We start from the raw sequence: 57,671 nt of genomic DNA, 5'->3' as shown, positions 1-57,671 counted from the left end.
AAGTTCATTAAATCTGTCCTTGGTATTATTTTTATCTTGATTCTCTCAACCGTGATTTCAGAAACTTTAATTAAATGGAAATTATGCCCTGAGATAGCTGAATCTTATTCATAATAGGAGTAAGTTTAACTTGGCTAAATAACCTCAAAAATAGTCAATAAATCGAAAATCAATGGTTCAAGAGCAAAGTACCGATGTCATCCGCATCAATGCCAGAAGAACTGATGTATTTGATATTTTTAACTTCAAGTATTATATTGGACCCAACCCTTGTTTAGATACAGGGGCGCTAGTATTTGATTTTTCTTTGACTGAATTTCAAGATCCTTTACCGATAGAGGATTATATTGACGTTATCAGTGATTTTTATCCCCACTTAGCGGAGCAAAGATATCAATTATATGCTGATTTATTTGCTCGTGTTGTCTCGGAAGTGAGCAAATTAGATATAGGTTTATACCTGAATCTTTGGAGTATCACAGCATATCATTCCTATGTAAGAATTGCCATTCAAGCATTACATGAAGGCACTGCAAGAGCAGTAGTTTACTTGGTTTGGGACTGGTTAGAAAGTATTACAAAAGATGAGTATTTTCCCTTTGAGGAACGGTTAATTAAATTGCAAAATAAGTTCCGAGAATCTGTTTATGGTGGACCAACAGTTTATGCTTTATGGCAAGCTGCATATCAACAAGGTATTCCTACTTGCTATTTATGGGAAGAAGGATTAATGCAATATGGTTATGGTAAAAAACAAGTACGAGGAGTAGCAACAACTTTTGATATTGATAGTCATTTAGATTCTGAATTTACTACCCGCAAAGATGATTGTAAGGAATTTTTAGAAAGATTGGGTTTTCCCGTGCCAAAGGGTGATATTGTCACTTCAGAAACAGAAGCGTTAGATATAGCTAGAAAAATTGGTTATCCAGTGGCAATTAAACCTGTAGTGGGTCATAAAGGAATTGGTGTAACTCCTAATATCAATGATTCTAGAAAATTGAAATCTGCTTATAATTTGGCAGTATTAGCCATTCCCGAAGATGAATCAATTAGAATTATTGTGGAGCAAAGTATCTCAGGAAGAGATTTTCGTTTATTGTGTGTCAATGGTAAATTTGTCGCTGCTACAGAACGTCGCCCACCATCGGTTGTGGGTAATGGATATTCAACAATTAGAGAATTAATTAAAAAAGAAAATCGCAAACCAGAACGGAGAGATACACCCACATCATCCATGAGTAAAATTGTCATTGATGAAGCGATAGAACGATATTTATATGAACAAAGATTAGATGTGGATAGTATAATTGAACGCGATCGCATTATTTATCTTTCCAAAGTTGCTAATATCTCATCCGGTGGTATCAGCATTAATGCCACCCATAAAATTCATCCTGATAATATTATCTTAGCAGAAGAAATCGCCCAAAATTTTCGCCTTACTTGTTTAGGCATTGATGTGATTACTAAAAATATTTCCCACTCTTGGAAAAATAGTAATTTTGCCATCTTAGAAATTAACGCTGCACCAGGTATTTTTATGCACCTTAACCCCGCTATTGGTGCAAGTGTTGATGTTCCTGCACATCTTTTATCAACCTTTTTTCCATCTGCTCAAGATGCCAGAATACCAATTATTACGTTTAATAAAATTACTGTATTTGAATTACAAGCAATAATTGATCAGATTCTTTTACAACATCCACAAATGAAAATAGGTGCTGTGTGTCGTGAGGGAATATTTATCAATCATTGCCAAAAATTTTGGAGTCAAGAATACAATCGCAATATACAAACTTTGTTGCGTCATCCTCAGCTTGATTTATTAATTGCTGAATACGCAGAAGATACTCTAGAATCAGAAGGAATGGTTTACAAAGGTAGTAATATTGTGGTGTTGGATAATCCCACAGAAACAGAAATGATATTATTAAGAGATGCCATAGATGGTTCGATTGTGATCATTAAGAAAGACAACAATGTTTCTATTCGACATAAAGGAGCAAGCGAAGATTTAATGTTAGACGTAGAAACAGATTTTTTGAATGTTTATCTACCAGCAATTGAACAAAAAATTACTATAGTAGGTGACAAGTGACTGGGGATAAAATTTTGGATTTTGGATTTTGGATTTTGGATTGTATTTCATGAAGCCAATCTAAAATCTAAAATCTAAAATCTAAAATTCTCCTGACTCCTGACTTTACTTGAGTTTGGCATGAGCAGCCAAAATAATTCTTTCTGTTTCTTCCCAACTAATACATTTGTCAGTTACTGAAACACCATATTGTAATTCTTCCCGTTTTCCTGTAATTGGTTGATTACCTTCATATAAATTTGACTCCAGCATCATTCCCAAAATTGAATTATTACCAGCAACTATTTGCTGAATTATATTTTCTAACACCGCAGGTTGCAATCTATAATCTTTATTTGTGTTACCATGACTGCAATCAATTACTATTCTTGGTGGTAAACCTGCGGCTTTTAATTGTTCCTCTACCAATTTCACATTTTCCGGATCATAATTAGGCTGACTTCCACCCCGCAAAATTACATGACCATGAGAATTACCTCTTGTTTGAAATACACTCACCTGTCCTTTTTGGTTAATTCCTAAAAAATTATGTGGAGTTTGCGCTGATTTGAGAGCATTCAAAGCCACATTAATATTACCATCTGTACCATTTTTAAAACCCACCGGCATGGAAAGACCACTGGCCATTTCGCGGTGAGTTTGTGATTCAGTTGTTCTCGCTCCAATTGCTGACCAACAAACCAATTCACTGATATATTGAGGAATAATCGGATCAAGTGCTTCCGTTGCTGTTGGTAATCCTAATTCTGCCAATTTTAATAATAAACTCCGAGCAATTAAAATCCCTCTTTCTACATGGAAAGAATCATCCATATCGGGATCGTTAATTAATCCTTTCCAACCTACAGTAGTTCTAGGTTTTTCAAAATAAACCCGCATGATCAATAACAATTTATCATGCACTTTCTCTGCTAAATCTTTTAATTTTTCAGCATATTCTATCGCCGCTTTAGGATCATGAATAGAACAAGGACCAACTACAATGAATTTTCTGCTATCTTTAAAATCAAGAATATGTTCTATTTCCTGTCTGAATTGCAAAATTGTATGTTCAGCAGATTTAGTTAAAGGCAATTTTTCTTTAACTTGATTAGGAGTTAATAAAACGTGCGAACTCTTAATATTAGTGTTAATTAATTTGTTGATCATGGTGTAAAACTCTAAACTTGTGTAATGCGCTGTATTGTGTAAAGGAATACTATACACATTTTTCAGGAAAAATACAAGATACATTAGGAGTCAGGAGTCAGGAGTAGGGGCAACCCCCCCTGGTTGCCCCTACAGGAGTCAGGAGTAAAACGCTCTTTCGGTCTGTCTATCTTTTAATTGAGATGCTGTATCTATAATAGAGAAGTCAGGATATCCAGTATTCAGAATATCCAGTATTGAGAAAAATAGTAATTAGTTCTCAGAAAAATGAAAACCTGAAAAATTAGTTAGATTTGATGAGACTTGACTAATCACTAATTACCCTTAAGTAATTACGTGCATTATTGTGATCTATTTCAACAATACATAAAAATCAAAAAACATGAATCTATAAAAAAGCAGATTTTTAGGAAAAAATCTATGTTTATGTATATTGTTTATGTGTTAGGACTTACGCAAGATTTGAGTGAAAACCTGATTCCTGGGTAGGGGTAATTCATGAATTACCCCTACTTTCGTTCTGTTTTGCGTAAGTCGTATGTATATTGTTTATGTATATTGTTTATGTATATTTTTTGTAGACCAGATGCTAGGAAAATTCATTAAAAATCAATTATATCAAAATTAAGATTTGGTAACTGGTTGATTTTTCTCAATCACCAATCACCAATCACCAATCACCAATCACCAATCACCAATCACCAAATATCATATTATTCAATTTTACCAGTAGTGATCATCATATAACTTAATAACCAACCCGCCATAGTTGCCCTGCGAGTTTGCCGAGGACCAAATTCTCCGATTTTGTAACCTTTAAAACCTAGTTTTTGTTTGAGCAGTTGTTTATTCTCTTGGGGAATAGAACGAGTTAATTTCATTGTTGCTGGGCGAGACTCAATAAAATTACCAGGTTCTGGATATTCAGCAACCCATTCTGGTGCTACTTGGCTAGTATCCCATTTTCCAGTGTTAGCATCATAACGATAACCCAAGTGATACCATACCAATTGGTTAACGGTATCATCATCAATTTTATCGTTGATAATATCCCAAATTGTTTCTTTATTGAGTGGTGGCAAGTTAAACATAAGCAATTTTAATTTTGTCCGTGATTTGTTGTCAGTTGTCAGTTGTCAGTTGTAAACTCAGTCAGTAACCTAGAAGATTTTAGCGTTTTAGTGGTGAAATTAAAGATTTATCAGTGACAACCGAGAAACCCAACTGTATCAACAAAGTTGCAGATTAAAAAGTAAACCTGAAATCGTAAAATACTAGAAACTGTTAATTTCTGCTTACTGTCTCCTGAAACCAGACTTTTTTATGCAATCTACAGCACCATTACCAAAACTAATCCGCGCCCATGTCTTCATTACTGGCAGAGTTCAAAGTGTGGGGTATCGTTACGCCACTGTAGATACTGCTACCCAGTTGGGGTTAACTGGTTGGGTGCGAAATCTCCCAGATAGTCGAGTGGAAGCAGTTTTTGAGGGTGCTAAAGAAATTGTAGAGGAAATGGTGCGTTGGTGTCATGCAGGACCACCTGCGGCAATGGTAAAGGAAGTTATAGTTGAGTATGAACACCCAGAAGGTTTGCGGGGCTTTGAAGTGAGGCGTTAGCTGCTATTATTAACAGTAGCTACATAACCCAGCTTTGCTAAATGCTCAGTTCGTTGTTTAGCATAAGACTGCAAACCATTCCATTCATGAACCACCAACACACCTGGATGCTTACTCTTTAGCGAGTCATAATAAGACAAATAACCTTTTAAAACTGTCTTTTCTTGTTATATTCAATTTGTTTGGTTTTAATTGCTGCTAATACATCCATATAAGTCAGCAATACAACCACAGGTGTAAACAAAACAGAAAGCAGAATTTTCATGACTTTGTAAATACTAAAACACTGATTATGGTAAATTATCACTGTAAAATCATGAAAAAAACCTAGTTATGCATTATCTATATACTGGGAAAATTTTGCTTCTCCTTTCTGGCTGATTTTGAGAAATTTATAAGAATGCCATTCTAGCAAGGCTAAATTGTGTAGTTACGTTACATTATTAGTTATATAAATAAAAGTCATTGTTGTTCTGCCTATTGATCGGCTACTAACATAAAACCATGAGTGCAACTGCTATTATTTCTCAAAACCCCCTACTCCAAGGCAGAGGTTTACCGCCATTTGCAGATATTACACCAGAGCAAGTAGAACCTGCTTTTAAACATCTGTTAACAGAATTGCAACAACAACTAGCTATATTAGAAACTAATGTAGAGCCTACATGGACTGGTTTAGTAGAACCTCTAGAAAAGTTAACAGAAAAGCTGTACTGGAGTTGGGGTATACTCAACCATTTAATGGGTGTCAAAAATAGCCCTGATTTACGTATAGCATATCAAAAGGTTCAGCCACAAGTAGTACACTTTATTAACACCCTTGGTCAAAGCAAACCGATTTACAAGGCTTTTAAAGCCCTCCGTGCCAGTGATACCTGGGAAACCTTAGAATCTGCCCAGCAACGCATTGTAGAAGCAGCAATTCGAGATGCAAAATTATCTGGTGTGGGTTTGGAAGGAGAAGCACGAGAACGTTTTAATGTGATTCAAATGCAATTAGCAGAACTGGCTACAGATTTTGCTAATAATCTTTTGGATGCTACCTCAGCCTTTAGTCTAGTTTTAACAACCAAAGCAGAAATTGACGGTTTACCCAGTAGCTTAATCAGTTTAGCTGCTCAGGCGGCTCGCATTGCCGGGGAAGAACAGGCCACCCCAGAAAAGGGACCTTGGCACATCACATTAGATTTTCCCAGTTATTTTCCCTTCATGCAACACAGCACCCGTCGGGATTTACGGGAAAAATTATACAAAGCTTATATTACCCGTGCTTCCTCTGGGGAATTAAATAACAACCCTCTCATTGAAAGAATTTTACAGTTACGGCAAGAATTGGCAGAGTTACTGGGCTTTGAAAATTTTGCCGAACTGAGTTTAGCTAGTAAAATGGCGAAAAATGTCCCAGCCGTGGAAAAGCTGTTAGAAGAACTGCGTCAAGCTAGTTATGATGCTGCTGTTAAAGATTTAGAAGCACTCAAAGATTTTGCTAAATCTCAGAAAGCAGCAGAAGCGGAAGATTTGCAACATTGGGATATCAGTTTTTGGGCTGAACGTCAAAGAGAAGCCAAATTTGCTTTTACTGAAGAGGAATTACGTCCTTATTTTCCCCTTCCCCAAGTCTTAGATGGCTTATTTGGACTAATTAAACGACTATTTGGTGTGACTGTGACACCTGCTGATGGTCAAGCTCCAGTTTGGCATGAGGATGTCCGTTATTTCCAAATTTTTGATAAAAATGGTACTGCCATTGCTTACTTTTATCTCGATCCCTACATTCGTCCTGCTGAAAAACGTGGTGGTGCTTGGATGGATGCTTGCATTCATCGCAGCAAAATCACGGAACGAGGTATAACTAGCACCCGCTTACCAGTAGCTTATTTGATTTGTAACCAAACTCCCCCAGTGGATAATAAACCAAGTTTGATGACTTTTGATGAAGTGGAAACTTTGTTCCACGAGTTTGGACATGGTTTACACCATATGCTCACCAAGGTTGATTATACTGGCGCAGCAGGTATTAATAATGTGGAGTGGGATGCAATAGAATTACCTAGCCAATTTATGGAAAATTGGTGTTATGACCGTCCCACCTTATTCAGTATGGCTAAACACTACGAAACAGGTGAACCATTACCAGAGCATTATTATCAAAAGCTGTTAGCAGCCCGTAATTACATGAGTGGTTCGGCGATGTTGCGGCAAATTCACCTCAGCAGTGTGGACATGGAACTACATTACCGCTATTGTCCTGGTGGTGATGAAACTCCCATAGATGTACGTGAACGAATTGCCAAAACTACTACTGTTTTACCACCATTGCCTGAAGATGCTTTTTTATGTGCTTTCGGTCACATCTTTGAAGGCGGCTATGCGGCTGGATACTATAGCTACAAATGGGCAGAAGTTCTGAGTGCTGATGCTTTTGCTGCTTTTGAAGAAACGGGTTTAGAAGATGAAGTGGCAATACATGATACTGGTAGGCTCTATCGAGATACGATCTTAGCTATGGGTGGTAGTATGCACCCAATGGAAATTTTTAAAGCTTTCCGGGGTCGGGAACCAAAAACAACTGCTTTACTTAAGCATAATGGTTTGTTGGCTGCTACCTAAAAGATTCTATGGTTGGGTTGACGTAAGGAAACCCAACATTCCCAATATCTTTCTTTGTGCAAAATAAATTTTATAGTTAGGAGAGGGAACAGGGAACAGGAAGTAAGGAATACAAAGACTTTTGTTTTCACTCAATATGTTAAATTAATTTGGCTTGGGTACTTATACAGTTTAACTAAAAAAATGAAAGCATTATTTTTCTTAACTCACTTATGTAAATGTTTTTCAACATAATTCAAAATAATTATATTTTGACGATAAAATTGTCAGCTTAGGAATAGCTCCTCAGAAAAGTTACATCAGGAGTCAGGAGTCAAACTGGCTTAGTGTATAGGTTTCAATTTAGATTCTGTACCTCATTTATCTGCAATCTGGTGTAATATAATCAGAATTTCATTATTTCATTCTCTTGGTATTTCTTTACTAATTTCTAATTAACAAAAATGAATATAGATTAAAAATAATAAATAACATCATATTTCGTAAAGTTAATTAGGCTAAATTGAGAGTATGCTGAATCTATCAAAAACCTGATGGCAATTTTCAGTAACTAAACGCAAACAAACTTAAAGTTTTGTTAGTTTTTTGCTCATTGGTAAGTTTTGGTTGTAATGACTCAAGACTAATAACTCAAGACTAATAACTAATAACTAAAATTTATTTGCGTTCATTTGCTAACTAGGTTTTTCAGATAAATTGAGAACATCAGTTCTGATGCTCGGTACTAACAGCGCAACCTCAAGAAACCTTAACAAAAACTACGGAACATGATACAAAAAATTTTGCTGGCTGTCTCTGGACTAGGACACGCAGAAGAAATGATGAAGACATTGAAAGAAATGCCATCTATCCAAGCTGCGAAAGTTACAGTTTTGCACGTTGTACCCCCACAAAGTACGGCTGCGGCAATGACAGAAAAATGGGAAGAAGGTGGTAAGATTCTGGCTAATGCGATTCAGTCTTTGAACTTTGATCCCAGTCAAGTATCTTCAGTTTTGCGACAAGGAGATCCTAAAGATGTTGTTTGTCAAGTTGCTGATGAAATGGAAGCTGACTTGATTGTTATGGGTTCACGAGGACTTAAACGACTGCAATCAATTTTAGCTAACTCTGTCAGTCAGTATGTTTTCCAATTGTCTTCTCGTCCCATGTTGCTGGTTAAAGATGACATTTATGTCAAAAGAATCAAGCGCGTTTTTGTGGCGATGGACAACTCTGATGCAGCACAAAATTGCTTGAAGTTAGCTTTATTTTTGCTGAGAGATGTCACAGGTGCTCAGTTAATTTTGGCTAATATCAATACAGACTTGGGCGGTAAATTATCAGGTATTACTGATATTAAACCAGAAAGAGATACAGTGTTGGGAGATGCTGTAACAGCAGCAGAAAGACAAGGTGTTTCTGTGCGTTGTGTAACCAGTAGTGGTAAACCAGGTGAAGAAATTTGTCGTTTAGCAGAAGAACTCAATGTAGACTTATTGTTGTTAGGTTCTCCAGATCGTCGGCCATCTATTGCTAAGAGTTTTGTAGATTTGGATCGACTTGTTGGCGCTTCTTTATCTGACTATGTGCGTGTTAATGCTACTTGCCCAGTATTGTTAGCTAGAACTGTTGCATAAATAGGGACTGGTGACTGGTGACTGGTGACTGGTGACTGGGAAGATGAATAATCTAATTACCAATTACCAATTACCAATTACCAATTACCAATTACCAAACTGTTAGTTTTTACCACCTTCGCGGCTGGCAGTTTGGATGTAAAGAATTATTAAAAATACGGCAGGAACAAGCACAAATAAGATACTTGCTACAAAGCCCAGGTCATTAACTTGCATGGCAAGATAGCCTCTCTTTAAATTGATTTTCAGTCAACAATTTTAGAATAGCATCATACTTGACAGAGTTATTCCTGATTTTAGATTTTGGATTTTGGATTTTAGATTTTTGAGTCAGTCAGTATTTAAGGTTTAGTAACTACGCTAACAGGTCCGTTAACTAGGGTTTGGCACGCAAGACGATAGTTATCTGGTTTGTTCTTAAATTTGCGCTTTTCTACATCAGTACGGGGTGAGAGGTTTTCCAGCCCTTCTACTACTTCCACAATACAGGTGGCACATTGTCCATAACCACCGCAGTTGGTCATTTTTCCCCAAAATTTATAAATATCAATCCCATTTTCCATTGCTTTGAGCCGCAGGTTTGCACCATCAGCCGCAATTACTTCTTTATTCTCGTTGACAAACTTAATATTTCCCATAGTTGTTTCCTGGGTGAGTGGTAAATTTTTGTTAATTTTTAGTTAGTGCTTGTTACAATATTTTACTTAATTGGGTGAATTTATTGCAAAACATTAAAAAATACAAAGTTTATTAAAAATAAATCTTGAAAAAATAGGACAGGTGTACGATCCCTGTCCAAAAAATTAAAGCCAGATGTATTTACCTGAAACCAACAGCAGCTTGCCAAACAAAAGCAAGCAACAGGAAGAATACAGGAATAACTGGGAGTACATCTACCAAAGGATCAAAAATTTGGTACGCTTCGGGCAGTTTTGCTAATAAAAGTGCTGCTTCCATGTTTTTTTCTATCCACCTAATAATCCAACACAGCTTTCATATTTGAGAAGTATATTAACATGGTTTGGTAATTGGTAATTGGTGATTGGTGATTGGTGATTGGGTTACTAATCTTCCCCTGCTTCCCCTGCCTCCTGTCACCTGTCACCTGTCACCTGTCACCTCTTCTTCTTGTAGCCAGTGTCCGAAGTCTTGAACGAAGCGATCGCTTAAAATTGATTCTCTGATTTTTTGGGTAAAGCGGATCAATTCGGTGATGTTGTGAATACTTAATAATGTATAAGCTAAGATTTCTTGCGATCGCACCAAATGGGAAATATAAGCACGGGTGAAATTTGTGCAAGCATAACATGGGCAAGTTTCATCTAATGGTGTAAAATCTTCCCGAAACTTAGCATTTTTCAGATTCCATCTTTCACCGTTGACTATCGCTGTTCCATGTCTTGCCCATCGGGTAGGAATCACACAATCAAATAAATCTATACCAGAAGCGATCGCAATGGCCATTTCTTTATAAGTTCCCACACCCATCAAATACCGGGGTTTATTTGCTGGTAACAAAGGTGTTGTCGCTTTAACTATCTGTGCCATTAACTCCGGTGGTTCACCTACGCTTACCCCACCAATAGCAAAACCAGGCATATCCAACTTAGCCAACTCTGTAGCCGCACGGGCGCGTAAATCTAAATATACACCACCTTGAACAATGGGAAACAAAGCTTGATCAGTTCTTTGATGTGCTGCTATACACCGTTCTAACCAGCGATAAGTCCGATCTGTCGCTGCTTCCACCTCTTGACGAGTAGCGGGATAGGGTGGACATTCATCAAACGCCATGATCACATCAGCACCCAGAGTATTCTGTATTTCTATGGAATGTTCTGGGGTTAGTTTAATAATTTGTCCATCATGGGGCGAACGAAAAGTTACACCTTCTTCTGTAATTTTTCGCATTTCGCTTAAACTGAAAACCTGAAAACCGCCCGAATCTGTGAGCATTGGACCATTCCAGCCCATGAACTTATGCAGTCCACCACCACCAGCAACAATATTTTCTCCTGGTTGCAGGTGCAAATGATAGGTATTAGATAAAACCATTTGCGCCCCTGTATCCTGGAGTTGAGCAGGGGTAATAGTTTTTACAGTTGCCAATGTTCCCACAGGCATAAATCTGGGAGTTTCCACAATACCATGAGGGGTAGAAAACACACCGACTCTGGCTTTGGTTTGACTACAGGTAGCGAGAAGTTGAAAAGAGAAATTGGACATTAGTGATTGGTGATTGGTGATTGGTGATTGGTGATTGGTTATTGGTAATGGGTAATTGGTAATTGGTGACTGGTTTATTAAACTCCCCATCTTTCGATCTTTCCATCTTCCCATCACCCCATCTTCCCAAAATTGGGGGGTTAGACCCTGCTATATAGTATCGTTGCTGTGGGTATATTATATTTTGGAGTTAGAAACAATCAGAGCAATCGTCATCAATTTCCGCATCCCATCGAGCCGATAGTACCTGATCCATCATTGCTTCTATTGCACCTGCGTTGAATTGGCGATCGCATCTTTCTTGTAAAGGTGTAGAGAGTGGAATCAGACGCAAACAAAACTCTTCTTGGAATAAATCAAAGTATGTTTCTTGTTCAGGTGATTGTTGTAGTTCTAGATAGTCAAAACTATCTATATTCAGATACAGAGCGTTGTTAGCAACTATTGTAGACCTTTGCGGATGGGCAAATACTTCCATCACATCCCCATCACCTTCACTCAGTAGCTTGTTCTCTTGGCTGTAGATGTAGTGAACTCGACCTAAATCTGTTAAGAGTCTGCGGATGTCGAGTTTATTTACAATTACGCCGGTGTTAACAATACACGGGGCTGGTATTTTGATATTGGGTAGATGATAACTCATAGAGTATTAGCGATTGAGGGAAGGTGAGTGACAACACAGATGAAAAGTCAATGCCTAGCTTTTTCACTGGACAAAACCCTATATTTCCAAAATATCAACTTTACATAGCGATCGTCTATGGAAAATACCCAATTTCCTATAACTTTTTACAGTCAGTTTTTATTCCCCATTTGAAGTTGAGTTTTCGCTATGGTATATATTTTTCAACTATGGCAAGTGGTTAAAAATAAATTATTACAGGTAATAGCCTCTATTATATTTTACACATCTATCCCTATGCCCTACATCTCAGGCTTGAATTTTAGCAAGGTTGCGGTTTTTGCTCCGGTTGTGGGTTTGATGATCGGGGGAATGTTAGGTTTATTAGATTTCATTTTTAATTACTTACATATCCCCGTATTAACTCGGACTGCTTTGGTGGTTGTCACCTGGATCGCAATTACGGGTGGTTTACATTTAGATGGTGCAATGGATACTGCTGATGGGTTAGCAGTAGGTGATCCTGAAAAGAGTTTACAGGTAATGGCTGATAGTGCTACTGGTGCTTTTGGAGCAATGGTAGCGATCTCTATTTTGTTGTTGAAAACCTCAGCTTTAATGGATATTTCGGAAAACCGTTATTTAATCTTAATGGCGGCCTGTGGTTGGGGACGTTGGGGACAACAAGTGGCTATTTTGCGATATCCCTATCTTAAACCCACTGGTAAGGGTGCTTTTCATAAACAGGCAATTCTTTCTTATGCAGATATTTTACCGAGTTGGTTTTTGTTGTTGGGTTTGAGTATTTTAGTTTGGGTTGTTAATTCCCAAAATCTATTGTTATCTGTATTTATGGTGTTGGGGGGTAGTGCGATCGCTCTTTTGGTCCCTGCTTGGTTTAACTATAAGCTGGGTGGACACACTGGAGATACTTACGGTGGGGTGGTTGAATGGACTGAGGCTTTGTTTTTGTGTGTGATGACTTTTTTGGGTAATTGGTAATTGGTAATTTGTAAAACTCATCATGTAATATTTAGGTAGATAAAATCAAATCTTAACCTTTACTAATGAGTGTTATTCCTTCTCGTTTAAATGCTGATTTTGAGACGAATGATAATTCTATTTTATGAATATAGTGATTTTAGATTTGATATTCCTAACTTAACGGGATTTTCTCTTAACATTTCTTAAAATTTTATTGAGAATCTTTTTTATTTACTTACGGACTTGCAATACTTTCAGCCTTCTGCTATAATTTTCTCAAATTTCATAATTGAGCTTTTATATGCAATTTTGCAATTTTGATAAAACTTAATATTAAGACCCTTGATATATCTGAGTTTAAGAAGTTAGAGCAAAAATCGGTTTACACAACTTTACAAAAAATAACCTTTGTCTGCAACCAATTTTCGGGGTGAATGGAACTGGAAACGAGGGAATGAAACAAAGAATAGATTTGTACGGTTGACAGATTTCATGAAAAGTGGTAATTAGCAGGGGATGAAGTAAATCTGAATTTTGCTATAATAGTTGTAGTGAGCAGGAGATTAATGATAAGGTCAGAAAAGATTTTTGATATTCTATTATTGCTTGGGACATTTATATTAAACAGTCTTATTGAGATTTTATGAGTTCAGAAATTTGTCTTAAAATTTCTTCAATATCAACAGGTACATACGGAAAAACGGAATCTTCAGAACCATCATGTACATGATGGGGGTAGGTGGAAATTTCAGGATGATGGGGTGCGTTATCCCAACGTTTTATTAGTTCTCTATTTTCAGTTTGCCAATGAAAACTATATTTAATTGTTTCTACTTGTCCTAATGCTATTTGAAAGAATTCAAACATTTCTAAAAAGCTACCATTTTTTAATGTCAGACGATAACGCCATAGTCCTTTATCAGTTTGTGATTCTTCTCGAATAATCGTTACATTTAGAACTTCTGGACAAAGTGCAATTACAGATTTTATCAATGCCAAATAGTCATCGGCATTTCTAACATTTTTCATAAAGCTTGCTCTAATTTATGGATTTTTTGTAAAATATCTTTGCGTAGTTCGCATAAGCCAAACCACTCAAAAAAATCCATTTCATCTCCTAAATTTCCTGAGTTAAATTGTTCTAAAAATTGTTCAGAGGTGAGTTGATATTTTTTCTCAAATTTATCTATATCTAAGTTATATATAGCGAGTTTTTGATGATAACGGGTTAAAATTAAATTTAAAAGTTGTCCAATAATTCTATCTAATTCTGTATTGTCGCTACAGTTTTCACTCAACAATTCTAATTTTTCTAATGTATTCATAATTATATCTGCCTTGAGTGAGATTTTTCTTTATAATACAATATTCAAGGCAATAAATACCACAATTCAATTACAAGGATGATGTAGAGACATTTCATGAAACATCTCTAAAATCTAGTTTAGCTCAATGATACCAGCAGCATCAAGAGTAGCTACAGATCCTGAAAATGGGGGGATGAAACAAAGAGTAGATTTATACGGTTGACAGATTTAACTAAAAGTGGTAATAAGCAGGGGATGAAGTGAAGATAGAGAGCGATCGCAAATATATTAGCAAGACCTTTATAATTAGTAGACATCTCCAGAAATTAAATATGCGGTTTCCAGAACCCTTTTAGAGACGTTGTATGCAACGTCTCTACATTCTTTTTCGGAGATGTCTATTAGGGAATAATCTTCACCACTGCCATAATTATTAGGTTCTCCAGGACTCCAATTTGTATAATCAACAGATTCTCCACTGATCCACTGATGTTCCTTCTTCTTGTTTATCAGTTAAACCAATCCAGAAAGGCTGATTACCAAAAGTGTTAACTAACCATTGTTGTTCATCTGCATCATTAATGGTAACAAGGTTGCCTCCTAAATTTTGCGCCTGTTGTTGAGCATTTTCCCAATTACCATAATTACTTAGAAGATATATATGCAGGCTTTGTTCCAATTACTACTGTGAAGTTGCTATAGAATTGCGCTGATAGTAGTATTACCTTCTCATTAAAAGGCATATTCCAAATCAATGTAAAATAAAACTATACATAATTTATTTCTATTGTTTGCATTGAATAAAATCTATGGTTGTCTTTAGCTTTGTATTTATCAGGACTTACGCAAAAGGGAACGAAAGTGGGGGTAATTCATGAATTACCCCTACGCAAGAATAAGGTTTTCAGTCACATCTTGCGTAAGTCCTATTTAAGCTGTTACACAGCTAAATTGTATAATCCTAATGTTCTGAACTCTTGTTTAACAGGCAAGATGCCTGTTCCACTTATACAAATTAAATGCATAACAGCTTATGTTACGATTTTATGATTTTAGTAACAATAGCTACTTTTTCACTCCGCTAAAGACAAATCTACTGAAAGTTTTAATATTATTTCTGTGGTGTCACCTCACCAAATTTAATCACCAGTGCGATCGCCATACTGACAACCAAAATCAAAGTCATACTCAAAGCAGACCCAAAACCCCAATTTTGAGTAGCACCGAGAAACTGATTATAAACCAACCTTGCAGCAGTCATACTGGAAGCACCACCCAATAATTCTGGATCAATAAAATCTCCCAATGCTGTAATAAATACCAACAAAGAACCAGCAGCAATACCGGGAAAAACTTGGGGTACTGTCACTTTCAAAAAAGTTTGTACTGGGTTTGCACCCAAATCAGCAGCAGCTTCTAATAAACGTCGATCTAATTTTTCTAAAGAAGCATACAATACTAAAACCATATAGGGTAATAAACTGTAACTCATGCCAATTAAAACTGCTGGAGTTCGGTTCAACAATTCCAAAGCTGGTAAACCTATACTGGTAAGTAAACTATTTAATAATCCAGTAGGACGGAGAATAGTAATCCAAGCATAAGAACGTAGTAAAGAAGAAGTCCATAAAGGCAAAACAAAGCCTAATAATAATAAAGTTCGCCACCGTTTTGGTGACATTTGGGCAATCCAATAAGCCACCGGAAAACCCACAATTAAACAAATAATTGTCGTATTAATTGCCAAAAACAGGGAATTGAAAATGACTCGTAAATAAAGCGGTTCTAAAATACGAATATAGTTATCAATACCATTAGGATTGACAAGATCACCTGGTCTGATATCCTTAACTAAACTCAATTGCAAAATTATAAATGTTGGCAGCAATAACAACAGTAATAACCAAATCCCTGATGGTGCAAGTAAGGATAAAGGAGGCAACCATTGGACAAAATGACGATATAATTGTGGTGGTTTTTTAGCAATATTGCTAGGGGATGCTACGGGAGATTTAGGAAGTTGAATAGACACAGCCTGATACCAATTTGCGATCTTAAATTTTCTATCTTATTTCTATCTTATCTGTTTGGGCTGGTAATTGGTAATTGGTAATTGGTAATTGGTAATTGGTAATTGGAACAAATCAATTAACAGCCATTATTTTAGGTAGCTTACGCCAGTAATTGAGTCCAATATCGCTCATAAACTGCTTCAAAATCACCTACAGGAGTGAGGCGTTCACATTTGTTTAAAATTGATTCTGGAGGAAATAAGCTAGTATTATTTTGAAGTTCTTTTGGTAATTGTTCAAAACCGGCGCGATTAGGAGTAGCAATTTTCAATCTTTGGCTAACTTTGGCAGCTACATCTGGTTGTAGGAGGAAGTTAATCCAACTATAAGCACCAGGAATATTAGGCGCTGTTTTGGGAATAACAATAGTATCTGTCCAGAGAGAAGAACCACTGCGAGGAATTACATATTTAAGTTTAGGATTTTCCTTGGATATCTTCACGCCATCGGCAGAATAACACATAGCTAATAATAAATCTCCTGCCAGAATTTGGTTTTGCCAAGCATCAGTATCAAAAGCAGCGATCGCTGGTTTTAATGACCGCAATTTTTCATAAGCTGCGTGAATTTCTGTGGCATTTTGCGAATTATAAGAATAACCGAGCATTTTTAATGTTGCTCCTATCACCTCCCGCACATCATTTAATAAAGTCATTCGCTTATAAAGTTGCTGTTGATTTTGCCAAAGATACTCCCAATCTTCAGGGGGAGTTTTCAGCTTTTCCGAGTTATAGATGAATCCCGTTGTTCCCCAATTAAAAGGTAAACTATAACGGTTATTCGGGTCATAAGTAGGATTCTGAAATTGAGGAAATAAATTTTCTAACCCTATTAAACGCTCGTGATTAATTTCTGCTAATAATTTTTTTTCTACCATCTTCTGTACCATATAATCAGATGGATAGATAACGCTATAACTAGCACCTCCTCCAGTTTGGAATTTAGCCAGCATCACATCGTTAGAATCAAACACATCTGCCAAAACTTTGATGCCAGTTTGGGTAGTAAAGATAGATAGTAATTCTTGATCAGTATATTGACTCCATGTATATAGATACAATTCATCACTTTTACTTTTCCCAGAAACTGAACCAGTATAATTATTGGCGCTGACATTAGCTAATCTCCAGCCACAACTACTTAAAGACAAGCTAGAAAGCAACACCATTTTTTTGATAAATTCCCTTCTCCTGGTTATTTTCATCATCATGGTTTATTGTTGATTCACCTTTGATGTTTGACTAATAGCTAAACAGTCAGTTTCTGCCCACCAAATGTAAATAGGTGTATTCCGGTCTGGTAAACTACCAAAGGTATTAGGTTGTAAAACATTAACATTAATGCCATTGGCTAATTGCACCACATAATTAACATGAGTACCCAAATACATCACATTCACTAACCGACCTTCAAAGCAATTTGTGGGTAGATTGGGATGATAAAGAGAAATCTGAATTTTCTCAGGACGCACACTTAAAACTACCGCCTGTAATAATTCCCAGGGTGTATCTTTTGTACGAGCAGCAACAATAGAAAATCCGGTTTTAGTCAAAACCTTAACATACTTGGCATCAATGGTAGTAATTTCGCCGCTAAATAAATTGGTATCACCAATAAAATCTGCAACAAAAGCAGTTTGCGGACGTTCGTAAATGGCGCTAGGAGTACCAACTTGTTCAATTTTGCCCTGATTCATCACTGCAATTCGATCAGATAAACTGAGTGCTTCCTGCTGATCGTGAGTCACCATAATAAAAGTCAATCCTAACTCTTTATGGATGTTGCATAACTCCACCTGCATTTCCTTCCGCAGTTTTAAATCTAAAGCTCCCAAAGGTTCATCTAAGAGTAAAACAGCGGGACGGTTAACCAACGCTCTAGCTAAAGCAACTCGTTGTTGCTGACCACCAGAAAGCTGAGAAGGAAAGCGCGATCGCAAACTTTCCATTTTCACCAGTTTTAAAGCGTCCGTTACCCTGCTATTAATTTCTGATGGAGATAATTTTTTTAACCGCAGTCCAAAAGCAATGTTTTCCCACACATTCAAGTGATTAAACAGAGCATAGCTTTGAAATACAGTATTCACAGGTCTTTGGTAAGGAGGTACATGAGTCATGGACTTGCCTTGAATCAACAACTTGCCTGCATCCACTCTTTCAAAGCCAGCAATTAACCGTAAGATAGTTGTCTTACCACAACCAGAAGGTCCTAAAATACTAAAGAACTCTCCCTGTCTCACATCCAAGTCCACGCCATGTACTGCTGGGTCTTGGTTGAAAAACTTGAAGACGTTCCGCAGTTCAACATCCAGTGGCTGAAAATTAGTTACACCCCTCTGAGTTTGCATCACAGTTTGAGCCATAGTCTTCAGTAGAATGCCTTGATTTTGTGAAACCTGGTTAGCTATGTAGGCTATGAAATAGACTACAAATCACACTTTTATTTATTGTATCTGGCAACAACACCCTTGTTAAAAATATAGTAAATATAGTGCTTAAAAATATAAACCCAATATTTGCCATTGTTTTGAACTCGATGCCGGATAGGTTTTATAAACCATTGTTTACAGATAATATAAATTTCATACTTTCTTATTAATCTTATGGCTATATTACCACCACTACTGAGTTATCAAAAAAATACCCGCACAGTTGGGCGTGGTTTCCAGTCACTATTTTTAATACTATTCACTTTGCTGATGATATCGGGAATAGGCGCTCGTTTAGCTTATTTACAAATCATTGAAGGTCCAAAACTCCGGCAAAGGGCAGAGTCTAACCGGATTCGCATGATTCCTAAACAACCGGAAAGAGGCAACATTTTTGACCGTAATGGCAAACTGTTAGCTACTACTCGTTATCCGCACTCTGTTCATTTGTGGCCAATGGCACATACCAAGCCCTCCTGGTCAGTTGTCGGTCCGCGTCTGTCCCAAATCCTCGATATTCCGCAAGAGGAAATGGAAGAGAAACTAGAAAAAGCTGGAGCTAATTCTTCTTCTTTGATTCGTATTGCTCGTGACTTAAATGAAGCCCAAGTCACAGCCTTAAAGGAATATGAAAACGAGCTACCAAATGTGGAAATAAATACGGAAGCAGTACGTTATTATCCTGATGGTAGACAATTAGCCCATATACTTGGCTATACCCGCGAACTCACAGCAGAACAGTTAAAAAAGAAAAGGTCAGAAGGTTATCGTCTCGGTGATGTCATCGGACAAATGGGTGTAGAAAAAGCCTATGAAAAAACCCTTAGAGGTGAATGGGGCGGTCAACAGGTAGAAGTAGATGGTGCTGGTAGACCACTGCGAGTATTGGGAGAAAAACAAGCAAAATCTGGTAATGATTTACAGTTAACTATAGATTTAGACATCCAAAAAGCCGCAGAAAAAGCTTTAGGTAAACGCAACGGGTCAATCGTGGCACTTAACCCTAACAACGGTGAAGTTTTAGCGATGGTATCCCATCCGACTTTTGACCCGAATATTTTTTCTAAACAAAAACTCTCTCAAAAAGATTGGGAAAGTGTGCAAGGTGAAGGATATCCTCTGGTTAATCGGGCTTTAAGTGCTTTTCCCCCGGCTAGTACCTTTAAAATTGTCACCAACACAGCAGGTATAGAATCAGGTAAATTTTCTCCTAATGTGATTCTACCAACCTATCCTTATTTGGTTATCGGTGGCACAAGATTTGGTGAATGGAATCATGCGGGATTTGGTCCATTAGGTTTTGTAGGCGCAATGCAATGGAGTAGTGATACTTTCTTTTATCAAATTGGTAAAGGTATCGGTGGTCCTACTTTGATTGAATGGACTCGTAAATATGGCTTTGGTGAAAAAACTGGTTTTGATTTTGTCACAGAAGAAGCAAAAGGTTTAGTTCCTGATGACAAATGGAAGCGCAAAGCCTGGAAAATGCCTTGGACTATAGGCGACACTATTAATATGACTATTGGACAAGGTGCTTTATTGACTACACCTCTACAAGTGGCTGTAATGTTTGCTGTACCGGCTAATGGTGGTTATCGAGTCCAGCCACATCTGCTTAAAGACGATGGAGACGCAAAAAAATGGCGCGAATCTCTGAATATGAAACCAGTAACTATTAAAGTTCTTCGTGAGGGATTGCGAAAAGTTGTATCTGAGGGTACGGGTAAAGTTTTGAATCAACCAACTCTTCCCCCAGTAGCCGGTAAAAGTGGTACAGCAGAAGCTTGGAATCGTCGTGGAATCAAACAAAATCATGCTTGGTTTGGTGCTTATGCACCTGCTGATAAACCAGAAATTTTAATTGTCGCTTTTGGAGAACATTCTGGTGGTGGTGGTGGTAGTGTTGCTGCACCAATGATTTTAGAAATTATGGAGGATTATTTTGCCCGCAAGTATCCAGGGAAGTATAAAAAAGGTAATAGGTAATAGGTAATTGGTAATTGGTGATTCAATTTTGGATTTTGGATTTTGGATTTTGGATTGTATTTCATTAACTCGAATCTAAAATCTAAAATCTAAAATCTAAAATTTTTTCCCCAGTCACCTACTAATATATCCCCATTTACTACCCACATTCACTAATGCTAAACCCTGAGAAAAAGGTTTTGCAAAATCAAATTCTGGGTAAATTATAAACTCAGCCAATTTATTAATATATCCCCATTTACCGTTAATTTTTGCAGGTGCTAATCCTTCTGCAAAAATACCCACTTCTTCAAATTGTGGCTGGATCACAAAGTAACCAGTTTGATTAATATATCCCCATTGATTACTAACTTTCACTGCGGCTACACCATTTGCAAAACTATCGGCATCATCAAAATTAAAGGAAATGATAGTTCTATTACTATTATCAATATATCCCCATTTATTCGTTTCTGGTATTTTGACTGCTGCTAGATTGTGAGAAAATGATTTGGCTTCTACAAATTTTGCAGGAATTGTAAATTGTCCTTTTTGATCAATTGTTTTGGCTACATATCCCCAAAAATTCCCCACTTTGACGGCTGCCATGTTTTCAGAAAAGGATCTTGCGTCATCAAATTTGATATCTGTAATACGGTTGCCATTCATATCAATAAAACCGTATTTATCTTTAAGTTTGACTACTGCTGATCCTTCGGAAAATGGTGCAGCACTATCATATTCAATGCGCCCTATCAACTTACCTTGTTTATTAATGTAACCCCATTGTTCACCAATTCTGACTGCGGCAATACCTTGAGAAAAAGCCTCAATTTTATCAAATAAATTTAATGAGAACTGGGGATCTGGATCAATTTCTTTATTAGTAGATAGATTGATGTAGTTATAGGGATTTAGTCTTTGTTGGGTAAAAATGCTATTTTTACTTTTAATTTCTTTGATGTCAAATTTTCCTGGCGCTTGAGAATAAACAGTAGATTGCAGTGTTTTAGCTAAAAGCTCATCATTTTGCTTTAAACCTTCGTAGAAAAATAAAATTTCCCCTTGAATACCAAGTTGTCTGTTAGTTTCTATGACTGTAATTAATTCTTCTGGTTTAACCATATAATATGGTTTTTTTCTATAAATAGTAATACCTGGAATTAGTTGTGATAGTTGTTCTTGGGTAAATTGTGATTGAGAAATTCGGGTAATTTCCGATTGATAAGCTTTAATATCTTCTCTATAAACTTGGGGATGAATTAAATCTACTAATCGCCAGTTAACCCAGGTGACTGAATCTTGTAAATAGTTTTCATAACCCCAACGGAAAACACTTGGAGACATGGAAATGATTAAATCGGGATTTACTTTAATTATTTCTCTGTGAAAACGATTGAAAAAATGGGATAAAATATCTGCTCTCCATTTTAACCAATCAGGATCTTTAAAGTTGTTTGGAGGTTGAGGCTGAAATTCTTGTTGATAACGTGCAAGAGTTTTAGCATCATAACCGCCTTCACTGGGTAAAGCAATGAAGTGATCATCTCCTTGAATCCCAGCAATATCATATTTTTTGATAACTTCTAAAAATAAACTTAATATAAATTCTTGAACTTGAATATCTAGGGAATTTAACCAGCAAAATTCATTTTTAACTAGCTCATTGTTAAATATATCACGAGCAACCCAATCTTTTTCGTTTGCAATAATGTTAAATTTGGATCTCTTGGCTACATGAGAACTCATAAAACCGTATTCAAACCAAGGAATAACCGCAATGTCAACTTTTTTGGCTTCTTCAATTATTTCTTGTAAAGGATCTCGCTTTTTATCTTCACCGTCAAAGCGAGGATTGATTTCTATGTTTATTAGTTTTTTCATTACTTGACTACGATAGATGGTTAAACCGTTATTCCAAACAACGGGAAAAACAACGTTAAATCCTGTTTTGGCGAGAAATTCCATTGCTTTTTGGATATTTTCTCTTTTGTCTAATACATTACTGTCTGTAACCGTGATCCAAATACCGCGAATTTCCATAGTTCAATTTTAGGTTTTAAATAAGGAGTCAGGAGTCAGGAGAGGAAAATTTGAGATTTTGGATTTTCCAAGATATATTTACTAAGTTGATAAACCTTTAATTTGCATAAACAGGGCGAGCAGGATGCCCACCCCACAAGAGTTTTAATTTGAGATAGTATGCAAGTTAAATGTTCAACGTCTAACAATAATTTTCAACCTGAAAGCTGAAAGCTGATAGCTAATTACTGATTCCTAAATAATGCTAATCCTTCAGAAAAAGTATTTGCTTCTTTTAGTGTTGGAGGAATGATAAATTTTCCGGTTTTGTCGATATAACCCCATTGATTATCTTTCTGTACTCTTGCTAATTCTGCCACAAAAGGATCGGCGGTATCAAATTGTGGGGGAATCACAAATAATTCTAAACCGGGAATATATTTGTAAGGTACAGTAGAAATTTCTAATACTTGACAAATAAAGGCTGCTATTTCGCCTCTGGTGGCGTTGATGTTGGGTTGTAAACGTTGGATGTCTGGGTAGTTAACAACGATGCGTTTTTGTGTGGCAGCAGCGATCGCATTCATGGCATAACTAGGAATTTGTCCAAAATCATTGTAATATTTTTTTAAGGTGGCGATCGCATCTCCTGTGACTTGATAACCTAACCCGGAAACTAAAGCTGTTAAAGCTTGTACACGGGGAATTGGTTGATTAGGTTTAAAGGTACGATTGGGATATCCTGAAAGATAACCTGTTTGATATGCTGAGGCGATCGCATTTACCGCCCAATGATTAACAGGTACATCTGTAAATTTAATTGCTGGGCGAGATGAGGAATTTTTGGGTAAACCTGTATACACAATGGCTGCAAATTCCGCACGGGTAACAGGTGCATCGGGGCGAAATGTGCCATCTGGATAACCTTTGAGGATATTTTTTGACGCAGCAGTCAGAATAGATGCTTTTGCCCAGTGGTTTTCTATATCTGTGAACATAAGGAAATAGGTGACAGGTGACAGGTGACAGGTGACAGGTGACAGGTGACAGGTGACAGGTGACAGGATAAGATCCCCGACTTCTTTTATTATCGTGTTAATAATTTAGGATTAATAATTTAGGAATTGATCTCAGATGTCAGGGATCTGGGTATTAGTTTATTTTATTTTTCCCAAAAAGCATCAGTTAATAAACTATCTATATCTTCGGCAAAAGGACAGTTTTCAGGAAAGGCAATACTGGGATAGATATCTTGAACATCTGATAAAGCATCTTCCCATGTTTCTAAAAAAATTTCTGTAAAATAGTTTTTTAAACTGGGTGAGACTTTTACTAAACGTCGAATTTGCTTTCTCTGTTCCTTAATGGTTAATTCCCAACCACGATTATCATAAACACTATTTACATAACACCGTTTTAATAAATGTTCTAGTAAAACTTCTAAGCGATTTTGTAATGCTTGTTTTTCACTACGCCCCAAGGCCGATATCTCCTCTTGAATATGCACCCAGTCAATGGCATCTAAAGCCTGATTTTGAATAGTTTTTGCTTGTTGTTCTGTCCAAAGAACAAAATCCTGTTCATAAAGTGAATTATTCATAAATAAAAACCTAGCAATAACCATCACATACTATTTATAGCAAGTGACTGGTGATTGGTGACTGGGTGGGTTATTCACTCCCGTTTCTTCCCCTGCTTCCCCTGCTTGCTAACTCCTGCCTACTGCACTGGTTTGACATCTCTGGCTTTGTAGAAAGTTTCTAAACTATGGCGATCGCCTACAAACCTCCAATGCCAAGGTTCATAACTCACACCTTGAGAATTATCTTGAGGAAAGGACAACTCAAAACCAAAACGAGCAGCGTTAGCTGCTAACCATTGATAGGCTTTGGTATTTTCAAAAGTAGTTTGTAAATTTGTTGCTGGTACTGCTCCATCTCCTATATCTACAGCATAGCCTGTATGATGTTCACTATGACCAGGAGGGGCGCTCAGTGCTGCTCTTTCGGCGGGGGTTTGATTACGTTGAGCGCCAATAGTAAAAAATAACTGTTCCTGTTCTTTCACGGAACGAAAACCAGAAATAGGTACTAAAATTACACCCTCGCGGCGTGCTGCTTGCGTCATAGCTTGAAATCTTTGGGCGGCCGCTTGTCGCAATCTAATCCGTCCATCGGCTGTAATTGGTAACAATTCTGACTCTGGTGCTTCAGGATAAGCCAAATGTCCCAACACTACATCATTGTTAGCTGCTGGAGTTTTTATTGGTGTAGGTGTAGAAACAACAGGTGTTGATTGAGAATCAGCATTATTTTTAGGTGCTGTAATAAAAAATAAAAAACCACTACCTACAGCCATCACCACAAATCCGACTATTCCCCCAATCACTAAAACTAGCGGTTGTACGCGCATCTGAGATTCACTATCAGGAGTATCGCGCAAAGCTGCTGGAATATCATCACCAGGTGATGGTGATGAGTTTTGGGGTTTTCCTGGAAATCCAGCGTTTTTCAAGAGTCTACTCCTGTTTAATATGAGATTTTGGATTTTAGATTTTGGATTTTAGATTTTGGATTTTAGATTGGTAAATACAGCAGTTTCGACGTAAATGAGGTACAAATTTACATCACAAAGCCTGACACCAAAAGGATTTCCAAGCTGATAGCTGACTGCTAAGGGCTGTTAGCTGAGTGCTGATATTTAATCACAAAGTCTTACTAAAAAAATCAACATAATAAGTATTATTTTACATATCTATTTTTCTGCAAAATCTTGATAAATCTCTTAGAACTATACGTCAAATTGGTAGGATTAGTCCTAGTGGGAGTTATCCTGGGACGCAAATTACCTGCCATATTTCCTACTCGTTTAGGTCAATTTCTGTTTTGGGTAGGAGTACCGATCAGTATTGTTGCTTTTTTACGGCAAACCGACTTATCAGGACAGATTTGGATTGCTCCTGCGATCGCCTATTTGGCCATTTTACTAGGAGCATTTTTAGCCTGGTTGGTGATCAAAGGTCAAGCCTATTTGACAAATTCTCACCCCCCAGCGTCAACCCAAGGTAGTTTAATTCTAGCCTCAATGGTAGGTAACACAGGTTATCTGGGCTTTCCTATCACTTTAGCAATGGTCGGCAAAGAATACTTTGCCTGGGCTTTATTTTACGACTTATTAGGGACTCTATTTGGTGCTTATGGTTTAGGTGTGTTACTAGCAGCCCGTTTTAGCAACAACGCCCAAAATCATCAACAAATGACTAAAGCCATATTAATCAATCCTGCCCTGTGGAGTTTTGGTTTTGGGTTATTATTTCGCCAAGTTAGTATTCCGCCACTGATAGAATTTAGCTTAAATACATTAGCTTGGTTAGCTTTAGCACTATCCTTGATTTTAATTGGGATGAGGTTGGCGCGGCTTGATTCTTGGTACAAACTCAAACCAGCAACAATCAGTATTTTTATCAAAATGCTATTAGTACCTTTGGTTTTGGGTAGTAGTTTACGGTTTTTTGGTGTAACTGGAGAAGCAGCACAGGTAGTAGTTTTGCAAATGGCCATGCCTCCGGCTTTTGCTACCGTGGTATTAGCGGAAACCTTTGATTTAGATCGTGATTTGGCTGTGACTACTTTAGCAGTGGGCGTTATGGTATTGTTGGTTACTTTGCCGATTTGGTTGTGGTTGTTTTGAAGATAGGTAATGGGTAATTGGTAATTGGTAATTGGTAAACTACATCCTGTAAATCCTGTTAGCGTAGCTCCTCCGTAGGAGGCAATCCTGGACATCCTGATATGGCTACGCCACGCTTCGCTATCAGACAAAATTGAAACGCAGATGAACGCAGATGAACGCAGATAATTTGGGAGCATCCCAAATGTGTAAATTTATTTTTATCTATGGAAATAATATGCTCCAAGGGTTAATATGATTGAACCGCAAAGGGCGCAAAGGACACAAAGGTAAGAGAGTTTAAGAGATTTTTTAGTGTTGCTGTGGTTATTTTTTCTTTCATTGGGATGCTCCCGATAATTTTGTACCTCATTCTAGGAAAGTTGTATGGTGACAAAAAAAGAAAAACTTAAATAAGTGGCTGCAAATTAATATAAACAATTCATGAATTTTGGTAAAATAAAGATAATTATGTAAAACCGGAGCAAAATAGTTACTAATTCATCAAATAAGAGGTAAATTATGAACATTAACACAAATTTACAAGCTTTATATGAAATAGATGAAAATTTATGGTTAGAAGAAACAATTACTTTACTCAAAGAAAAACGCTTTCAAGATTTAGACTTAAATAATTTAATTGAGGAGTTAGAAGCTTTGGGTAGAAGAGATAAAAATGCTGTTGCTAGTTTATTAGAACAAATAATCAGACATCTTTTATTATTACACTATTGGACAGAAGAAAATGAAATAAATGGTAATCATTGGCAAACAGAAATTATTGGTTTTCGTAACCAAATAGAGAGATTATTAACCAATAATTTACAAAATTATCTCAATAGTGAATTAGAAAAAATTTATAGAAGTGCTTTAAAATATGTTAAGCAGAAAACTAGATTTAAAATAGATTTCCCCGAATCTTGTCCTTATACTTTAGAACAAATTTTAGATGAAATTTATTTATAAATAGGGCTTGATGAATAAAGTCAAAAACCTGAGAAATCAAGAGTTTGAGGGTGATAAATGAAAAATATTCTGACTCCTGACTCCTGACTTCTTAGCACATATTAAAATCCGGTTGTGTTGATTATGTAATTGCTAAATTTTGCTTTTCCGCCAACTCCTCCGGGGTTATATGTTCATACATCTCAAAAGGTTGATGAATCCAAGGGTTATCCGGTAAATAATCAGCATAGTAATCCGGGGCGATCGCAGAACAAGCTTTATACCAAATTACCGCAGTACGGATTTCTTCAATCGCAACCAGGCTATATTCTTTTAACCAAGGAATAGTTTCTTTTAGAGTTATACCCGAATCTACTAAATCATCTACCAAAAGAATCCGCGAACCTAAACGCTCAGTAGTCATGGTTAAATGAGGGGAAACTATCAAACCGCCCCTTTCCTGTTTACCCGCACCGTTGTAAGATGATGTAGATAAAATTGCTAACGGTAGATCATAGATCCGTGAGAGAATATCTCCTACTCGTAATCCTCCTCTAGCAAGACAGACTATTTGGTTAAATTGCCAACCTGATTGATAAATCTTAACTGCTAATTGTTCAATTTTATGGTGATAATCTGACCAGGAAACGTAAAGGTCTGACATAGGACTTAGGGAAGTAGTTTTTAGTTAGCACTGTAAGCAAATCCCAACTATTTTAATATGAGTGTAAGTAATTATGAACAGTGAAAAATTAGATTTGAAGACTAAATTGGCTTATGGTGCTGGAGATTTAGGTCCAGCGATTACTTCTAATATTGCCATCTTTTATTTACTGTTGTTTTTTACTAATGTAGCTGGTATTCCAGCGGGTTTAGCTGGCAGTATTTTGATGATTGGTAAGATTTGGGATGCTGTCAATGATCCGATTGTGGGGGTATTAACAGATAAAACTAAATCCCGTCGTTGGGGTCGTCGTTTACCTTGGATGTTTTATGGTGCAATTCCTTTTGGTTTATTCTTTTTCTTACAATGGATTGTACCACAGTTTAGCCCCAATCAAAGTAATAATATTTGGCCATTGTTTTGGTATTATGTGGCAATTGGGATCATGTCTCAGGCTTTTTTTACGATTGTGAATTTGCCTTATACAGCAATGACACCGGAATTAAGTCAAGATTATGATGAAAGAACGAGTTTAAATAGTTTTCGGTTTACGTTTTCTATTGGTGGCAGTATTTTATCATTGATTTTCGCACAAATTGTATTTGCTGTAATTCGTGAACCACAACAACAATATTTAGTGTTAGCAGCAATATGTACTGTGATTTCGGTGTTATCCTTATATTGGTGCGTCTATGGAACAAGAAAGCGGATTCTTGCTTTTGAAGCTAAACGTATTCAATTAGAACAACCAGCAGAAATTCCTTTTATAGAACAAATCAAAATTGCTTTCAGTAACAAACCTTTTTTATTCGTTATCGCCATTTATCTTTTTTCTTGGTTAGGGGTACAAATTACAGCTACAGTCATTCCCTATTTTGTCATCTACTGTATGAAACTCAAAGATTCTCAAGTTCCTACAGTATTAATTGCTGTTCAAGGAACTGCTTTATTAATGTTATTTGTTTGGAGTTATTTAAGTAAAAGATTTGGTAAAAAAATCGTTTATTTTTTGGGTATGACTTTATGGATCATTGCTGCTGCGGGATTATTTTTTCTCCAATCAAATCAAATAGGTTTAATGTATTTTATGGCTGTTATGGCTGGTTGTGGAGTTTCCACAGCTTATTTAATTCCTTGGTCTATGATTCCCGATGTTATAGAATTAGATGAACTGCAAACCGGACAAAGAAGGGAAGGAGTATTTTATGGTTTTATGGTCTTATTACAAAAATTTGGTTTAGCATTTGGTTTATTTGTAGTCGGTAATGCTTTACAAGTTTCTGGGTTTAGGGAAACTATAGCCGGACAAGGTACACCCATACAACCCGATTCCGCATTGTCTGCTATTAGAATTATAGTTGGACCAGTACCCACAATTTGTTTAATTTTCGGTTTAATTTTGACTTTTTTCTATCCTATTACCCGTGAAATGCACGCGGAAATTATGTTGAAGTTACAAGAGAGGAGAGATAAAATTGGGTAATAGTGAAAATGTAAATGTTACCTACTAACTATTTCCAACACTCAATCCCAATTAAAGGGATACACTCTAGAAAATCCTGCCAAAATTCTTGCCCAAATTCTGCTATACCTTCAGCAGAAACTAGCGGTTTTTGCCAACGAATATTTTTAAAACCAACATCTGCAAATACTTTTTGATGTGTATCTTGGCTGATGTAATAATTATCAAAACTAAATTCCTGACCATCTACAAAAAATGTATACTTGATTGCTGTTCCTGGTTGCAGAGGTTGGGAAATAGTTTTAATAAATCCATATTTCTCAGTTTTAAGATAAGAACTTGGAGGTTGTTCACTATTATTGTTTAATGTCACAAAACGCCCTCCTATTTTGAGATTATTAAATATGGTTTGTGACATTTTTAATAATTGTGTTTTAGTTTGGGCATAATTCAGTAAATAAGAAGCAACAACTAGATCAAAATCTCCAATTTTTCCTAGTTCTAGCACATCAGCAACAATATATTGAATATCAAGTTTTTGTTTGCTTTCTTGTTTTCTTGCTAGTTCTACCATTTTTTCAGAAATATCAACCCCAACCACCAGAGAAGCACCTTTTTCTTTAAACTGTCTACTATACCATCCTTCTCCACAAGCTAAGTCAAGAACTGATTTTTCTGTTAAATCACCAAGCATATTAAAATATGTATATGTTTCAATATATAGGCGAATCGGCAACTCTTTGGATTTTTTATATTCTTGGGCTATGCTATCGTAATACTGTACCATTTTTCAATCACTGAATAACTATATTTATAGTTAAATTACTAAAGCAAATTTATCCATCTGTTATTGGATATATCCTAAAATTTTAACACCCCAACCAATTAAACCACCACCTAAAACTAACCATGCAGCATTAATTTGATAACGAATAGCTAAAACCGCAGAAATTAAGAAAATAATTAATCCTAAAAAATCCACATAAGGCACTTTTTCAAAAGTTAAAGTTGTGATTCCTAATTCTAAGGTAGTCACTACCATCAAAGCTACAGCACTAACATTAACCGCATCTAAAAAAGCCCTTGTCCAAGATGAAGCACGTAATTTAGGAATGAGAGGATTTAAAATAGCAACAAATAAAAATGAAGGAAGAAAAATTCCCGCCGTTGCCACAACTGCACCAGGTAAACCGGAAATTATATATCCGATAAATGTAGCAGTAGAAAGCACAGGACCAGGCGTAAATTGACCAATTGCAACAGCATCTAATAATTGTTTTTGTGTTAACCATTGATATTCATCTACTAACCCACCTTGCAAAAATGCTATTAACAAATAACCACCACCAAACAACACACTACCAACTTTGAGGAAAAATAAACCCAATTTCCACAAAGGAACAACGGGAGTTATAGTTATTTTTGGCAAGGTTGTAGCCAGAGTAAAAGCAGTAATTATTAAATTAGTTTGATTACTGTTTTGATGATTGTTTTGATTACTTTTATGTAACCAAATCATTCCCAAAATTCCACCTATTAATAAAGCAATAACTTCATTAATATTACCCAACCAATTAATTAAACCAACTGCAACCGCAATTATTAGTAATTTTTGGGTTTTTACTGATTTTTTCGCCAACCTCCAAAGGGCATTAAAGATAATCCCTAAAACCGCAGGTTTTATTCCATAAAGTAAGGGTGAAAATTCGGGTAAAGTCCCATAATTAACATAAACCCAAGCTAATAAACCTGTAATTAAAACCGCAGGTAAAATAAAACAAACACCCGCAACAATTAACCCTAACCATCCAGCGTAAATATAACCAATGTGAATGGCCATTTCCGTGGAATTTGGACCAGGAATTAAATTAGTTGCACCCAACAAGTCTAAAAAATGATCCTGTGTTAACCACTGACGACGTTTTACAACTTCATCTTCTATCATGGCAATATGGGCAACTGGACCCCCAAAACCAATCACACCTAGTTTAAAAAATAGTTTTGCAACTTCACTTAACCGAGTTAATGGTAAGTTATTCATATTGTTTATAGCAACTCCTAAATATGTATTTTAACTTAATTTGTAAAAACATTTGCAAAAACTAAGTAAATTTCTAAAACATTGCTGCTCGTGCATTTACAGCAGTATCTATAAAGTCACTAAATACTCCATCTATCCCTAATTCAAAAAATAGTTTATATTCCTCTTGAGGATTATCTTGAAAATCTAAAGGTAAGAAGTAATTTTCATTGCGGAATGTCCAAGCATGAACTAATAAATTTTCTTTATGGGCATGGTTAACTAAGGATGTGGGTGATATTAATTTCCCTTGACTATCTCTGGGAATTATTAAGTTTTTATTGACTCCTATTGCTTGTGCATATTCAGCGATTTTTCTTAATCCTGCTGGTTTGCTCATGTGTTGATAGGTGCGGGGATTATCACTCATAACAAAATCATAGGGTTTACCTGAGTCGTTGATTAATTGTACTAAAGGTATATTTGTTTTTTTGGCTAATGTTTTCAGGTTACTAACTTCAAATGATTGAATAAATACTGGTACATGAGTTTTTTCTAAAGCTGTTAATAAGGGTGTTTCTAATTCTAGATCAATTGATTGAAAGTAAGTTGGATGTTTTGTTTCTGGGTAAATCCCAATTTTGCGATTTTTTTCTATACTTTTCTTTTCAGCTAAATCAATGATTTCTTCTAGGGTAGGAATTGTGTAAATTCCATTGTATGTTGTGTTAAAAGAACGTAGTTGCGGAATGCGTTCTTGCGCTCTTAATGTTTTGATTTCTGCTAAGGTAAAATCTTCGGTAAACCAACCTGTTATAATTTCCCCATCAATGATTTTCGTAGTTCGCAAATGAGCAAATTCAGGATGTTCAGCAATATCTGTAGTTGCTGATATTTCATTTTCATGACGTGCAATTAAAACTCCATCTTTGGTAATCACTAAATCTGGTTCAATATAATCAGCACCTAATTCAATTGCTAATTGATATGCTGCTAATGTATGTTCGGGGCGGTATCCACTTGCACCACGATGAGCTATAATAATAGGTACTTGATTTGTGAATGTGGAATCTCTAAAATTGTCCATAAGATAGTGTTTATTATTTTCAATGAATAGGGATAGTAGCTAGTTACTGTTTTCCTAACTAATAATAACAAATACTCACATTTACCCAAAATTTCCACTCATCTGCTCTTGATGACAGAATCACAGTAAAATCACTGTATGCTACTAGGATTCAAGACCGAACTCAAAGTCAACAAGCAACAACGACTACTACTAGCGCAACACGCAGGAGTAGCTAGACACGCTTGGAATCAAGGTTTAGCACTTTGTCAGCAGGTTATCATACATAACAAACTGACTCCTCAAGACCAAATCAAATTTCCCACAGCCATAGATTTACATAAATGGTTAGTAGCAGCCATTAAATCTATCCATCCTTGGTATTATGAAGTATCCAAATGCGCCCCTCAATACGCATTAAGATATTTGTCAGATACCTTTAAATCCTTCTTTAAAAAAAGTAAAGGATTTCCTAAGTTTAAGAAAAAAGGTAAACATGATTCTTTTACCTTAGATGGTGCAATTCATATTGACTATAGAAAAATCAAAGTTCCTGTCATTGGTTGGCTGAAAACTTATGAAATTCTCCCGACTGGATATAAACCTAAATCTGTCACCATCAGCAAACAGGCTGATAAATGGTTTATCTCTTGGAAACTGGAGGTGATAACCAACGAAAAACCCAAAAATCAAGAGTTTGTAGGAGTTGACTTAGGAATAAATCATCTAGCGACACTATCAACAGGAGAAATCTATGATGGAGTAAAAAGCTATAAAAAGTATGAGAAGAAACTAGCAAGAATGCAATATTTGAACCGTCATAAAAAAATTGGTTCAAATAACTATAGGAAAGCACAAATCAAAATAGCGAGATTACACCAAAAAATAGCTAACATTAGAAAAGATACATTACACAAAATCACCACCTATATCAGCAAAAACCACGCAGTGATAGGCATAGAAGATTTGAATGTATCGGGGATGTTAGCAAATGGGAAGTTATCAAAAGCTATATCAGATATGGGCTTTTATGAATTTAGAAGACAGCTAGAATACAAAACACAACTGTATGGCAGTCAGTTAGTAATTGTGGATAGATTTTATCCCAGTAGTAAGACCTGCTCAAATTGTGGTGAGAAAAAATCATCACTGTCATTATCTCAAAGAGTGTTTAAATGTGATAGCTGTGGCTTTGAGATTGACAGAGATTTAAACGCTGCTATCAACTTAAAAAGAGAAGCGGTCAGATTGACCGTGTTAGCCTGTGGACTAGATAGTGCCGACACTGCTAGGAGTTCAGTGAGCGTAGTCGAACTGATGAAACAGGAAGAAAAAGCCGACTTTTGTTAACATTAGTTAGCTTTTTTGTATCGGATAATTATTAATTATTTACTAGATATTTTGCTATGAGTTTTATGATCCAAACCCACCCTGAAGCTAAACGTGTAGAAGAATTGCGACGTTTATTACAACAAGCCAGCTATGCTTACTATGTACTCGATGCACCAATAATGGAAGATCCGGTTTATGACAGACTGTATCGAGAATTACAGGAATTAGAAACGAAATATCCAGAATTAATCACTCCTGATAGTCCTACTCAGCGTGTGGGTGAACGACCAACAACTCATTTTACATCAGTACGGCATAATATACCTCTGTATAGTTTGGAAAATGCTTTTAATGTTGAAGAGTTGCAAAATTGGGATCAACGTTGGCAGCGACACTTGCCTTCTCAGTATTCCCTGGGAGAAGTGGACTATGTAGCAGAATTGAAAATTGATGGTGCGGCTTTGGCGTTGACTTACCAAAATGGTATTCTGGTAAGAGGTGCAACTAGGGGTGATGGGGTGATGGGTGAAGATATTACCCAAAATGTGCGGACTATTCGCTCTATTCCCTTGCGTTTGAATTTTGACGGTTTGGCAGAAATTGAAAAGGTGGAAGTACGGGGAGAGGTATTTTTACCTTTGGAGGTGTTTAAGCAAATTAATGAGAAAAGGCAAAAAGCAGGTGAACAGTTATTTGCTAATCCGCGTAATGCTGTAGCTGGTACGTTGAGACAGTTAGATCCGCGTATTGTTGCCCAACGTCAATTAGATTTCTTTGCTTATACTTTGCATATTCCCGGTTTGGATGATGCCAGTATTGCTAATACCCAATGGGAAGCTTTGGAATTGTTGCAAAAGTTAGGTTTTCGCGTTGATACTAATCATAAACTCTGTCATTCTCTCAGTGAAGTTGCGGAATATTACCAATATTGGGACACAGAACGGCTCAATTCACCCTATATGACGGATGGGGTGGTGGTAAAATTGAATGCTTTTAAGCTGCAAGAACAACTAGGGTTTACACAGAAGTTTCCCCGCTGGGCGATCGCTCTCAAATATGCAGCGGAAGAAGCCCCTACCCGTGTAGAAAATATTACTGTCAATGTAGGCAGAACGGGAGCATTAACACCGTTAGCGGAAATGCGCCCAGTACAATTAGCAGGTACTACTGTTTCTCGTGCTACATTACATAATAGCGATCGCATTGCCCAATTAGATATCCGCATTGGTGATACCGTCATTGTTCGCAAAGCTGGGGAAATTATACCGGAGGTAGTACGGGTAATAAAAGAACTACGCCCCGCAGATACCGAACCTTTTATTATGCCTACCCATTGTCCCGTATGTGATCAACCGGTGGTGCGAGAATCAGGTGAAGCTGTTACTAGATGTGTAAATGCTTCCTGTCCTGCCATTCTCAAAGGAGAGATTGAACATTGGGTAAGTCGGGATGCTTTAGATATTAAAGGAATGGGTGAAAAACTGGTACATCAACTGGTAGATAAAGGTTTAATCTATTCTGTTAGCGATTTATACGACTTGACAGAAGACAAGTTATGTGCATTAGAAAGGATGGGTAAAAAGTCAGCGCAAAAATTAATCAGTGCGATCGCCCAATCCAAAAATCAACCTTGGTCCAGGGTATTATACGGTTTAGGTATTCGTCACGTAGGTAGCGTCAACGCCCAATTATTAACCGAGAAATTTACCACAGTGGAAAAATTAGCCGCTGCAAAACAATCTGATATAGAAGGTGTTTATGGTATCGGTGCAGAAATTGCCCAATCAGTTTCTCAGTGGTTTCGCATCAGTGCAAATCAAACTTTAATTTCTCGTCTTCAAGCCATTGGGTTACAATTAGCTAACACCGAAACACCGAAAACAACAAATGAAACTAATCCCAATATTGCAGGTAAAACCTTTGTAGTTACAGGTACTTTACCTAATTTAAAACGGGATGAAGCAAAAGCATTAATTCAAAAAGCTGGTGGTAAAGTCACTGACTCTGTGAGTAAAAAAACAGATTTTTTAGTTGTAGGTGCTGATGCAGGATCTAAATTAGAAAAAGCCCAATCTTTAGGAATTAAACAGTTAAATGAGGCACAGTTGTTAGAAATGTTAAAGGGGTAATATGAAAACTTCATAATTGATAATCAATAATTCATAATTAGGTGACAAATAATGATTTAAAATCTACTTGAAACCAGTCCTCTGACAGCAGTACAAGGAATCCAACCCTTGTAAATGATGTTTTAAATTATGAACTATTAATTACTAATGATGAATCATGTTGAAATATACCCGTATCACATAATCAATGGCAGGAAATAATTATCTATTCTTCAATCCTGAATCTGCTAGTGATCTAACTTGTATTGGGAGCATACCAATTTTGCCAAAATAAACGCACCCACACCAAAAACTCTCGCTTAACTCTCTTATCTTTGTGTCCTTTGCGCCCTTTGCGGTTCAATCATATCAGACCCTTGGATCATTGTTATGTCGTTAGATAAAAATAAATTTACACATTTGGGATGCTCCCCTTGTATTCTTTTAAAAAAATGATATCATCACGGGTTAATGACTCATAATCACTTTTTTCCTATTCCCCATTCCCAAACCTAAAATATATGATAAATAATCCCATGAAATTAATATGATACATCAAACTTCTGGCCGCTGGCGTTTAGGACTAAGTTTATCGTTACTCACAGTTTTTTTATGGGGAATTTTACCAATTGCCTTAAAGGTAACACTACAAGTTTTAGATGTCTACACCGTTATTTGGTTTCGGTTTTTGATGTCGTTTATATTGCTGGCAATTTATTTATCTGTACAAAAAAAATTGCCAACAGTAGAACAATTACGCTCTAGTTCGGGAAAATTATTAGCAATAGCGACAATATTTTTGGGAGGAAATTATCTTCTCTTCATGCAAGGTTTAGCATTAACAACTGCTGCTAATGCGGAAGTGATAATTCAGTTATCTACTGTGTTATTAGGTTTTGGGGGTTTAGTTATTTTTAGAGAACGTTATACATTATGGCAATGGTTTGGTGTTAGTGTCTTAACTTTAGGGTTTTTGTTATTTTTTAAAGCTCAAATTACCAATTTAATTACAGCCCAAGGACAATATCTTGTAGGTAGTGGATTACTTGTATTAGGTGCTGTTTCCTGGGCTATTTATGCCTTGGCACAAAAGCAACTATTACAATCTTTATCTTCTTATCATATTATGCTAATTATTTATGGCGGATGTGCTTTATTATTTACGCCATTTACGAAAATAAATAAAATTTTTACTCTCGATATTTTGCATTTATCAATGTTATTATTTTGTGGTTTAAATACCTTAATTGCCTATGGTTCTTTTGCTGAATCTTTAGAACATTGGGAAGCTTCCAGAGTCAGTGCAGTTTTAGCTTTAGCTCCCATAGTCACTTTAATAGCTGTGGAGTTGGTAGCGGGTATTTTTCCCCAGCTTATTCCCCCAGAAAACATTACCTTAATAGGAATTATTGGCGCTTTATTAGTTGTTTCTGGTTCAGTGGCGATCGCTTTGGGTAAGTCTGGAAAATAGAATTTACTGGAAAATTCAGAATTTACGAAGTTTTTTCAAATAGTTCTTCTCTAAATAGATCAACATAATTAAACGTAAAATAATATGTGGATAGATCCCTGACTTCTTGAAGAAGTCGGTGATCTGAATCTGAGGTTTTTTTAATGTTGAGTTACTGCTCAAAAACAAAAATATCTGATTTGGCAGTATCCTGCAATACAAAAAACATAATTTTTATAAAAAATTAAACATTTTTTAGATTGATTTGCGCTTCAAAGCTACATCATAAATACTGAGGTAAGAGTTTATTTGATTTACTAAAATTCTAGCTGAATATATATCTATATAAATCAATATAACCTAGTAAATTCAGGTAAATATTGCCCTGTTCATTAAATAGGTAAATTTTATGTCAACAGATAAAAAAGCTCAAAACTATCCAGAAAACATAGACAACCAATTGTATATAAATTAATCTACAGGGTGTTTGAATAACTACCAAATTTAACGCCGTGCTAAACAATATCACTGAAAAATTTGAGCGATGAATAGTTTATTTGGTAATTTTTTCAGCAGCTTGAAAAAAAAATCCTTATTGCTGGTGCTGTCAATTTTGCTGCCGACATTTGGAATAAGTAATTCTGTGATGGCAGCCGAGAAAATTTATGTTTCTTATTCTGTCCTAGAAATTACCATTCCCGTGATGAGTTTAGAAACCTATACAAAAACGGGAATAATTGATGATAAAATAGCGGTTTATCAACAATATATTTCATCTGATAAACTGCAAGAATTACGCCAAATTTTACTCAGGAATGTCAAAATTACTCCCGCAGTTGCATCACAATTTCTCCACACACAGCAAGGTGAATTTATAGTGCAACGTTTGGCTAAACTAATTACATCTAAATCTCCTGAAAATGAATCAGAAATTGAGGATTTACGCACTGCAATTATTTCAGCATCTGGGCAACCAGAAGGATTAACGTTATTAAATTTATTACGAAATTATCCTAGTAGTAGTATTCGTCTTAACTTGGCTGATAGCTTGGAAATAGCTGCTGAAATAGAAAATATAATTAATGAAACTCAGCAAGCGATCGCCATACTTCAACAACAATCAAAAATAGAAGCTGCTACTATCCCCAAGAAAAATTTATCCTTCTTAGCGAATTTACAAAATCCTGGTATTTTTACATTTAAAAAATCTACGCTGGAATTTTTTGATCTCACCAGAGAACGACATTTATTAACGGATATTTATATTCCCAATCTTCAAAATACCACACCAGTAATTGTGATTTCTCACGGCTTGGGTTTAGATAGCAGTAACTTTCGTTATTTAGCCAAACACTTAGCTTCTCATGGATTTGCCGTTGTCGTTCCTAATCATCCTCATCTATTTTTCAACAATAGAAATAAGAGGAAATTACAAGAAGCAAATGAATTTATCAATAGACCTTTAGATATAAAATATATATTAGATCAACTAGAAAAAACTAACCAGTCTGATGGTGAATTTAAAGGTAAATTAAATCTGCAACAAGTGGGAATATTTGGTCAGTCTTTTGGTGGTTATACTGCATTAGCTTTAGCCGGGGCAAAAATCAATTTTCAACAACTACAACAAGATTGTCAACCAGATGCGCTACAAGATACCTGGAATATGTCTTTATTGTTGCAATGTCGCGCTTTGGAATTGCAAAATAAATCTACACAACAAGAGAATATTAATTTACGAGATCAGAGAATAAAAGCCGCGATAGCTGTTAACCCCATCACCAGTTCTATATTTGGTGAATCTGGTTTAAATCAAATGCAAACTCCTGTGATGTTTATTGGTAGCAGTGAAGATACTGTAGCACCAGCTTTATATGAACAAATCCTACCTTTTTCTTGGTTAACTAATCCCCACAAATATCTTGTTATGCTTGTTGGTGCAACTCATTTTTCTAGCATTGGTAATAGTAACCCTGGAAGTCAACAAATAGCATTACCCCCAGACATGGTTGGTAATGCTTCTCAAGCGCGTACTTACATCAATTCTTTAAGTTTGCCTTTTTTCCAAACTTTTGTATATCAAAAACCACAATATCTTCCCTACCTCAACGCTGGTTATGCTCAAACTATTTCCAGTCAATCTTTAGGTTTGAATCTCGTAAAATATCTGAAAAGTCCACAGTTAGCACCAATATTAGAGCATAATAATCAACCAGCTATACCCAAAAAAAAACTCTCTTTAACTATAGTCAGATGGGGATTTTGGATATTAAATATTGGTGTCTCCCTACTACATTTGTTGATTTTTTAGTGATGTTGTTTGTTTAACTCTTGATTCCTACACTGTAATTAAATAGAAAATGCTATATAATTAATTACGTTCGCGCCAGCGTTCCGTAGGCTCTATTTCTAATTAACAATTACGAATTATTTGTGCAGGGTTTTATCAATTTAAACAAACCTTATGACTGGACCTCCCATGACTGCGTAGCACGAGTCAGAAAACTGTTGCGTTTAAAACGAGTGGGACACGCAGGAACTTTAGATCCAGCAGCTACAGGAGTTTTACCCATCGCTTTGGGTAAAGCCACCAGATTATTACAATATTTACCCGGTGAAAAAGCTTATAAAGCCACTGTCCGCTTTGGTGTGCGTACTACTACTGATGATTTGCAAGGGGAAGTTATCACCTCTCAACCTTGTCCTGGCTTAAATTTAACCGCCATAGAAACCGAAATACCCCAATTTATCGGTCAAATTGAGCAAATTCCCCCTAGTTATAGCGCTATTCAAGTAGAGGGTAAACGCCTGTATGATTTAGCACGTCAAGGGGAAATTGTACAAGCACCAGTGAGAACGGTAGAAGTATTAAAAATAGAGATTTTAGACTGGCGTAATAGTGATTTCCCGGAATTGGATCTGGCGATCGCCTGTGGTGCAGGAACATATATTAGAGCGATCGCCCGTGACTTAGGCATAATTTTAAACACAGGTGCAACCCTCGCCGCCTTAACCAGAACCGAAAGCAGCGGATTTTACTTACAAGATAGTCTTACCTTAACAGACTTAGAAACCCAACTGCAAACCGGCACATTTCAAACCATCCCCTCAGATGCAGCATTACAACAACTATCACCCGTAAACCTACCAGACACATTAGCCAAAAAATGGTGTCAAGGTCAAAAAGTTCCTGTAAATCTTGACGTTTCAGATTTAGTCAGAGTTTATGAACAAGAAAACCGCTTTTTAGGAGTTGGTAAAATCCAAGATCAAATATTAATACCCCAAATGGTTTTTGAACCTATTTCCTAACAGCTATCAGTTATCAGCAAATTTAGAAAACCATCCATAAAAAATTATTCCCAAGTTCCCACATCCCGTAAAATACTAGGAATCTCACCTTGGGATAAAGGAAACTCTAAAATAGTTTCTCTATATCCCAAATATCCCGACTCAGTAAAAGACATTAACATCCGCGCTAATGCTAACCATACCTCAGATTCATATTCCCAATCTTGATCACGTCTAGCATGACCAGCAATAGAACGTAAAGCCCAAAAATAAGAATTTCTCACCACCGAACCACCTTTTTTAAATTCCGGGACATCCTCATGGTGAATAAATAAAACATTATTTTCAATTCTTGCTCTCATAATCATTTTAGATTTTAGATTTTAGATTTTAGATTGTAGATTTTGTAAGCATTCAGCCGTCAAATATCAGCTATATAGCGTTTCCCAGTCTCATGAGGTACACCCTAATTTATTTACTGTTCCCAATTCCCAATTCCCTAAGATAAAAAACTCTGTACCTCACTAGCTTGGTAAATGCTATATATTGTAAATTGAATATTTTTACTGATAAAAGTTGGTAAGGCCAAGTAGGATTGCGTTTGACATCCACTGTCATTGTTCCTTGAGACTCAATAGATTCTCAAGTTTTCAAACAACCTCTTAGCAATTTTTGATTACTTCTAATAGTTCACTAGGATGATTAATTAGAAAATCAGGATTTTCCTTAGCTAGTGCTTCAGGAGAATTAAAACCCCAAGTAACAGCAACTACTTTAATATTAGCTTTTTTGGCTGCTTCTACATCTCTGGTTTCATCTCCCACATAAATTGCAATCTGTGGTTTAATTTGCTTTTGTCTTAATACATTATTAATTATAGTTGTTTTCCCAAAAATTGTTACTCCTGAGTGAATAAATTCAAATAAATCATCTAAATGATGGCATTTGAGAAATTCACTCACGTTTTCTTGAGAATTAGAAGTGATAATTCCCAATCTATATCCATGATTTTTGAGTTCTATAAGTGCTTCTTTAATTCCTGGTATAGATTCTAAATCTTTGATTTTGGTTTTTAATTCACCTTTCACTTTTTTTACTAAAAAAGGTATTCTTAACAAAGAAACACCTGAATATTTAATAATTTCTCTAGCGGTTAAATTCCTTAATACAGTCAGTTCATTAGCAGAGATTTGTATATAACCAAACTCTACAGCTAAACGATTGGCAATAGTTACAAGAGCATCTACTGTATCTGCAATTGTGCCATCAAAATCAAAGATTATTACTTTTTGAGTCATTTTTTAGTTTAGATGAGTCAAGATTAGCACGGGCATTTCTTCGTAACATTTCGGGTTTAATGCGTCGCAAAGCTGATGCTGTAAATCGTCTATCCCACTCCTCATCTGTGATTTGCGCTAATTCTACCAGCTTGGGTGCTAAATTTTCAGGATATGGTTGAAAATCTGTAACATCAGTAATTTGAGCAAAACGCTGATTCCACGGACATACATCTTGACAAATATCACAACCGGCAACCCATCCGTGCAAGTTGGTTTTAATATTTTCTGGTAATATTTCTGCTCGATTTTCAATAGTGTGATAGGCAATGCACCTGTTAGCATCGACTACAAAGGGTTGAGTAATCGCAGCAGTAGGACAAGCTTGGATACATCTTGTACAAGTACCGCAATGTTGGGTAGCAGGGCGATCGCTCTCTAACTCGATATTAGTTAATATTTCTCCTAAAAATACCCAAGATCCATATTCTCTAGTAATGACATTAGCATTTTTGGCAATCCAACCAATACCAGCTTTTTGCGCCCAAACTTTATCTTGTACTGGTCCTGTGTCTGCGTAATATCTGGCTTTTATACCTTCACCCTGTGATTCTAACCAGGTAGCCAGTTGTTTTAGTTTCTTGTGCAGTACCTTATGATAATCCCTTCCCCAGCCATAACGGGAAATTTTCCCGTATTCTTTCCCTTCTGGATGTTGATGGGGTGTGTAATAATTTAACGCCACACAAATCAGCGATCGCACTTCTGGCATCACTAACCGAATATCCTGACGTTTTGGGTTTCCCATCCATTCCATATCAGCGTGATAACCCATCTCCATCCATGCTTGCAACTTTTGAACTTCTGTAGCGTCTACCCCTTCCACCGCAGCAATACCCACCTTGTGAAAGCCTATCTCTTGGGCTTTCTCTTTGATGACGCTGCTAGTTAAGGCACACTCGTTCATGTTTACACTCCTTCCTGGTGTAGTTGCCAAGTTTTTGTGTTAATGAACCGCAAAGTACGCAAAGTACACAAAGGAATAGTAGGAGTAATCAGAAAAACAACTTTGAGATTATACACAATATCGTAAATATTTTCATTTGATCTCCTTAACTCTATGATTTGTAAATTTTATTTGCATTTTGTTAAGAAATAATGCAAAATAGTTGACAAGAGGTCAAGCAACCCAGAGTGATGCCCACCTCCCACTGATTAACAACAAATTTAGTTAATAAACTGTGGTGAATATAATGACTTTCACTTCTGATTCAGCTTCAACCCGCTTTTCTGGTACTTTTAACTACAGCAACCAAACAATTGATGCTGTCTCTTCAACCATTGCTGTATTTAAAGCCCTCAGCGTTGATGACCAACTAGCAGTGTTGTGGTACGCATACACAGAAATGGGTAAATCCATTACCCCCGCCGCTACAGGTGCAGCTAGATTACAATTGGCAGAAGGTTTGTTGAATCAAATTAAAAAAATGTCTCATGCAGAGCAGTTGGAAGCGATGCGTGATTTAGCTGGTCAAAAAAATACTCAAGTTTCTCGTTCTTACGGTATTTTCAGTGCTAACACTAAGTTAGCTTTCTGGTACGAATTAGCAGAATTAATGGCAAAAGGTTTTGTAGTACCAGTACCACCAGGTTATCAGATTTCTCGTGATGGCGCACAAGTTTTACAAACTCTCAAAGAATTAGATTTTGGTCAGCAAATTACAGTTTTCCGCAAAGTAGTTACAGAAATGGGTGTTGATCCTTTAGCTGACTAATTGCTGATATTCTCCCAACCTCAATGTCTTTTTCAATTTTTATTCCCAGGTAATTACTTGGGAATAATTTATTTATATTAGCAGTTTACCTATTCCCTCCCTCTTTTACTGTCACCTGTCACCTGTTACCTGTTACCTAATTAATATGAATATCACTATTGAAGGAATTACAGAACCAACACTATTAACTTATTTTACCACTTTAAACGCAGGTGATTTTACAAATACTGCGGCATTATTTACTGAAGATGGTTTGATGTATCCACCATTAGAGTCTGCTGTTGCAGGAAGAGAGGCGATCGCTTCCTATCTTTTTCAAGAAGCGCAAGACATTAAAGCCGAACCCCACCAAGGAATTATTGAAAATTTAGCAGATCAAAAAATCCAAATTCAAGTTACAGGTAAAGCACACACTTCTTGGTGTAGTGTTAATGTTTTATGGTTATTTATTCTCAACCCACAACGGGAGATTGTAGAAGCCAAAATCCAACTTTTAGCTTCACCCCAAGATTTACTTTCCTTGCGTCCACCAAATAAAGAATATACTATTACGCCATTCAATAATTGATAATTGATAATTTTAGGTAGGAATTACGCATTGACCAGATTTATTCAGCAATTTATTCAGTAACCCCTACTTATCTTTGAGAATTCGTATTAGTGCCAAGGTATGAAAATGCCTTGCTGAATTAAACATTCAATATGCTTCACTTTACCTCTGGAAAAAATGCCAAATCTCCACCTATTACCGTAGGAACTAAAACTGCACGGTCTAAATATTTATTTCCCCGTTCGCAGGAGGTTTCTGGGCTGAATAAACAAGCATGACAAGCAGCCCAATGTAAAGAAGTTGTTCCCTGAAAAGGTGTGTGTTCTGCACACAAAGGATCAGAAGTACACAACTGCATTTGTTCTAAAGCTTGATCAATATGATAACCCAGCTTTTTTGGTTCTCCTAAACTGACTAAACCTCCTAAAGTTCCTTCGCTATCAGGTGCGGCAGTATAGATTAATATACCTGCCATTGGACCGCCTTCTTCTTGAGGACGTTTGGAGTAAATTCTTTCTTTTAAACTAGCCGCATTATAGCCACATTCTATGGACATTTGTCGCATCAGGGCATGGGCAAAGGAATGTAATAAAATATAACGAACTCCAGGGAATGTGATTTTTACTGGGTCGAGAGAACGAATTTTACACCACTGTTTATGAGCTTCAAAAGCTTGAGTTTGATAATCTTGTAATAGTTGATTTTGTTCCCATTGACTCAGTTTTTCTTCGTTAAATTGCATAAAAATACCTTCGCCTTTTACCTCACTGGCGGGGATCCATTGAGGATTTTTACGGCTCAAGTCTACTTTACTTTTAGGACAATTTTTATGAACATATTTAGTTTGATCTGGTCGGTAAGGATTATCTTTTAATTGAAAAAGTTCTGATTTTAGAGGTGCAAGTAAATGACATTTGGGGCAAACCATCCAACTAGGAAAAGGTGCAACTGGGATTCCTATTCTGTTGACTTCATCAAAGGGACTGGATGATGTAATATTTTCTGGAGGTGTGGGAGGTGAAAGCAGTTTTTTGACTTGTGAACCTAATTCTTTACGCACAGCAGCTAAAAGTCTGGGTTCATTTAATTCAATTGAATTTTGAGTGTTCCAGTCTTCTAAACCCATAACCATAACTGAGAGGTTGGGTAGGTCTAGTACAGCACCAACACCAAAGGAAAATAATATTTGACTGGGGCGTAATTCGCCAACTTTGTATTTATACATTTTGGGAATTGACAGTTGACAGGTGACAGTTGACAGTTGGTAATTGGGAAGCATAAGATCCCCGACTTCTATGATTAATTGCTCATATTCTGAATAAAATAAAGACAGAAGTAGGGGATTTTTTGGTGTTTACTAATTCTGATTCTGTTTAATCATTTTTTCAGGAAGGCGGTTAATGTCGTCGTTGGGTACTTGGTCCTGTAAAATTAATCCTACGGTTGGTTCTACGTTGCGTAGGGAATTTAAACAAGTAAAGTCTTGCCAGTTTTCTCGACCTGCTGATTTTAATAGTTCTATGGTTAAACCGTCCTTCTGTTCTATTTGGTATTTGAGAATGCCTCCACCTTGTAGGTTTTGGGCTTTGCTTAACCAAATATCTAGTTTGGCTTCTAGTGCTTGTTTGACCATTTTCTGGGTTTCAGCATCTCCTACTAATCCGGCGCGATCGCAAATTGCATCAATGGCAGCTTTAATATAAGGATGGTGGCGTTCTATTCTTCCCGCTTGGTCATTACCGTTAAATTCTTTACCTGCTAACCTCACTAACGCTACAAATAATGCTGATAAACCTCTATCAATGGCACGGGGGGCAAAAGGTGTTAATGATAAGGCTTCTACGTGCTGGTAAAAGGTGGCGTGGTAATGTTTACATCTTTCATAATGGGATAAGTCTCTAGGACGCGCCCAATTATACACTGTTAATACTAAACCTGGATATGTCCGCCCTACTCAGCTGGTAGCTTGAATATACTCGGCGGTGTTTTTTGGTTGTCCTGTTACTGCCATGATCCCTAAGCGTTTTACGTCCACACCTACGGAAATCATGTTAGTAGCTAGGAGAACATCTAATGGTTCTATTTGATTAATTGTTTGTTTTGCGTTCCCTTTTGCGTTTCGCTTGGCTTTAATTTCGGCATCTTTTTGCGGATCAAAGGTTGTTTCTAGTCTGTCTAATATGACGGGAATTTCTGTAGAGTCTCTGCGTGATGTCAGTTCTTCTAAGTTTATTCTCAGTCTTTTTGCTAGTCCCCGACGATCCATTTTTCCTAACCGAATACGCACATCATCATCTACTAATCTCCGCATTCCCCCTAGTTCTCGCATGGAATTAAAATAACCTACTAAGGTCATCCAAGGATCAGCGCGATCGCCATATCCTTGATTTTCATACAAAAATTGAGAAGCTGATAAAATCGCTACATATACTCTAATTAATACCGCTTTTAATCTGCGTCCTGTGGCACAAATTCCCAAATAACGTCTACCGGGGTTAATTTCACTGGGTGGACGTTGACGGGAAAAAAAGTTATCTTCCACATCCAAACACTGGGGAGGAAATACCTGTAAATCCCGCAAAAACAAGTTATGTATTTGACTTTTTGCTTGGCGAATCGTCGCCGTAGAAGCCACAACTTTAGGGCGTACTTTTTTACCGTCTACTTCCCAGGATGCTAATTCATCTACAGCAGTTTCATAAAGTCCCACTAATGTACCTAAAGATCCACTAATCAGGTGTAACTCATCTTGAATAATTAAATCTGGTGGGCGTAACTGTTTACAGGGAATGGTCTTGGACGCAAGTAAGTTAATAGTTTTACGGTGTAAATTTGTATTTTCTATATCAGAAGACCGAAAGCCATGCCGCTGACAATAGCTGTCTACTTGCCCAAACAACATCTGTATTTCGCCTTTCCAGGGCATTTGGGCAAATTTATCCACTGTAGCAATTAGTAAACTCGGTAAACGACGATATATTTCTTCATCAACTACCAGAATGGGTAAACCCTCACCCTGAGATTGTTTTTCTGTAAATAAACACCGTCCTAAGTCATCACCACAGTATATTAAAGTCCGTCCCCTTCCTTTAGTGACGGATTCAACTTTTATATGTTTACCTGGGTTAATTTTGCTACCACACCAAGGACAATTAGTTAATTGATGGGGTGAACCGCTACCGCTTTGTTGATATTGTCCCCGTTCTTGTTTACAAAATTCTTCGCTTTGATTGGTATGGTTGGGAGTTGTACGTTGACCTACCCATAAACCAATTCTAAAAGGTTCTTTACCCCATTTACTTTCATCTTTTCTACGGATAGATTCACAAGCACAAATCAAAGTGGTAGCGCGTTGAAATTGTTGTAAGGTCAATAATCGCAGAGTGTAGCGCATGAGAACAGCAACCCCATATTCCCCAGAACGTCCCGCAATATTACCTTGTAATCTGCGTAAACCCAGAGTATAAGCAGTTAAACCTAAATATGCTTCCGTTTTACCCCCACCTGTGGGAAACCAAAGTAAATCTGCGATCGCATTTTGGGGATGACTTCTATCAGGGTGATGTAAATTATTAATACTGGGTAAATTGAGTAAAATAAATGCTAATTGAAAGGGAAACCATCGGGGTTGAGAAAGGGAAATTTGTTGAAAATCTGCGGTTTTACCTTGACGAATTTGTTCTGAATAAATAGAATGAATCCTCTGTAAATACATTGCTTGATTCATAAATCTAAAAGCGTCTGCTGCTTTTTCATCACTTTCTAGCAATGTCAAACCTTCCCTAATTCTATTTAAAGTTTGTTCACAGTTTTGAATAGCAGTTTTCGCTTCATTTTCATAGTCTGTTAATCCTGCTGCGGGGTCTGATATGCGTTGTTTTTGGTTATTAATCCAACTTTGATAAGCTGTAATTAAAGGACTAATTTTATTAGCAAAATCAACAGTTGCAGTGGTAGATAATTCTTGCATATCTAAAACCAAACCTGCTAATTCGGGAATTTCATCTACTTGGGGAGGAGAAGTTTTAGGAACTTCATACGCAGGAATAACGGAAATTGATAATTCTACAGCACGTTCTGTAGTTCCTGAAGCTGTTTTTGCATGGACACTGACACCATGACCAATAGCAAATTCTACCTGTTTTCGGTAAAGCATGGCCATAGTTTTTTCTTCAGTGTAAATTACAGGATCTAATTTTCCTAAAGAACGGGGTTGATGTCGTTTTAAGAAAATATCAGGATGTTGAACATCCGCCGATTTAACGCTTAATTCTGGTTGAAATAACCAAGTTTCATCTCGTTTTTCTTTAGTTTCTCTTTGTCCATTAACTAAAAATAAACTAACGATAAAATCACCATTACTTTGTTTTCTGATCTTTCCTTTAACATAAACTTCTGGATATTGTACATCAACTATCCAATTATCAATTACTCCTTCAATTAAAGGAATTGCAGGAGAATTAGCGCGAATTTGTTCCCGTTTCCAAACCTTTTTAGGTTTACCATCTGTTGTAGTCAAGATTTCGCTATTAGTGCGGTGATAGTGTCCCCATCCTGCGGTAATTTCTAATGTTTTAGCTGTACCATCAACACAAAATTTCATTCCCAAAGAAGAAGGAAACATAGTTTCTAATGGTGGGACATTAACTTCTGTGCTACCATCTTCCGCAGTACCTTTACCACTAATTGCTAATTCATCATTATTTCCCGGTAAATAACAATCAACTTCCCGTAAAGGTTCATCTAAATTATCATCTTTTGATATTTTATCAACCACACTAGAGTTTTCTCTTGTTTCTTCCGTAACGTTGTTGATAAGTTGTCTGTTTGGTATTTGCTAATTTATTAATTGTCAGAATCAGGATAACCAGGATTTGAAGATTTACAGGATGTGGTTGATAAATTGTCTGTGAATATTTAATATTATAAAATACAGTTGTTTTTACAATAAACTCATAAACTTAGATAAATTATCCATTATATATCATCCTTGAATCTGTATTTCTCATAGACAATAAAACACTAACATCCTGTAAATCCTTCAATCCTGGACATCCTGATTCTGACAAAAGAAAAATCCCAAACACCCCACAAAAAATATATCAATCACATCCTGAAAATCCTCAAATCCTGAAAATCCTGATTCAGACAATTCCCAATTTATGTTATAATTAAAATTACTAATAAAATCTGATTTAACCGTGAGTTTTGACAACGTTTGTAAGCTATTAGCTGAAAAATATCCTCTTGATTTTGCTCGGTGGTTACTACCAGAAGAACCACAAACCGTCAAAGTCTTAAAAACTGAATTGAGTATTGAACCAATTCGTGCTGATTTTGTCACATTTCTGAAAAGTGAAAACCAAATTTTACACATTGAATTTCAGACACTATCAACTTCTCGAAAACCCATTCCTTTTCGCGTCCTAGATTATTATATTCGGTTAAAAAGATTATATACCGAATGTACTATTATCCAAGTCGTGATTTTTCTCCAGGAAACAGAAGATGAAAATGCTTTTATCAATGTTTACCAAGATGTAAATACTACCCACTATTATCAAGTAATTAGAATGTGGGAACAAGACCCTGCGTTATTTCTTAATAATCCCGCACTCTTACCATTAGCACCATTAACCCGCACTAATTCACCTCAAGATTTATTATCACAGGTTGCTGAAAGTGTTGCTAAAATTGAGGAAATAGAAATCAAGCGGGATATTGTAGCTTGTACTGAGATTTTAGCAGGTTTACGGTTTGAGAAGCAACTAATTAGTCAATTACTTAGGGAGGATATTATGCGAGAATCAGTCATTTATCAAGATATTTTCCAAAAAGGTGAGAAACAAGGTGAAAAACTCGGTAGGACAGAAGGTGAACAAAGGACAATTATCCGTCAACTTACTCGTCGGTTTGGAGAATTAGATTCATCATTGGTTGATAGAATCAAAACTTTGAATATTGAAAAGTTGGATAATTTAGCAGATGCTTTATTAGACTTTTCTAATATCAATGATTTGGTAATTTGGTTAAATGACAATCAACATGAAGGTCAAAATTAATCAACACTAACAACTGTAATTTTATGAGAGTCCGTTTTAACGGACTTTCTCTATAAGATGGGGAATTTATTATATATTGTCTGAATCAGGATAACCAGGATTTAACCCGGATTTCTCACAAGAGTAAAAAATAATTGATGAAAAGCTACACCAAGTGAAATTTATTTGATACATGAAGCGCAGCGAGGATAAAAAATAAATATTACCGCACAAATTCGATAATAAAAGTAAAAAGGATTATGTAATTTAGCAGCCAAATACGGAGAAAAAGATTCTTTTAGTGAAATCAGACATCAGAAAACAGAGTTAAGAAAAAACTTATTTCTCAACCCTAAATAAAAACTAAGAATGAGCTATTGAATTGCCGAATAATTAACCAGGATTGGGTAATAACTGCAAACAACGGAAAGCAGCAGCATAAATATCCTGGTAAGGACAAGAACTATTAATTGCAATCAAAATCCTGCGGCTACTGACAGTAATCAAAGCCCCTAACTTCAACAACTTAGTACGAATAGTCCCAACTTGGGCATTCCGTAATTCAGTCTTAGCTAAACATTTATTTCGCAAAGCATTCATCAAAACATAAGCAATGGAAGAGAACCACAAACGTAATTGATTACCCGCAAATGTATGTGTACTGGTTCTATCACTAAACAGTTCTAACTGTTGTTCCTTAAAACGATTTTCCATCTCACCTCTGGGACAATACTTTTGAGTATAAAGTTCACCAGGGGGTATTTTATTTGTGGGAATTGATGTGACAACAAAGCGAACATTAGTTCCGTTTGACCCATGTTCGACTTTGGCAACTACACGACGAGTCCGACTCCAAGAGGTGAGAGTTTGATAGTTTATAGACCGATACCAAATGGAATTGTCAATGAGTTGAGATGCCATTTCTTTGAGTTGAACATCTGGGGTAAATAGGGTTTCTAAAAATGAAACTACTGTGGACACCTTTTGCTCAAACTCTTGCTGGGCTTGATTTTGAGTATTTGTTGTCATTTTGATTAACCGACTATTTTGTGATATCTACTTTCTGCTCCCTGTTTGATGTTTTCTGGACAATGTTCTAGCCGATTTAATGTACTTTTTGAAGCTAATGTTACTGGTTCTTTTGTTTGACCTATTCTTTTTCCTAATGCTATGGCAAACATGGGGTCATGACGTAGTTCTTCATGGTCGTTTAGGTCTTCATATCCCATGATTAACCCATATATTCTTTGTGCTATCAGGTCTTCTATCGAATGTTGTCTTTTATTTGGCTGCCTGTAATCTTGGAAACATTGTGCTAGTCTTGCTGTGATTTGTAGTTTCCTGTCTATCTCCGCAATTAAACTTAGTCCTGCATCTGATGTTACTTTCCCACCTTGGAAATTTACTACTACTGGGCGGGTTTTTTCTCTTTCAAATTTGAATTGTTTTGGTGTACAATCTGTTAATACTTGGGTCATACTTTGTAACTGTTGAAATGCTTTCTACATATACATTTTCTCAGTTTTTGACCCTTTTTTTCTTTTTCTTTGTGAGAAATCCGGGTTACAGCAGTTTTCATGTATTTGTACCACATCCTTCTTGTTATCTTCCTTTCTTCCTTTGCGTCTTTGCGTCTTTGCGTGAGATTAAAAAATGTGGTTCATTTACCTGAAAATCGCTGTAAATAGGGATTGCTGAAAAAGTTATCTGTGAAAGACCAGTGACAGGTCTCCGAAAATGAATGTAGAGACGTTGCATGCAACGTCTCTACAAGGGTTCTGGAAACCGCACATTTAATTACCGGAGATGTCTATTAACTCTTACTAAAAGTTGGTTGAGCCAAAGAACGCAACAACAATTTTCTACCTAATTCAATATCTGAAGGCGCACATTGCCAATCTGGATGTGCTGTCATTAACAAACTTTCTAAAGTTTCTTGGTCAAAAAGATGACACACAGGAGCATGATTGACTTCTGCTTCTACAGCATAGCAGTTATTACTGATACAGCGAATTATACAACGGCTAGAAATTCTTGCCAGATTCAAGATTTCGCCTGGTTGTAAAGAACGAAACTTGCGAATCACCTGTTTAAACTCTTCAATCGAAGAAACTATTAACCCAGGTAGAGCTAATGTTACCTTTTTTTCTCCATTCACCGCAATCCAGTAGTGACGACTAGGATCAATACCTTCTAACCAAGGAGATTCATCATCAAGACGATAGCGGGGTGATAGGCAAAATAAAGGTTTCATAAGCAAGGTGATGAATTTAATATCAACTTCAGGCTCTTTGATTACCCAAACAGGGTTTCTAATTTTGCAAAACAGCCTTGTATCTTAAATTATTTGATAACTATCACTAATAAATCAAATAAATTTAGCAAAAGTTATTAATTTTATTCATATTTCTTAATAAATTCCCAAAGTTGTCAGCCAAAAGCTGATCATTCGATTTTGGATTTACGTTAGCGAAGCGTACACAGCGCAGCGAGTATTTTCTCGTCCTGAAGGACAGGGAAGTGTAACAAATTTGTTAATCTAAAATCTAAAATCTCAAATTCCCGGTCAGTTAACCTGTTTGGGTATCGTAGTTTCCAGCTTGAGACAATTAGCACCATCAACCTGCAACCGATACTCTACCTTGTCCATCAGACGATTCATAATTAACCATCCATAACCACCTTCTTGTTTCTGTCCAGGACTAGGAGGAAAGTAGGTAGACCAATCAAAACCTTGACCATAGTCCCAAACTTCGATCGCTAATTTCCGATCTTTGAGTTCTAAACGCAGCAATATGGGTAAACTAGGCTGATCTTTGTGAGCATGACGTACAGCGTTGGTGTATGCTTCAACCAAAGCCAAACGCAAACGAGATGATTGCTCTGACCAATCCACAGAGTCCCCCAAGTGGATTTTCAAGCATCCCAACAACCAAGTCTCGACGATATTGATAAAACTCAAGTCACTTGGTACATGAAGCTCACTTTTCATTAGTTACAAAACCTCCAGGGAAAGTAGAGTTTGGTCATCGTCTTGAACATGATTATCTGTTTGAATACGAGTGAGTAAATTTTCAAGAGATAAAGGTTGAAGTTGCTCTTGTATAAGTCGCCAAATACCTTCTTGCTTGAGCATAAAAAAGTTATTAGGCATAGTGCTACTATCATTTTTTTCAGAATATTTTGAATTTATTGATACTTTGGCTTCCGTAATTCCATCACTAGCTAATAGTAGGGTATCTCCAGGAGAGAGAATTAAGCGCCCTGACTGTGCTTGCCATTGGGGTAAAATGCCCAAAGGAACACTGCGGATTGTCAGGTAATGGGGTTGAGTAGCTAAAGTTACTGGTTTTGACCACCAGAAAGGATAGATATGACCAGCATTAGCATAGACAAGTTCCTGGGTAGTTCTGTTATAATTGGCAATAACAAGAGTAATAAAATAATTGTTACTGATTAAGTCATCAGCTAGAGCATAGTTGAGATTTTGCATAACAATATTCGGCTCCGCTGGTGATTCCTGAGATAATTCCCGACGCAACAGAGAAATAGCACTGGCCATAAATAAAGCCGCTGGTACACCTTTACCAGAAACATCACCAACAGCGAGCCACAAGTCACCTTGAGGATGGACAAAAACTTCAAAAAAATCTCCTCCTACTTCCCTTGCTGGGTAGCAGCAAGCTTGTATTTTTACACCATCAATTTTTGGTAAGGTTTGACGGAGCAGATTATTTTGAATTTGCCGAGCTAATTGCAATTCAACCCGGATTTGTTGTTGTTTTTCTTGCAGACTTTGGTAGAGTTTAGCTTGGGAGAGAGCTAAAGCAGCTTGTTCTGCTACACCTGTAATTAGTTGAATATCTTCATCCTGCCAAAGTTGTTCACTTCCCCCTTGATAGAGAGTCATTACAGCTAGTAAGTGCTGCTGGTAGCTAAAGGGTACAACTAGGTAGTGATAAGGATTTTGATCATAAGTATCTTGAGCTAATTGATATTTTTGGGTGTGGAGAACTTCTGTAATTAAAGAGATAGAGTCTAGAGGTGGAGTGATTTCTAAGGAGTGAGGAGCATGATAGGAAAACTGGTTTTGTGTCAGGCGATCGCCCTCTACTAATCTCAATACACAACTGGTAGCAGCAAATGTTTGTCCAATAGTAACCACAATCTTTTGTAAGCTGCTGTCATAGTCCAAAGATTCACGAATTGCCGTTGTTACAGCATTAAATAAAGATTCTCTTTTCAGAGCATGGCGGAGTTCTCTTGTACGCTTTTTAACTAAAGTATAGGTATCCCGTCCCTGCTCAACTAATGCCTTGAGTTGTTCAGGTTTCCAAGGTTTAGTGATGTACTTGAATACCTGACCAGAGTTAATTGCATCCACCAAATCTTCAACATCCGTAAAACCAGTCAGTAAAATGCGAATTGTGTCGGGGAAACGTTCCACTGTGCGACTGAAAAACTCTGTGCCATTCATATCTGGCATTCTTTGGTCAGAGATAATCACAGCCATCTCCCCCACCTGATCTAAAATTGCCAAAGCATCATGGGCGTTAATGGCTTGATATACTTTAAAGTCTCGCCAAAAAGTGCGGTAGAGCAAGTCCAGATTGTCTGGCTCATCATCTACCACCATAAGCTTGAGCTTTTCTACCTCTTTCTCAGTCATATCTGACCATATTTTTAGATACTTTTATGGCAGGTAACTTTTCACAATGAACAGGAAAAAACTATTGATTTTCAGTAATTAGCTATACATGATACAGCAGATTGCAGATCCATTAGGTACAGAATCTAAATTGAAATCTATACACTAAGCTAGTTTTACTCCTGACTCCTGACTCCTGACTCCTGACTCCTGACTCCTGACTCCTGACTCCTGCTGTATCTGTACCTCATCATAATGGAAAATGCTGTATCACTTCTTAGCAGTTAATAGCCCACGATTCCACAACGCAAAACCTACCAATCTTCATACAGTAGGAGTCAGCCCCGGCAGCAAAAGCAGCCAACACAGATTCCTTATTATCCTGTAAAGTCAAAATTAACACATTGGTCTTGAACTCTTGAGTTTCAGTAATACTTTTTACCTCTATTGTTAGCTCAATACCATCCTTATCTGGTACACCGATGATTGTTAAGTCAAAGAAGAATGGCGCTAAAAGTAAGCTGATATGTACAATCCGTGTGGGAAAAAATTTGATAAACTAAGCTTCTAAATAATTTCGTGTAAATCTCACAAAAATATACTATGTATAAATTAGGCGCAAAATATTCAGTATTGGGTTTACCAGTTCATGTGATGACAAACTATCCCAACTGGTTGTTAGAATGCCTCCAAGCAGGTAGGGGAACTCATGTAGTCACGCTTAATGCAGAAATGACTATGCAAGCAGAGCGTAATCGCTCCCTAGCAGAAGTAATTCAAAATGCTGATCTGGTGATTCCAGATGGAGCAGGGGTAGTCTTGTATTTGCAGTATTTATTAAGGCAAAAAGTAAAACGTTGTCCAGGAATTGAATTAGCAGAAAAACTGTTACAAGAAATCGCTCAACAAAAAACAGACACCAAAATATTTTTCTATGGAGGAGCTACGGGAGTAGCTGCAAATGCCGCAAAGTTTTGGCAGCAGCAAATTCCAGATTTGAATATAGTAGGGACTTACTCTGGGTATCATTCCCCAGAAGAAGAACAAATATTACAGCAGACTTTAACTCAATTGCAACCACAAGTAATATTTGTGGGTTTAGGAGCGCCACGTCAAGAGTTATGGATCGCTAAAAACCGCCATTTCTGTCCTCAAGCAATTTGGATCGGGGTTGGTGGTAGTTTTGATATTTGGTCAGGGAAAAAATCTCGCGCTCCCCGTTGGTTGGCAAATAACAATTTAGAATGGTTGTATCGTTTGTATCAAGAGCCTTGGCGTTGGCGGCGGATGCTGGCTTTGCCTGAGTTTGTACTCAAAGCCTTTGTTTATCGGTTGACTGCTAGGAGTATCCACAATGCTGGGTACTGATGGGGTAATTGGTGATGAGGATGTCTAAAAATGTCAGCAGTTTACATAGCAGAATTTCTCTTTGTTACAGGTCCTAGTGGTTCGGGAAAATCGACCTTTACCTCTCCTTACCTAGAAGTAATAAGATTGGAAAATAAAAAATTTTTTCTGGTTTTCTGATCTTGGCAAGGAGAGGTTTAAACCTTGAATGAAACAATTGTCAATTGTCAATTATCAATTGTCAATTGATAGCTAATAAACTTCTTGCTTAAGGTTTGTAGAGATTTTTTGAGATATAGGTACAAGAGGTTTAGCAGTGCTGGATAATACCATTTTTAATCCATCTACGGTTTGCAAACTATTCAATGCTGCTTGGCGAACTACCGTTTCCTCTTCCCTACTCAATAAAAGTTGCAAACATTCAATCACATCTTGCTTTACTGAAGCATCAACTTGTTTACGAGTGATGAATTTAGTTAGTTGGCGCACGGCAAGCAAGCGTTTTAAAGGATCTGTTTCTGTTAAGTTATTTAACACTTGTTCCAGATGCTCTTCCTCTTGATTTCCGTGAAAGCTGAAGATTTGCCACACCAACAAAATTAAAGTTAGTAATGTCCCAAACCCTTGCAAAATAGCACCAACAGCCATCCAGAGACTTGAAGAATCAACCCAAATGGCAGCGGCCATATAAGTCATAAAAGTAGCAATACCACCACTAGCAACTGCTAAAGCTAACCGACTGTTAGCACTGTTTAAATACCTGCGTATTTCTAACCAACTTATTTGCCAGTTCCATTTAGGTATTGCATAAGCGATGAGCATTACTCCAATGCCAACTGCAAGTGCTAACAGCAACTTCCAATTCCAAAACAGCATAGCAACGATGATTGTTAAGAAACCAAGAATGCTTCCAGGTTCAGATAAATGTTTTAATCTTCGCGGCTTTGGGCATCCTGTCTTAATCTCTGGAAGCTGGTTGATTAAGTGCCGCCAAGAAGACGAAGCCTTTGTCACAGTTTTTACCTATTTAATATCAGATTTTTTGATTCGCGGACAGAATGTACCCTTTCAAGAATTATATTTGATTCATGGACGTTTCGCAGGCAAGTCTAACCTGTGCTTAATCTAACGCTTAATCTCACGATGGTCAGAAGTTATCTTGTTCTGAGCTTGTCCTAAGTTGACAATTTAATAAACAAACCTGTACACTCATAGACAAACCTATGAGTGACTTTATGTTTAAACCTCATGAATTTGCTAAAAAAATCGGAGTTTCAGTCAAGACCTTGCAAAGATGGGAT

50 protein-coding genes and 3 pseudogenes are annotated in these 57,671 nt (G+C 36.7%); 19 read left to right on the top strand and 34 right to left on the bottom strand.

From position 1 onward, the window contains the following. The first annotated feature begins 172 nt into the window (after positions 1-172). On the top strand, positions 173-2,101 hold the full coding sequence (locus IQ237_RS17860; RefSeq protein WP_194057533.1) for an acetate--CoA ligase family protein: 1,929 nt from the start codon (positions 173-175) through the stop codon (positions 2,099-2,101). A gap of 105 nt (positions 2,102-2,206) precedes the next feature. On the opposite strand, the gene IQ237_RS17855 is transcribed toward IQ237_RS17860, so the two are convergent. Beyond that, the gene (locus IQ237_RS17855) at positions 2,207-3,250 is read right to left on the bottom strand and encodes a 3-deoxy-7-phosphoheptulonate synthase (protein WP_194057531.1); all 1,044 of its coding nucleotides are present in this window, start codon (positions 3,248-3,250) and stop codon (positions 2,207-2,209) included. A 713-nt stretch (positions 3,251-3,963) separates the two neighbouring features. Continuing rightward, positions 3,964-4,341 (bottom strand): DUF1823 family protein, encoded by a 378-nt coding sequence (locus IQ237_RS17850; protein ID WP_194057529.1) that lies wholly within the window; start codon positions 4,339-4,341, stop codon positions 3,964-3,966. A gap of 232 nt (positions 4,342-4,573) precedes the next feature. Between IQ237_RS17850 and IQ237_RS17845 the strand changes: the two genes are divergently transcribed. Further along, on the top strand, positions 4,574-4,870 hold the full coding sequence (locus IQ237_RS17845; protein ID WP_194057527.1) for an acylphosphatase: 297 nt from the start codon (positions 4,574-4,576) through the stop codon (positions 4,868-4,870). Positions 4,871-4,887: 17 nt separating this feature from the next. Here the strand turns inward: IQ237_RS17845 and IQ237_RS17840 are convergent. Continuing rightward, positions 4,888-5,135, bottom strand: a pseudogene (locus IQ237_RS17840) (dienelactone hydrolase family protein); the annotation flags it as partial. Between the two features lie 239 nt (positions 5,136-5,374). On the opposite strand from IQ237_RS17840, the gene IQ237_RS17835 reads away from it, so the two are divergent. Beyond that, on the top strand, positions 5,375-7,480 hold the full coding sequence (locus tag IQ237_RS17835) for a M3 family metallopeptidase (protein WP_194057526.1): 2,106 nt from the start codon (positions 5,375-5,377) through the stop codon (positions 7,478-7,480). 767 nt (positions 7,481-8,247) lie between these two features. Beyond that, positions 8,248-9,099, top strand: coding sequence for a universal stress protein (locus IQ237_RS17830; RefSeq protein WP_194057525.1), 852 nt, complete (start codon positions 8,248-8,250; stop codon positions 9,097-9,099). A 102-nt stretch (positions 9,100-9,201) separates the two neighbouring features. Here the strand turns inward: IQ237_RS17830 and psbM are convergent, their stop codons facing one another. The 5 genes from psbM to IQ237_RS17805 all read right to left on the bottom strand — a co-directional run bounded on the left by psbM (position 9,202) and on the right by IQ237_RS17805 (position 11,968). After that, positions 9,202-9,315 carry a photosystem II reaction center protein PsbM gene (gene psbM / locus IQ237_RS17825; protein WP_071985120.1) on the bottom strand — a complete coding sequence of 38 codons (114 nt, stop codon included), beginning with the start codon at positions 9,313-9,315 and terminating at the stop codon, positions 9,202-9,204. A 125-nt stretch (positions 9,316-9,440) separates the two neighbouring features. Then, positions 9,441-9,737, bottom strand: coding sequence for a 2Fe-2S iron-sulfur cluster-binding protein (locus IQ237_RS17820; RefSeq protein WP_096564917.1), 297 nt, complete (start codon positions 9,735-9,737; stop codon positions 9,441-9,443). A 181-nt stretch (positions 9,738-9,918) separates the two neighbouring features. After that, a complete protein-coding gene (locus IQ237_RS17815; RefSeq protein WP_006195022.1) occupies positions 9,919-10,056 on the bottom strand; it encodes a photosystem II reaction center protein K in 138 nt (45 codons plus the stop codon). A 144-nt stretch (positions 10,057-10,200) separates the two neighbouring features. After that, positions 10,201-11,325: a tRNA guanosine(34) transglycosylase Tgt gene (tgt, locus tag IQ237_RS17810; RefSeq protein ID WP_194057524.1), complete on the bottom strand. Its 1,125-nt coding sequence runs from the start codon at positions 11,323-11,325 to the stop codon at positions 10,201-10,203. Between the two features lie 190 nt (positions 11,326-11,515). After that, positions 11,516-11,968, bottom strand: coding sequence for a hypothetical protein (locus IQ237_RS17805; RefSeq protein ID WP_096564911.1), 453 nt, complete (start codon positions 11,966-11,968; stop codon positions 11,516-11,518). A gap of 23 nt (positions 11,969-11,991) precedes the next feature. On the opposite strand from IQ237_RS17805, the gene IQ237_RS17800 reads away from it, so the two are divergent. Together IQ237_RS17800 and cobS are read left to right on the top strand one after the other, a co-directional pair. Next, positions 11,992-12,192 carry a hypothetical protein gene (locus tag IQ237_RS17800; RefSeq protein WP_194057523.1) on the top strand — a complete coding sequence of 67 codons (201 nt, stop codon included), beginning with the start codon at positions 11,992-11,994 and terminating at the stop codon, positions 12,190-12,192. Continuing rightward, on the top strand, positions 12,185-12,949 hold the full coding sequence (gene cobS, locus IQ237_RS17795; RefSeq protein WP_194057570.1) for an adenosylcobinamide-GDP ribazoletransferase: 765 nt from the start codon (positions 12,185-12,187) through the stop codon (positions 12,947-12,949). The genes IQ237_RS17800 and cobS overlap by 8 nt, the downstream gene beginning before the upstream one ends. A 612-nt stretch (positions 12,950-13,561) precedes the next feature. Here the strand turns inward: cobS and IQ237_RS17790 are convergent. The 6 genes from IQ237_RS17790 to IQ237_RS17765 form a co-directional block, all read right to left on the bottom strand. Beyond that, positions 13,562-13,960, bottom strand: a complete 399-nt coding sequence (locus tag IQ237_RS17790) for a DUF6516 family protein (RefSeq protein WP_194057522.1) — start codon at positions 13,958-13,960, stop codon at positions 13,562-13,564. Further along, complete coding sequence (locus tag IQ237_RS17785; protein WP_194057521.1) at positions 13,957-14,256, bottom strand: hypothetical protein; 300 nt, start codon at positions 14,254-14,256, stop codon at positions 13,957-13,959. Before IQ237_RS17785 ends, IQ237_RS17790 begins: the two co-directional genes overlap by 4 nt. 445 nt (positions 14,257-14,701) lie before the next feature. Further along, positions 14,702-14,917, bottom strand: coding sequence for a lectin-like protein (locus IQ237_RS26370; protein WP_228020432.1), 216 nt, complete (start codon positions 14,915-14,917; stop codon positions 14,702-14,704). A gap of 432 nt (positions 14,918-15,349) precedes the next feature. After that, positions 15,350-16,270: an ABC transporter permease gene (locus IQ237_RS17775; protein WP_194057520.1), complete on the bottom strand. Its 921-nt coding sequence runs from the start codon at positions 16,268-16,270 to the stop codon at positions 15,350-15,352. A gap of 140 nt (positions 16,271-16,410) precedes the next feature. Then, positions 16,411-17,508, bottom strand: coding sequence for a spermidine/putrescine ABC transporter substrate-binding protein (locus tag IQ237_RS17770; protein ID WP_194057568.1), 1,098 nt, complete (start codon positions 17,506-17,508; stop codon positions 16,411-16,413). A 15-nt stretch (positions 17,509-17,523) separates the two neighbouring features. Then, positions 17,524-18,672, bottom strand: a complete 1,149-nt coding sequence (locus tag IQ237_RS17765; protein ID WP_194057519.1) for an ABC transporter ATP-binding protein — start codon at positions 18,670-18,672, stop codon at positions 17,524-17,526. 240 nt (positions 18,673-18,912) lie between these two features. Between IQ237_RS17765 and mrdA the strand changes: the two genes are divergently transcribed. Then, positions 18,913-20,724 (top strand): penicillin-binding protein 2, encoded by a 1,812-nt coding sequence (gene mrdA / locus IQ237_RS17760; RefSeq protein ID WP_194057518.1) that lies wholly within the window; start codon positions 18,913-18,915, stop codon positions 20,722-20,724. Between the two features lie 114 nt (positions 20,725-20,838). On the opposite strand, the gene IQ237_RS17755 is transcribed toward mrdA, so the two are convergent. From IQ237_RS17755 to IQ237_RS17740, 4 genes are all read right to left on the bottom strand, one after another. Further along, complete coding sequence (locus IQ237_RS17755; RefSeq protein WP_194057516.1) at positions 20,839-22,746, bottom strand: WG repeat-containing protein; 1,908 nt, start codon at positions 22,744-22,746, stop codon at positions 20,839-20,841. A 224-nt stretch (positions 22,747-22,970) separates the two neighbouring features. Further along, entirely contained in the window at positions 22,971-23,723 is a 753-nt protein-coding gene (locus IQ237_RS17750) for an S-layer homology domain-containing protein (protein WP_194057512.1), read from the bottom strand. A gap of 164 nt (positions 23,724-23,887) precedes the next feature. After that, positions 23,888-24,325, bottom strand: a complete 438-nt coding sequence (locus tag IQ237_RS17745; protein WP_194057510.1) for a DUF29 domain-containing protein — start codon at positions 24,323-24,325, stop codon at positions 23,888-23,890. Between the two features lie 119 nt (positions 24,326-24,444). Then, positions 24,445-25,239, bottom strand: coding sequence for a D-alanyl-D-alanine carboxypeptidase family protein (locus IQ237_RS17740; RefSeq protein ID WP_194057508.1), 795 nt, complete (start codon positions 25,237-25,239; stop codon positions 24,445-24,447). A 258-nt stretch (positions 25,240-25,497) separates the two neighbouring features. On the opposite strand from IQ237_RS17740, the gene IQ237_RS17735 reads away from it, so the two are divergent. After that, complete coding sequence (locus IQ237_RS17735) at positions 25,498-26,415, top strand: AEC family transporter (protein WP_194057506.1); 918 nt, start codon at positions 25,498-25,500, stop codon at positions 26,413-26,415. A gap of 501 nt (positions 26,416-26,916) precedes the next feature. Continuing rightward, complete coding sequence (locus tag IQ237_RS17730) at positions 26,917-27,360, top strand: DUF29 domain-containing protein (protein WP_194057504.1); 444 nt, start codon at positions 26,917-26,919, stop codon at positions 27,358-27,360. 121 nt (positions 27,361-27,481) lie between these two features. Here the strand turns inward: IQ237_RS17730 and IQ237_RS17725 are convergent, their stop codons facing one another. Continuing rightward, complete coding sequence (locus IQ237_RS17725; protein WP_194057502.1) at positions 27,482-28,003, bottom strand: phosphoribosyltransferase; 522 nt, start codon at positions 28,001-28,003, stop codon at positions 27,482-27,484. A gap of 73 nt (positions 28,004-28,076) precedes the next feature. On the opposite strand from IQ237_RS17725, the gene IQ237_RS17720 reads away from it, so the two are divergent. After that, on the top strand, positions 28,077-29,486 hold the full coding sequence (locus IQ237_RS17720; protein ID WP_194057500.1) for an MFS transporter: 1,410 nt from the start codon (positions 28,077-28,079) through the stop codon (positions 29,484-29,486). A gap of 28 nt (positions 29,487-29,514) precedes the next feature. On the opposite strand, the gene IQ237_RS17715 is transcribed toward IQ237_RS17720, so the two are convergent. From IQ237_RS17715 to IQ237_RS17705, 3 genes are all read right to left on the bottom strand, one after another. After that, positions 29,515-30,252 carry a class I SAM-dependent methyltransferase gene (locus tag IQ237_RS17715; protein ID WP_194057498.1) on the bottom strand — a complete coding sequence of 246 codons (738 nt, stop codon included), beginning with the start codon at positions 30,250-30,252 and terminating at the stop codon, positions 29,515-29,517. A gap of 60 nt (positions 30,253-30,312) precedes the next feature. Next, the gene (chrA, locus tag IQ237_RS17710; protein ID WP_194057496.1) at positions 30,313-31,506 is read right to left on the bottom strand and encodes a chromate efflux transporter; all 1,194 of its coding nucleotides are present in this window, start codon (positions 31,504-31,506) and stop codon (positions 30,313-30,315) included. Positions 31,507-31,579: 73 nt separating this feature from the next. After that, complete coding sequence (locus IQ237_RS17705; RefSeq protein ID WP_194057494.1) at positions 31,580-32,572, bottom strand: glycerophosphodiester phosphodiesterase; 993 nt, start codon at positions 32,570-32,572, stop codon at positions 31,580-31,582. A gap of 138 nt (positions 32,573-32,710) precedes the next feature. Between IQ237_RS17705 and IQ237_RS17700 the strand changes: the two genes are divergently transcribed. The 5 genes from IQ237_RS17700 to truB all read left to right on the top strand — a co-directional run bounded on the left by IQ237_RS17700 (position 32,711) and on the right by truB (position 40,753). Continuing rightward, entirely contained in the window at positions 32,711-33,901 is a 1,191-nt protein-coding gene (locus tag IQ237_RS17700; RefSeq protein WP_194057492.1) for an RNA-guided endonuclease TnpB family protein, read from the top strand. Positions 33,902-33,966: 65 nt separating this feature from the next. After that, entirely contained in the window at positions 33,967-36,012 is a 2,046-nt protein-coding gene (ligA, locus tag IQ237_RS17695; protein WP_194057490.1) for an NAD-dependent DNA ligase LigA, read from the top strand. A gap of 526 nt (positions 36,013-36,538) precedes the next feature. Continuing rightward, on the top strand, positions 36,539-37,462 hold the full coding sequence (locus tag IQ237_RS17690; protein ID WP_194057487.1) for a DMT family transporter: 924 nt from the start codon (positions 36,539-36,541) through the stop codon (positions 37,460-37,462). A gap of 523 nt (positions 37,463-37,985) precedes the next feature. After that, entirely contained in the window at positions 37,986-39,752 is a 1,767-nt protein-coding gene (locus IQ237_RS17685; protein WP_194057485.1) for an alpha/beta hydrolase, read from the top strand. A gap of 122 nt (positions 39,753-39,874) precedes the next feature. Then, on the top strand, positions 39,875-40,753 hold the full coding sequence (gene truB / locus IQ237_RS17680) for a tRNA pseudouridine(55) synthase TruB (protein ID WP_194057483.1): 879 nt from the start codon (positions 39,875-39,877) through the stop codon (positions 40,751-40,753). A 44-nt stretch (positions 40,754-40,797) separates the two neighbouring features. Here the strand turns inward: truB and IQ237_RS17675 are convergent, their stop codons facing one another. From IQ237_RS17675 to queG, 3 genes are all read right to left on the bottom strand, one after another. Next, entirely contained in the window at positions 40,798-41,094 is a 297-nt protein-coding gene (locus IQ237_RS17675; RefSeq protein ID WP_194057481.1) for a hypothetical protein, read from the bottom strand. Positions 41,095-41,394: 300 nt separating this feature from the next. Continuing rightward, a complete protein-coding gene (locus tag IQ237_RS17670) occupies positions 41,395-42,030 on the bottom strand; it encodes an HAD-IA family hydrolase (protein ID WP_194057479.1) in 636 nt (211 codons plus the stop codon). Continuing rightward, positions 42,005-42,976, bottom strand: coding sequence for a tRNA epoxyqueuosine(34) reductase QueG (gene queG, locus IQ237_RS17665; protein WP_194057477.1), 972 nt, complete (start codon positions 42,974-42,976; stop codon positions 42,005-42,007). The genes IQ237_RS17670 and queG overlap by 26 nt, the downstream gene beginning before the upstream one ends. A 286-nt stretch (positions 42,977-43,262) precedes the next feature. Between queG and IQ237_RS17660 the strand changes: the two genes are divergently transcribed. Together IQ237_RS17660 and IQ237_RS17655 are read left to right on the top strand one after the other, a co-directional pair. Further along, positions 43,263-43,784, top strand: a complete 522-nt coding sequence (locus IQ237_RS17660) for an orange carotenoid protein N-terminal domain-containing protein (protein WP_194057475.1) — start codon at positions 43,263-43,265, stop codon at positions 43,782-43,784. Between the two features lie 145 nt (positions 43,785-43,929). Further along, entirely contained in the window at positions 43,930-44,352 is a 423-nt protein-coding gene (locus IQ237_RS17655) for a ketosteroid isomerase family protein (protein WP_194057473.1), read from the top strand. A gap of 139 nt (positions 44,353-44,491) precedes the next feature. Here the strand turns inward: IQ237_RS17655 and drmB are convergent, their stop codons facing one another. The 3 genes from drmB to drmA form a co-directional block, all read right to left on the bottom strand. Further along, positions 44,492-45,613 (bottom strand): DUF1998 domain-containing protein, encoded by a 1,122-nt coding sequence (drmB, locus tag IQ237_RS17650; protein ID WP_228020431.1) that lies wholly within the window; start codon positions 45,611-45,613, stop codon positions 44,492-44,494. 78 nt (positions 45,614-45,691) lie between these two features. Further along, positions 45,692-46,255, bottom strand: coding sequence for a hypothetical protein (locus IQ237_RS26365; protein ID WP_228020430.1), 564 nt, complete (start codon positions 46,253-46,255; stop codon positions 45,692-45,694). 33 nt (positions 46,256-46,288) lie between these two features. After that, positions 46,289-49,111 carry a DISARM system helicase DrmA gene (gene drmA / locus IQ237_RS17645; protein WP_309225778.1) on the bottom strand — a complete coding sequence of 941 codons (2,823 nt, stop codon included), beginning with the start codon at positions 49,109-49,111 and terminating at the stop codon, positions 46,289-46,291. A 424-nt stretch (positions 49,112-49,535) separates the two neighbouring features. On the opposite strand from drmA, the gene IQ237_RS17640 reads away from it, so the two are divergent. Beyond that, complete coding sequence (locus IQ237_RS17640) at positions 49,536-50,396, top strand: DUF4351 domain-containing protein (protein ID WP_194057469.1); 861 nt, start codon at positions 49,536-49,538, stop codon at positions 50,394-50,396. Positions 50,397-50,768: 372 nt separating this feature from the next. Here IQ237_RS17640 and IQ237_RS17635 read toward each other — a convergent pair. The 5 genes and pseudogenes from IQ237_RS17635 to IQ237_RS26360 form a co-directional block, all read right to left on the bottom strand. Continuing rightward, positions 50,769-51,853, bottom strand: a pseudogene (locus IQ237_RS17635) (transposase). 335 nt (positions 51,854-52,188) lie between these two features. Continuing rightward, positions 52,189-52,629, bottom strand: a complete 441-nt coding sequence (locus tag IQ237_RS17630) for a hypothetical protein (RefSeq protein WP_194057467.1) — start codon at positions 52,627-52,629, stop codon at positions 52,189-52,191. 312 nt (positions 52,630-52,941) lie between these two features. Further along, positions 52,942-53,367 (bottom strand): anti-sigma regulatory factor, encoded by a 426-nt coding sequence (locus IQ237_RS17625; protein ID WP_194057465.1) that lies wholly within the window; start codon positions 53,365-53,367, stop codon positions 52,942-52,944. A gap of 3 nt (positions 53,368-53,370) precedes the next feature. Further along, entirely contained in the window at positions 53,371-55,044 is a 1,674-nt protein-coding gene (locus IQ237_RS17620; protein WP_194057463.1) for a SpoIIE family protein phosphatase, read from the bottom strand. 289 nt (positions 55,045-55,333) lie between these two features. Beyond that, positions 55,334-55,507: pseudogene (locus tag IQ237_RS26360) on the bottom strand (DNA-binding response regulator); the annotation flags it as partial. Between the two features lie 119 nt (positions 55,508-55,626). Here IQ237_RS26360 and IQ237_RS17615 point away from each other — a divergent pair. After that, positions 55,627-56,391, top strand: coding sequence for a WecB/TagA/CpsF family glycosyltransferase (locus IQ237_RS17615; protein ID WP_194057461.1), 765 nt, complete (start codon positions 55,627-55,629; stop codon positions 56,389-56,391). A gap of 231 nt (positions 56,392-56,622) precedes the next feature. Here the strand turns inward: IQ237_RS17615 and IQ237_RS17610 are convergent, their stop codons facing one another. After that, on the bottom strand, positions 56,623-57,384 hold the full coding sequence (locus IQ237_RS17610; RefSeq protein ID WP_194057459.1) for an armadillo-type fold-containing protein: 762 nt from the start codon (positions 57,382-57,384) through the stop codon (positions 56,623-56,625). Positions 57,385-57,671: the final 287 nt, after the last annotated feature.

The sequence above is a fragment of the Sphaerospermopsis sp. LEGE 08334 genome (assembly GCF_015207205.1).
In the GTDB taxonomy this organism is placed as follows: Bacteria; Cyanobacteriota; Cyanobacteriia; order Cyanobacteriales; family Nostocaceae; genus Sphaerospermopsis.
The sequence above is the reverse complement of the archived record's forward strand: the minus strand, read 5'-3'. Positions and strand labels throughout refer to the sequence as shown.

Coding starts and splice junctions, on each gene's coding strand:
- IQ237_RS17860 (WP_194057533.1), top strand. CDS start 173: ATGGTTCAAGAGCAAAGTACCGATGTCATCCGCATCAATGCCAGAAGA.
- IQ237_RS17705 (WP_194057494.1), bottom strand. CDS start 32,572: ATGGACAATTTTAGAGATTCCACATTCACAAATCAAGTACCTATTATT.
- IQ237_RS17700 (WP_194057492.1), top strand. CDS start 32,711: ATGCTACTAGGATTCAAGACCGAACTCAAAGTCAACAAGCAACAACGA.
- IQ237_RS17655 (WP_194057473.1), top strand. CDS start 43,930: ATGAATATCACTATTGAAGGAATTACAGAACCAACACTATTAACTTAT.
- IQ237_RS17720 (WP_194057500.1), top strand. CDS start 28,077: ATGAACAGTGAAAAATTAGATTTGAAGACTAAATTGGCTTATGGTGCT.
- IQ237_RS17715 (WP_194057498.1), bottom strand. CDS start 30,252: ATGGTACAGTATTACGATAGCATAGCCCAAGAATATAAAAAATCCAAA.
- IQ237_RS17765 (WP_194057519.1), bottom strand. CDS start 18,672: ATGGCTCAAACTGTGATGCAAACTCAGAGGGGTGTAACTAATTTTCAG.
- IQ237_RS17850 (WP_194057529.1), bottom strand. CDS start 4,341: ATGTTTAACTTGCCACCACTCAATAAAGAAACAATTTGGGATATTATC.
- chrA (WP_194057496.1), bottom strand. CDS start 31,506: ATGAATAACTTACCATTAACTCGGTTAAGTGAAGTTGCAAAACTATTT.
- IQ237_RS17830 (WP_194057525.1), top strand. CDS start 8,248: ATGATACAAAAAATTTTGCTGGCTGTCTCTGGACTAGGACACGCAGAA.
- IQ237_RS17820 (WP_096564917.1), bottom strand. CDS start 9,737: ATGGGAAATATTAAGTTTGTCAACGAGAATAAAGAAGTAATTGCGGCT.
- IQ237_RS17745 (WP_194057510.1), bottom strand. CDS start 24,325: ATGAATAATTCACTTTATGAACAGGATTTTGTTCTTTGGACAGAACAA.
- IQ237_RS17855 (WP_194057531.1), bottom strand. CDS start 3,250: ATGATCAACAAATTAATTAACACTAATATTAAGAGTTCGCACGTTTTA.
- IQ237_RS17660 (WP_194057475.1), top strand. CDS start 43,263: ATGACTTTCACTTCTGATTCAGCTTCAACCCGCTTTTCTGGTACTTTT.
- IQ237_RS17835 (WP_194057526.1), top strand. CDS start 5,375: ATGAGTGCAACTGCTATTATTTCTCAAAACCCCCTACTCCAAGGCAGA.
- IQ237_RS17620 (WP_194057463.1), bottom strand. CDS start 55,044: ATGACTGAGAAAGAGGTAGAAAAGCTCAAGCTTATGGTGGTAGATGAT.
- IQ237_RS17730 (WP_194057504.1), top strand. CDS start 26,917: ATGAACATTAACACAAATTTACAAGCTTTATATGAAATAGATGAAAAT.
- IQ237_RS17785 (WP_194057521.1), bottom strand. CDS start 14,256: ATGAATACATTAGAAAAATTAGAATTGTTGAGTGAAAACTGTAGCGAC.
- psbM (WP_071985120.1), bottom strand. CDS start 9,315: ATGCAAGTTAATGACCTGGGCTTTGTAGCAAGTATCTTATTTGTGCTT.
- IQ237_RS17725 (WP_194057502.1), bottom strand. CDS start 28,003: ATGTCAGACCTTTACGTTTCCTGGTCAGATTATCACCATAAAATTGAA.
- IQ237_RS17625 (WP_194057465.1), bottom strand. CDS start 53,367: ATGAAAAGTGAGCTTCATGTACCAAGTGACTTGAGTTTTATCAATATC.
- IQ237_RS17685 (WP_194057485.1), top strand. CDS start 37,986: ATGAATAGTTTATTTGGTAATTTTTTCAGCAGCTTGAAAAAAAAATCC.
- ligA (WP_194057490.1), top strand. CDS start 33,967: ATGATCCAAACCCACCCTGAAGCTAAACGTGTAGAAGAATTGCGACGT.
- IQ237_RS17670 (WP_194057479.1), bottom strand. CDS start 42,030: ATGACTCAAAAAGTAATAATCTTTGATTTTGATGGCACAATTGCAGAT.
- IQ237_RS17615 (WP_194057461.1), top strand. CDS start 55,627: ATGTATAAATTAGGCGCAAAATATTCAGTATTGGGTTTACCAGTTCAT.
- IQ237_RS17750 (WP_194057512.1), bottom strand. CDS start 23,723: ATGTTCACAGATATAGAAAACCACTGGGCAAAAGCATCTATTCTGACT.
- mrdA (WP_194057518.1), top strand. CDS start 18,913: ATGGCTATATTACCACCACTACTGAGTTATCAAAAAAATACCCGCACA.
- IQ237_RS17675 (WP_194057481.1), bottom strand. CDS start 41,094: ATGAGAGCAAGAATTGAAAATAATGTTTTATTTATTCACCATGAGGAT.
- tgt (WP_194057524.1), bottom strand. CDS start 11,325: ATGTCCAATTTCTCTTTTCAACTTCTCGCTACCTGTAGTCAAACCAAA.
- queG (WP_194057477.1), bottom strand. CDS start 42,976: ATGAACGAGTGTGCCTTAACTAGCAGCGTCATCAAAGAGAAAGCCCAA.
- IQ237_RS17790 (WP_194057522.1), bottom strand. CDS start 13,960: ATGAAAAATGTTAGAAATGCCGATGACTATTTGGCATTGATAAAATCT.
- IQ237_RS17690 (WP_194057487.1), top strand. CDS start 36,539: ATGATACATCAAACTTCTGGCCGCTGGCGTTTAGGACTAAGTTTATCG.
- IQ237_RS17805 (WP_096564911.1), bottom strand. CDS start 11,968: ATGAGTTATCATCTACCCAATATCAAAATACCAGCCCCGTGTATTGTT.
- IQ237_RS17815 (WP_006195022.1), bottom strand. CDS start 10,056: ATGGAAGCAGCACTTTTATTAGCAAAACTGCCCGAAGCGTACCAAATT.
- IQ237_RS17845 (WP_194057527.1), top strand. CDS start 4,574: ATGCAATCTACAGCACCATTACCAAAACTAATCCGCGCCCATGTCTTC.
- IQ237_RS17755 (WP_194057516.1), bottom strand. CDS start 22,746: ATGGAAATTCGCGGTATTTGGATCACGGTTACAGACAGTAATGTATTA.
- IQ237_RS17630 (WP_194057467.1), bottom strand. CDS start 52,629: ATGAAACCTTTATTTTGCCTATCACCCCGCTATCGTCTTGATGATGAA.
- drmB (WP_228020431.1), bottom strand. CDS start 45,613: ATGCTTCCCAATTACCAACTGTCAACTGTCACCTGTCAACTGTCAATT.